This window comes from Bacteroides sp. D1 (assembly GCF_000157095.2).
Classification (GTDB): domain Bacteria; phylum Bacteroidota; class Bacteroidia; order Bacteroidales; family Bacteroidaceae; genus Bacteroides; species Bacteroides xylanisolvens.
This window is the reverse complement of record NZ_JH114334.1, coordinates 1027-58697: the sequence shown is the minus strand read 5'-3', so window position 1 is coordinate 58697 and position 57671 is coordinate 1027. Positions and strand designations below refer to the sequence as shown.

General features: G+C 41.1%; 52 protein-coding genes, 2 tRNA genes, 2 rRNA genes, 1 other RNA gene and 1 pseudogene (1 of these 58 running past the window's edge). 18 read left to right on the top strand and 40 right to left on the bottom strand.

The annotated features are described in order from the left end of the window. The 12 genes from BSAG_RS16375 to BSAG_RS16425 all read right to left on the bottom strand — a co-directional run. Nucleotides 1-868 (bottom strand): 23S ribosomal RNA (locus BSAG_RS16375) (it extends 2012 nt beyond the left edge of the window). Between the two features lie 157 nt (nt 869-1025). Next, nucleotides 1026-1102 (bottom strand) — tRNA-Ala (locus BSAG_RS16380). A gap of 70 nt (nt 1103-1172) precedes the next feature. Further along, nucleotides 1173-1249: transfer RNA gene (locus BSAG_RS16385), tRNA-Ile, on the bottom strand. Between the two features lie 207 nt (nt 1250-1456). Further along, nucleotides 1457-2985: ribosomal RNA gene (locus tag BSAG_RS16390) — 16S ribosomal RNA — on the bottom strand. The 16S and 23S rRNA genes sit together here with 2 tRNA genes alongside, the layout of an rRNA operon. 1039 nt (nt 2986-4024) lie before the next feature. After that, the gene (locus BSAG_RS25905; RefSeq protein ID WP_008771187.1) at nt 4025-4156 is read right to left on the bottom strand and encodes a hypothetical protein; all 132 of its coding nucleotides are present in this window, start codon (nt 4154-4156) and stop codon (nt 4025-4027) included. 246 nt (nt 4157-4402) lie between these two features. Continuing rightward, the gene (locus BSAG_RS16395; RefSeq protein WP_004317641.1) at nt 4403-5617 is read right to left on the bottom strand and encodes a clostripain-related cysteine peptidase; all 1215 of its coding nucleotides are present in this window, start codon (nt 5615-5617) and stop codon (nt 4403-4405) included. A 91-nt stretch (nt 5618-5708) separates the two neighbouring features. After that, a complete protein-coding gene (locus BSAG_RS16400) occupies nt 5709-6110 on the bottom strand; it encodes a hypothetical protein (RefSeq protein WP_004317640.1) in 402 nt (133 codons plus the stop codon). Between the two features lie 77 nt (nt 6111-6187). After that, nucleotides 6188-6811, bottom strand: a complete 624-nt coding sequence (locus BSAG_RS16405; protein ID WP_004317639.1) for a murein L,D-transpeptidase catalytic domain-containing protein — start codon at nt 6809-6811, stop codon at nt 6188-6190. Between the two features lie 130 nt (nt 6812-6941). Next, the gene (locus tag BSAG_RS16410; protein ID WP_002561589.1) at nt 6942-7802 is read right to left on the bottom strand and encodes an RNA polymerase sigma factor RpoD/SigA; all 861 of its coding nucleotides are present in this window, start codon (nt 7800-7802) and stop codon (nt 6942-6944) included. A gap of 183 nt (nt 7803-7985) precedes the next feature. Then, a complete protein-coding gene (locus tag BSAG_RS16415; protein ID WP_004317638.1) occupies nt 7986-9521 on the bottom strand; it encodes a trypsin-like peptidase domain-containing protein in 1536 nt (511 codons plus the stop codon). Between the two features lie 219 nt (nt 9522-9740). Further along, the gene (locus tag BSAG_RS16420) at nt 9741-10892 is read right to left on the bottom strand and encodes a dipeptide epimerase (RefSeq protein WP_004317637.1); all 1152 of its coding nucleotides are present in this window, start codon (nt 10890-10892) and stop codon (nt 9741-9743) included. A gap of 113 nt (nt 10893-11005) precedes the next feature. Next, nucleotides 11006-11986, bottom strand: coding sequence for an NlpC/P60 family protein (locus tag BSAG_RS16425; protein ID WP_004317636.1), 981 nt, complete (start codon nt 11984-11986; stop codon nt 11006-11008). A 98-nt stretch (nt 11987-12084) separates the two neighbouring features. On the opposite strand from BSAG_RS16425, the gene rnpB reads away from it, so the two are divergent. After that, nucleotides 12085-12448: RNase P RNA component class A (rnpB, locus tag BSAG_RS23685), an RNA gene on the top strand. A 22-nt stretch (nt 12449-12470) separates the two neighbouring features. After that, nucleotides 12471-13790, top strand: a complete 1320-nt coding sequence (locus BSAG_RS16430; protein ID WP_004317635.1) for a YihY/virulence factor BrkB family protein — start codon at nt 12471-12473, stop codon at nt 13788-13790. A 368-nt stretch (nt 13791-14158) separates the two neighbouring features. Here BSAG_RS16430 and BSAG_RS16435 read toward each other — a convergent pair whose 3' ends face one another. From BSAG_RS16435 to pstC, 6 genes are all read right to left on the bottom strand, one after another. Continuing rightward, nucleotides 14159-14695, bottom strand: coding sequence for a nitroreductase family protein (locus BSAG_RS16435; RefSeq protein ID WP_004317633.1), 537 nt, complete (start codon nt 14693-14695; stop codon nt 14159-14161). 58 nt (nt 14696-14753) lie between these two features. Continuing rightward, nucleotides 14754-15356 carry a riboflavin synthase gene (locus BSAG_RS16440; RefSeq protein ID WP_004317631.1) on the bottom strand — a complete coding sequence of 201 codons (603 nt, stop codon included), beginning with the start codon at nt 15354-15356 and terminating at the stop codon, nt 14754-14756. Nucleotides 15357-15745: 389 nt separating this feature from the next. Next, nucleotides 15746-16435, bottom strand: a complete 690-nt coding sequence (gene phoU, locus BSAG_RS16445; protein WP_004317629.1) for a phosphate signaling complex protein PhoU — start codon at nt 16433-16435, stop codon at nt 15746-15748. A gap of 75 nt (nt 16436-16510) precedes the next feature. Beyond that, nucleotides 16511-17269, bottom strand: coding sequence for a phosphate ABC transporter ATP-binding protein PstB (pstB, locus tag BSAG_RS16450; protein WP_008771190.1), 759 nt, complete (start codon nt 17267-17269; stop codon nt 16511-16513). An 8-nt stretch (nt 17270-17277) separates the two neighbouring features. Then, the gene (pstA, locus tag BSAG_RS16455) at nt 17278-18153 is read right to left on the bottom strand and encodes a phosphate ABC transporter permease PstA (protein ID WP_004317625.1); all 876 of its coding nucleotides are present in this window, start codon (nt 18151-18153) and stop codon (nt 17278-17280) included. Nucleotide 18154: 1 nt separating this feature from the next. Beyond that, nucleotides 18155-19351, bottom strand: coding sequence for a phosphate ABC transporter permease subunit PstC (gene pstC / locus BSAG_RS16460; protein ID WP_004317623.1), 1197 nt, complete (start codon nt 19349-19351; stop codon nt 18155-18157). 179 nt (nt 19352-19530) lie between these two features. Between pstC and BSAG_RS16465 the strand changes: the two genes are divergently transcribed. From BSAG_RS16465 to BSAG_RS16480, 4 genes are all read left to right on the top strand, one after another. Beyond that, on the top strand, nt 19531-20343 hold the full coding sequence (locus tag BSAG_RS16465) for a phosphate ABC transporter substrate-binding protein (protein WP_004317621.1): 813 nt from the start codon (nt 19531-19533) through the stop codon (nt 20341-20343). A 48-nt stretch (nt 20344-20391) separates the two neighbouring features. Next, nucleotides 20392-22131, top strand: a complete 1740-nt coding sequence (locus BSAG_RS16470) for a glutamine--tRNA ligase/YqeY domain fusion protein (RefSeq protein WP_004317618.1) — start codon at nt 20392-20394, stop codon at nt 22129-22131. Nucleotides 22132-22230: 99 nt separating this feature from the next. After that, the gene (locus BSAG_RS16475; RefSeq protein WP_004317616.1) at nt 22231-23682 is read left to right on the top strand and encodes a tetratricopeptide repeat protein; all 1452 of its coding nucleotides are present in this window, start codon (nt 22231-22233) and stop codon (nt 23680-23682) included. 31 nt (nt 23683-23713) lie between these two features. After that, nucleotides 23714-24364, top strand: a complete 651-nt coding sequence (locus tag BSAG_RS16480; RefSeq protein ID WP_004317614.1) for a DedA family protein — start codon at nt 23714-23716, stop codon at nt 24362-24364. A gap of 68 nt (nt 24365-24432) precedes the next feature. Here BSAG_RS16480 and BSAG_RS16485 read toward each other — a convergent pair whose 3' ends face one another. Together BSAG_RS16485 and tpx are read right to left on the bottom strand one after the other, a co-directional pair. Further along, nucleotides 24433-25317 (bottom strand): DUF3078 domain-containing protein, encoded by an 885-nt coding sequence (locus tag BSAG_RS16485; RefSeq protein WP_004317613.1) that lies wholly within the window; start codon nt 25315-25317, stop codon nt 24433-24435. Between the two features lie 190 nt (nt 25318-25507). Further along, nucleotides 25508-26008: a thiol peroxidase gene (gene tpx / locus BSAG_RS16490; RefSeq protein ID WP_004296650.1), complete on the bottom strand. Its 501-nt coding sequence runs from the start codon at nt 26006-26008 to the stop codon at nt 25508-25510. 137 nt (nt 26009-26145) lie between these two features. Between tpx and BSAG_RS16495 the strand changes: the two genes are divergently transcribed. From BSAG_RS16495 to BSAG_RS16510, 4 genes are all read left to right on the top strand, one after another. After that, nucleotides 26146-26709, top strand: coding sequence for an HdeD family acid-resistance protein (locus BSAG_RS16495; protein WP_004317609.1), 564 nt, complete (start codon nt 26146-26148; stop codon nt 26707-26709). Between the two features lie 83 nt (nt 26710-26792). Then, nucleotides 26793-27272 carry a DUF4494 domain-containing protein gene (locus BSAG_RS16500; protein ID WP_004296648.1) on the top strand — a complete coding sequence of 160 codons (480 nt, stop codon included), beginning with the start codon at nt 26793-26795 and terminating at the stop codon, nt 27270-27272. A 6-nt stretch (nt 27273-27278) separates the two neighbouring features. Further along, a complete protein-coding gene (locus BSAG_RS16505) occupies nt 27279-27947 on the top strand; it encodes a YggS family pyridoxal phosphate-dependent enzyme (RefSeq protein WP_004317605.1) in 669 nt (222 codons plus the stop codon). 24 nt (nt 27948-27971) lie between these two features. Beyond that, the gene (locus BSAG_RS16510) at nt 27972-28949 is read left to right on the top strand and encodes a dihydroorotate dehydrogenase-like protein (protein WP_004317603.1); all 978 of its coding nucleotides are present in this window, start codon (nt 27972-27974) and stop codon (nt 28947-28949) included. A 95-nt stretch (nt 28950-29044) separates the two neighbouring features. On the opposite strand, the gene BSAG_RS16515 is transcribed toward BSAG_RS16510, so the two are convergent. Beyond that, nucleotides 29045-30370 carry a PhoH family protein gene (locus tag BSAG_RS16515; RefSeq protein WP_004315316.1) on the bottom strand — a complete coding sequence of 442 codons (1326 nt, stop codon included), beginning with the start codon at nt 30368-30370 and terminating at the stop codon, nt 29045-29047. A gap of 131 nt (nt 30371-30501) precedes the next feature. Here BSAG_RS16515 and BSAG_RS16520 point away from each other — a divergent pair, with 131 nt between their 5' ends. Then, nucleotides 30502-31992, top strand: coding sequence for a bifunctional folylpolyglutamate synthase/dihydrofolate synthase (locus BSAG_RS16520; RefSeq protein ID WP_004303885.1), 1491 nt, complete (start codon nt 30502-30504; stop codon nt 31990-31992). Here BSAG_RS16520 and BSAG_RS16525 read toward each other — a convergent pair. Continuing rightward, complete coding sequence (locus tag BSAG_RS16525; RefSeq protein WP_004315314.1) at nt 31960-32334, bottom strand: RidA family protein; 375 nt, start codon at nt 32332-32334, stop codon at nt 31960-31962. The two genes, BSAG_RS16520 and BSAG_RS16525, sit on opposite strands and share 33 nt — an antisense overlap. 95 nt (nt 32335-32429) lie before the next feature. Between BSAG_RS16525 and BSAG_RS16530 the strand changes: the two genes are divergently transcribed. Genes BSAG_RS16530 through BSAG_RS16540 form a run of 3 tightly spaced genes read left to right on the top strand, consistent with a single transcriptional unit; the run spans nt 32430 to nt 38038 of the window. Beyond that, nucleotides 32430-34046: a formylglycine-generating enzyme family protein gene (locus BSAG_RS16530; RefSeq protein ID WP_008020296.1), complete on the top strand. Its 1617-nt coding sequence runs from the start codon at nt 32430-32432 to the stop codon at nt 34044-34046. 21 nt (nt 34047-34067) lie between these two features. Further along, a complete protein-coding gene (locus BSAG_RS16535; RefSeq protein WP_004310258.1) occupies nt 34068-34736 on the top strand; it encodes a hypothetical protein in 669 nt (222 codons plus the stop codon). A 20-nt stretch (nt 34737-34756) separates the two neighbouring features. Further along, a complete protein-coding gene (locus tag BSAG_RS16540) occupies nt 34757-38038 on the top strand; it encodes a CHAT domain-containing protein (protein WP_008020292.1) in 3282 nt (1093 codons plus the stop codon). Here BSAG_RS16540 and BSAG_RS16545 read toward each other — a convergent pair. From BSAG_RS16545 to BSAG_RS16570, 6 genes are all read right to left on the bottom strand, one after another. Continuing rightward, nucleotides 38013-38306 carry a RyR domain-containing protein gene (locus tag BSAG_RS16545; protein WP_004303891.1) on the bottom strand — a complete coding sequence of 98 codons (294 nt, stop codon included), beginning with the start codon at nt 38304-38306 and terminating at the stop codon, nt 38013-38015. The two genes, BSAG_RS16540 and BSAG_RS16545, sit on opposite strands and share 26 nt — an antisense overlap. 22 nt (nt 38307-38328) lie before the next feature. Continuing rightward, on the bottom strand, nt 38329-39396 hold the full coding sequence (locus BSAG_RS16550; RefSeq protein ID WP_004313291.1) for a RyR domain-containing protein: 1068 nt from the start codon (nt 39394-39396) through the stop codon (nt 38329-38331). A gap of 4 nt (nt 39397-39400) precedes the next feature. Continuing rightward, nucleotides 39401-39973 (bottom strand): sigma-70 family RNA polymerase sigma factor, encoded by a 573-nt coding sequence (locus BSAG_RS16555; protein ID WP_004296637.1) that lies wholly within the window; start codon nt 39971-39973, stop codon nt 39401-39403. Between the two features lie 4 nt (nt 39974-39977). After that, complete coding sequence (locus BSAG_RS16560; protein WP_008771192.1) at nt 39978-42236, bottom strand: hypothetical protein; 2259 nt, start codon at nt 42234-42236, stop codon at nt 39978-39980. Nucleotides 42237-42362: 126 nt separating this feature from the next. Then, nucleotides 42363-42869, bottom strand: a complete 507-nt coding sequence (locus tag BSAG_RS16565) for a DUF805 domain-containing protein (protein ID WP_004303897.1) — start codon at nt 42867-42869, stop codon at nt 42363-42365. A 137-nt stretch (nt 42870-43006) separates the two neighbouring features. Then, nucleotides 43007-43366: a hypothetical protein gene (locus tag BSAG_RS16570; protein WP_004303898.1), complete on the bottom strand. Its 360-nt coding sequence runs from the start codon at nt 43364-43366 to the stop codon at nt 43007-43009. 152 nt (nt 43367-43518) lie between these two features. Between BSAG_RS16570 and BSAG_RS16575 the strand changes: the two genes are divergently transcribed. From BSAG_RS16575 to BSAG_RS23960, 4 genes are all read left to right on the top strand, one after another. Beyond that, complete coding sequence (locus BSAG_RS16575) at nt 43519-45846, top strand: DUF3987 domain-containing protein (protein ID WP_008771193.1); 2328 nt, start codon at nt 43519-43521, stop codon at nt 45844-45846. 264 nt (nt 45847-46110) lie between these two features. Beyond that, the gene (locus tag BSAG_RS16580) at nt 46111-46599 is read left to right on the top strand and encodes an HU family DNA-binding protein (protein ID WP_004296631.1); all 489 of its coding nucleotides are present in this window, start codon (nt 46111-46113) and stop codon (nt 46597-46599) included. Nucleotides 46600-46669: 70 nt separating this feature from the next. Further along, nucleotides 46670-46768, top strand: coding sequence for a smalltalk protein (locus BSAG_RS24885; RefSeq protein ID WP_004303901.1), 99 nt, complete (start codon nt 46670-46672; stop codon nt 46766-46768). Between the two features lie 16 nt (nt 46769-46784). Continuing rightward, nucleotides 46785-47228 (top strand): N-acetylmuramoyl-L-alanine amidase, encoded by a 444-nt coding sequence (locus BSAG_RS23960; RefSeq protein WP_008020284.1) that lies wholly within the window; start codon nt 46785-46787, stop codon nt 47226-47228. Between the two features lie 62 nt (nt 47229-47290). On the opposite strand, the gene BSAG_RS16585 is transcribed toward BSAG_RS23960, so the two are convergent. From BSAG_RS16585 to BSAG_RS25495, 12 genes and pseudogenes are all read right to left on the bottom strand, one after another. Beyond that, nucleotides 47291-47524, bottom strand: a complete 234-nt coding sequence (locus BSAG_RS16585; protein ID WP_004296628.1) for a DUF4248 domain-containing protein — start codon at nt 47522-47524, stop codon at nt 47291-47293. Nucleotides 47525-47887: 363 nt separating this feature from the next. After that, nucleotides 47888-48691 carry a glycosyltransferase gene (locus tag BSAG_RS16590; protein ID WP_004309206.1) on the bottom strand — a complete coding sequence of 268 codons (804 nt, stop codon included), beginning with the start codon at nt 48689-48691 and terminating at the stop codon, nt 47888-47890. 569 nt (nt 48692-49260) lie between these two features. Further along, nucleotides 49261-50478 (bottom strand): glycosyltransferase family 4 protein, encoded by a 1218-nt coding sequence (locus BSAG_RS16595; RefSeq protein ID WP_004313287.1) that lies wholly within the window; start codon nt 50476-50478, stop codon nt 49261-49263. Beyond that, nucleotides 50479-51318, bottom strand: coding sequence for a hypothetical protein (locus BSAG_RS16600; RefSeq protein WP_232287645.1), 840 nt, complete (start codon nt 51316-51318; stop codon nt 50479-50481). A gap of 418 nt (nt 51319-51736) precedes the next feature. After that, entirely contained in the window at nt 51737-52867 is a 1131-nt protein-coding gene (locus tag BSAG_RS16605) for a glycosyltransferase family 4 protein (protein WP_004309203.1), read from the bottom strand. Between the two features lie 12 nt (nt 52868-52879). Continuing rightward, nucleotides 52880-53620 carry a glycosyltransferase family 2 protein gene (locus tag BSAG_RS16610; protein WP_008771196.1) on the bottom strand — a complete coding sequence of 247 codons (741 nt, stop codon included), beginning with the start codon at nt 53618-53620 and terminating at the stop codon, nt 52880-52882. 74 nt (nt 53621-53694) lie between these two features. Further along, nucleotides 53695-54777 carry a glycoside hydrolase family 99-like domain-containing protein gene (locus BSAG_RS16615; protein ID WP_004309201.1) on the bottom strand — a complete coding sequence of 361 codons (1083 nt, stop codon included), beginning with the start codon at nt 54775-54777 and terminating at the stop codon, nt 53695-53697. Between the two features lie 197 nt (nt 54778-54974). After that, on the bottom strand, nt 54975-55385 hold the full coding sequence (locus BSAG_RS16620) for an acyltransferase (RefSeq protein ID WP_008771197.1): 411 nt from the start codon (nt 55383-55385) through the stop codon (nt 54975-54977). Nucleotides 55386-55579: 194 nt separating this feature from the next. Beyond that, entirely contained in the window at nt 55580-56086 is a 507-nt protein-coding gene (locus tag BSAG_RS25505; protein ID WP_232287644.1) for a hypothetical protein, read from the bottom strand. Further along, nucleotides 56008-56436 (bottom strand): acyltransferase family protein, encoded by a 429-nt coding sequence (locus BSAG_RS25500; RefSeq protein WP_232287648.1) that lies wholly within the window; start codon nt 56434-56436, stop codon nt 56008-56010. Before BSAG_RS25500 ends, BSAG_RS25505 begins: the two co-directional genes overlap by 79 nt. A gap of 46 nt (nt 56437-56482) precedes the next feature. Continuing rightward, on the bottom strand, nt 56483-57355 hold the full coding sequence (locus BSAG_RS16625) for an alpha-1,2-fucosyltransferase (RefSeq protein WP_004313284.1): 873 nt from the start codon (nt 57353-57355) through the stop codon (nt 56483-56485). After that, a pseudogene (locus tag BSAG_RS25495) lies at nt 57355-57671 on the bottom strand (polysaccharide biosynthesis protein); the annotation flags it as partial. The gene BSAG_RS16625 and the pseudogene BSAG_RS25495, both read right to left, overlap by 1 nt.

The following is a 57671-nucleotide window of genomic DNA, read 5'->3' as shown; positions in this document are numbered from 1 at the left end:
GCTGCACCTAAATGCATTTCGGGGAGTACGAGCTATCTCCAAGTTTGATTAGCCTTTCACCCCCACCCTCAGTTCATCCGGAAGCTTTTCAACGCTTATCGGTTCGGTCCTCCAGTTAGTGTTACCTAACCTTCAACCTGACCAAGGGTAGATCACTTGGTTTCGCGTCTACTCCTTCCGACTAATCGCCCTGTTCAGACTCGCTTTCGCTTCGGCTACACATTTTGAAATGCTTAACCTTGCCGGAAAAAGTAACTCGTAGGTTCATTATGCAAAAGGCACGCCGTCACAACTTACGCTGCTCCGACCGCTTGTAGGCGCACGGTTTCAGGGACTATTTCACTCTTCTATTCGAAGTGCTTTTCACCTTTCCTTCACAGTACTGGTTCGCTATCGGTCTCTCGGGAGTATTTAGCCTTACCGGATGGTCCCGGCAGATTCACGCAAGATTCCTCGTGTCCCGCGCTACTCAGGATACCACTACGCTTCGTTTAGCTTCGAATACCGGACTATCACCGTCTATGGTTTCATTTTCCAAAGAATTCTTCTCACTAAAGTTCTTGCGACATCGTGGTCCTACAACCCCAATATTGCCGTAACAACATTGGTTTGGGCTAATCCCCGTTCGCTCGCCACTACTTGGGGAATCATTATTATTTTCTTTTCCTGCAGGTACTAAGATGTTTCAGTTCCCTGCGTTAGCCTCTTGCTATGCAAGATGTCATTCCTTCAGAATGACGGGTTGTCCCATTCGGAAATCTTCGGATCAAAGGTTATTTGCACCTACCCGAAGCTTATCGCAGCTTATCACGTCCTTCATCGCCTCCGAGAGCCAAGGCATCCGCCATGCGCCCTTGCTTACTTTCTTTCAAACGTTTTATTCGCGTATTGGTATTGATTGTGGAATTGCTTCCGGCTGTCAATATTGCATACTCGAACACGTACGGTTTGATATATACTTTTAGCTCTTACTTTTAATTTTACTTTTTGTACATCATGTCAAAGATCGTTTCTCTTTTCAGAGATGGTGGAGAATAACGGATTCGAACCGTTGACCCTCTGCGTGCAAGGCAGATGCTCTAGCCAGCTGAGCTAATCCCCCAAGAGGTTGTTCAAGAATATCGTTTTTTAGCTTTTAACTTTCAGCTTTCGCTGTTCCTCATTCTTGAGCTTGGTAGTCCCAGGCAGAGTTGAACTGCCGACCTCTACATTATCAGTGTAGCGCTCTAACCAACTGAGCTATAGGACTAGTTCAACCTTGTCTACCTTTCGTCTAGACTCGGCTTCTTTTTTCTCTTGTTTATCTCTATCTATACTTCTATAGATGGTTGATCTATATATTATAAATAAACAAGTACCAGTAGTACAAAAACAGAACCTTTAAAGTCATTATTTTTAACGATGGGCGTTTTACATTATTCATGTACAATTGCATCGTCTTACGACATCGCTCCAGAAAGGAGGTGTTCCAGCCGCACCTTCCGGTACGGCTACCTTGTTACGACTTAGCCCCAATTACCAGTTTTACCCTAGGACGCTCCTTGCGGTTACGTACTTCAGGTACCCCCGGCTTTCATGGCTTGACGGGCGGTGTGTACAAGGCCCGGGAACGTATTCACCGCGCCATGGCTGATGCGCGATTACTAGCGAATCCAGCTTCACGAAGTCGGGTTGCAGACTTCGATCCGAACTGAGAGAGGTTTTTGGGATTAGCATCCTGTCGCCAGGTAGCTGCCTTCTGTACCCCCCATTGTAACACGTGTGTAGCCCCGGACGTAAGGGCCGTGCTGATTTGACGTCATCCCCACCTTCCTCACATCTTACGACGGCAGTCTCTCTAGAGTCCTCAGCATGACCTGTTAGTAACTAAAGATAAGGGTTGCGCTCGTTATGGCACTTAAGCCGACACCTCACGGCACGAGCTGACGACAACCATGCAGCACCTTCACATTTGCCTTGCGGCTAACCTGTTTCCAGATTATTCAAATGCAATTTAAGCCCGGGTAAGGTTCCTCGCGTATCATCGAATTAAACCACATGTTCCTCCGCTTGTGCGGGCCCCCGTCAATTCCTTTGAGTTTCACCGTTGCCGGCGTACTCCCCAGGTGGAATACTTAATGCTTTCGCTTGGCCGCTTACTGTATATCGCAAACAGCGAGTATTCATCGTTTACTGTGTGGACTACCAGGGTATCTAATCCTGTTTGATACCCACACTTTCGAGCATCAGTGTCAGTTGCAGTCTAGTGAGCTGCCTTCGCAATCGGAGTTCTTCGTGATATCTAAGCATTTCACCGCTACACCACGAATTCCGCCCACCTCTACTGTACTCAAGACTGCCAGTTTCAACTGCAATTTTACGGTTGAGCCGCAAACTTTCACAACTGACTTAACAATCCACCTACGCTCCCTTTAAACCCAATAAATCCGGATAACGCTCGGATCCTCCGTATTACCGCGGCTGCTGGCACGGAGTTAGCCGATCCTTATTCATATGGTACATACAAAATTCCACACGTGGAATACTTTATTCCCATATAAAAGAAGTTTACAACCCATAGGGCAGTCATCCTTCACGCTACTTGGCTGGTTCAGACTCTCGTCCATTGACCAATATTCCTCACTGCTGCCTCCCGTAGGAGTTTGGACCGTGTCTCAGTTCCAATGTGGGGGACCTTCCTCTCAGAACCCCTATCCATCGTAGTCTTGGTGGGCCGTTACCCCGCCAACAAACTAATGGAACGCATCCCCATCGATAACCGAAATTCTTTAATAGTAAAACCATGCGGTTTTAATATACCATCGGATATTAATCTTTCTTTCGAAAGGCTATCCCCGAGTTATCGGCAGGTTGGATACGTGTTACTCACCCGTGCGCCGGTCGCCATCTTTAGTTTGCAAGCAAACTAAAATGCTGCCCCTCGACTTGCATGTGTTAAGCCTGTAGCTAGCGTTCATCCTGAGCCAGGATCAAACTCTTCATTGTAAAAGTATCTTTTCATCTGTTAAGATGATTTCTTGCTCTGTTCAGGATGCCGTAAATTTATTGACCTTACTCAAATACCTATTATCTTCAATCGTATCGCTACTCTCTCGGACAAGTATTGACGGTTCTATTTTTTTACTTGTACTACTTGTATTGTTTATCAATATTTCAAAGAACTTGCTGCTTTCGTTTTAAAAGCGGGTGCAAAGGTAAAGGCTTTATTTTTAACTACCAAACTTTTTCGGAAGTTTTTTTCTTTTTACTCATTTCTCAGGCTCTCTATGCGAAAGGGAAAGAATGTATAAAAGAAAAAACAAAGGCCGTTTTCTTTGCGAATCGGACTGCAAAGATAAGAACTTTATTTATTATACTCCAAAACTTTTTGGAAGTTTTTTTTGTTCTTTTCTTTAAGCGCAATCTCGCTTTTTCACTATGTCAATTCTGCAAGGCTTTCTTCTCTTGGAAAGCGGGTGCAAAAGTACGCCCTTTTGGTATACAATCCAAATATATTAAACTATTTTTTCGAAGTTTTTTTGAAAGAATCTGCTAAAGCGCTGAAAGATAATGATGTTGTAGAACATATTTTTGATAGGATTAGGAAAGTGTGAGGACGGATAAGGAAGTGAGGGTAATAGTAGAGCATTGAGAGAGGCGCTTAGAAAAGCATAGCTTTAGAGAACGTAAAGCTATGCTTTAGCACTCGTAAAGCACCGCTTTAGCATTGACAAATCACTGCATTGTTTATAACGGGCGGGTACAGAAGGGACACTTTTCAGGGAGCCCCTTCACACACACCCGCGCGCACGTACTAAAATAGTCTCTTCATCATCTACATTGATAAACACTATGCATTGGGGCAGGCGTTTCAGTCAGGCGAGTGCAGTATTTTCCTTTATCCCATGCCGACTGCCATACCTATGTGCGGGTGAAACCTGCTCTCAATTTGCCAAAGAAGAAATTCTCATCAACATTCATCAGATGGCTAATTTCTGTAAGGGCAAGGAATAACAGAATATGCGTGGCTTGGCAGTAGAGAGATTCACAAGTTGAAGTGCAGTCTTAAAGTCGGCGAAAGAATGATTATATTCTGGCAACACTTCTTCATCGTCATAGTAGAAGCATCTTCTTCACCGTGCTCTCCTTCTTCTCCCCACGTTTCATTATTTTCCACCTTATTTGTACGCGCGCACGTGTGTGAGAAATTATTATGGTGTCCCTACTGTCCCCTTTGTCCCCGCCTCACTGTTCATAACTTTGTTTTTTGCATAGGGGAACGCCTGCAGTTTCAGCGAGACAGAAGTATAATTGCTCCTTTCGCCGCCTTGAAATCAAGAGTTGTTATAGCATTGGAGCCCATACATGCTCCTTGTTCGGTTCATCTATACCCTCTTTATGCAAGTAGATTACAGACTTTTAATTACCAACCAGTCTCACCCCATCCGGCAGCAGAATACCATTGTAATGTTCGATAAAAATTATTTATTTTTGAATCAAAGCTTCCACGAGGTATATAAGTGGACAGCCCTTCCGCCTTTTCCATGGAAAACATACTATAAGTAATTCCCGAATAATTTTTCGGCGTAGTTTTCCTATAAATTACAGCCTCATCAAAAGCTTGACGCCACGACTGATAATCAGCATTATCTTTTCCTCCTGTTAAATTTTGAATCAAATTATCAAAATCATAATTTGCTTCATCACTACTAAAATCATAAAGCTGTATATCATTACATTGTACCACTCTCGCATCTTGAATATATTTAGGAATAATAGCTTTAACAACCATAGCTAAGTTATCCAAAGCAGCACTATTAATTACAGATGTTGCAACTCCTCCCGTCCAATTTGTATTAACCGATGGTACCTTGCCAGTATAAAACTTTTCATAATAATTGAAATAAGCACTAGCTATATTTATAGCCAAATTATTCTCTGTAAACATCTCCGGCACAACTACACTATAAGGAGCCCCAGGACCAGGAATTTCAGTTGGTGAACCAATAAAATATTCAGCACAATCACGTAGTTCATAAGCTACTTCCACAGCCTGCATCGAACATGAATCAAACAGAATAAATTTCAAAGGTCTAGGAAAAGAAGATAACAATACATCATGAAAATCCGGAATATTCATTTGAGTTCTACGATAGTACCCGATGGAACGAGAATTCGCATCATTGGTAGCCGGCACCCATGAAGAACTATGAGATAAAAACACAAAACCATAACTATCTGCCGGGAAATAACTTACCGTTTGAGAAATAACAGAAGACATAACCTCTTTAGCCAAAGGATTCTGTTCCGAATAGGTAAAAAGAGTGTCTGCTACCACTTTTCCATTCTGTTTTTTTAATGAAACAAGACGAGGAACATCATTAACCATTTCACTATAAACAACTAAATTACATTTTGAATAATCTACCTCTTTCATACCCTCTTTCATATCTTCAAAATTGGTTTTAAAGAGATCAGATAATTCATTAACGCCATTATCACCTACAATATATACCAACACAGTGCGCCCAACTTGTTCACGTGGTTGAGGTATAATAGGGCCTTCTTCATCATCGTGACAAGCTGCCACCAACATTACAACACAGAACAAAAGCGATAATATTTTAATCTTTTTCATAATATTCCTCATTTATAATAGGGACAAAGATAAAAAAATAAGAGATGCAAACCTGCATCTCTTATTATATTAACAATTAAGTTATTGTTTATTACTCTTCCGGTTTCGTAAAGCGGAATTTATCTGAATCAATTCGCGATACCGTCATTCTATTATTCTTCTTATATTTATTCAGAATCTTCGTTGCTTCTTTTTCCAACTTCTTTCTGTTTTCCGAGAAGTAAATCATACATGTACTATTCTGCTGCAGTTGGTTATCCTCCAAATAATTTTTCAACTGATAACTATATAATTCACGATGAGCCAAGAACCCTTCTTTGCTAACCTTCGCACTATCTAATATCTGAATATCCGTGAAATAGACTATCGTATCCGTAAATGAAGCAGAAATTCCAAAAGCATAAACCGGTTTAGAATGGTCTTTTTTCAGAGAAAAAGCGGAGCACATGGTAAACACAAGTGCAATTGCAAATAGTATTTTTACGTATTTCATATCATATAATTTTTAACTTCGCAAAGGTAACAAAAAAGAGGAGACTACCTCGATTTATCTCAAATAAATAGCATTTCTTAATCATAAATCCATAACAATACAGGTTTCTTTTCTGCCTTGAGCAGCCTGTCAACCTTCCTCATCACCTCATCAGATATCACAGGACACCCTTGACTGATTCCTAATGGAAGATGCAAAGGATACACCTCCGTTTCCGGCATCGGAGTATAAGAATGTAACACGATATACCGTTTGAAAGCATTGTTATTCGTTGCTTCCAATCCATGCAATTTATAATGAACATTAATCCCCCACTTGCTATACGACCGTATCCCTACTTTATATTTTCCTAAAGAAGAGCAATAACTACCTTCCACATTACTGAATACAGGCTTGGACAGCGTACTGTTTTTCCCGTATCCATGCGCACAAAGACTTGCATACTTCACAGAATCTCCCTTGAAATCCCATACAAAGAAACGCCTTTTACCGGAATGAATACTGAAATCTACCAGAAAGCAATAATTTGTATTATACCCGTTCTTATCACAATAAGCCTTTCCTGCCTGCGCTTTTTCACGCAAACGTTGCTCTAGTTTAGCAGGCACCGTGTCAGAAGATAATGTCGCATATCTTGCGTATGCCATCACCCCTGCTCCCAAAACAACCAGAACAAATGATATTAAAACAGATTTCTTCATAAAACTCACATAGCACAAGATTAAATTATAGAATAGGACTTATATAAAAAGTCGCATAAGTACATTCTTCTACATGAAAAGTGCGACTTATGCGACTCAAATTCTTTTTTCAGAAACTGATATTCCTTACTTATCCCAAGTAAGATTTGAGCAATTTACTACGATTACTTTGTCTAAGTCTTCTAATTGCTTTTTCTTTAATCTGACGAACGCGCTCACGTGTGAGGCCAAATTTATCGCCGATTTCTTCTAATGTCATTTCTTGTTGTCCGATACCGAAAAACATCTGAATGATTTCTTTTTCTCTATCGGTTAACGTAGAAAGAGCTCTATCAATTTCCCTCGCAAGAGACTCATTAACCAGAGAGCGGTCCGCCATAGGCGAATCATCGTTAACCAACACATCCAACAGGCTGTTATCCTCTCCTTCCACAAAAGGCGCATCCACCGAAATATGACGGCCGGATACCTTCAATGTATCAGAGATTTTATCAACCGGAATTTCCAGTTCGTCTGCCAACTCCTCGGGAGACGGACGCCGCTCGTTTTCCTGTTCAAACTTCGAGAAGGCTTTGCTGATCTTATTCAGCGAACCTACCTGATTCAACGGGAGACGAACAATACGCGACTGCTCTGCCAATGCTTGCAGAATAGACTGGCGAATCCACCATACAGCGTAGCTAATGAACTTAAATCCACGTGTCTCATCAAATTTCTCGGCAGCCTTAATCAGTCCTAAATTGCCTTCATTAATCAAGTCAGGCAAACTCAAACCCTGGTTCTGGTACTGTTTAGCCACAGATACGACGAAACGAAGATTGGCACGTGTCAATTTTTCCAATGCTACACGGTCACCCTTACGAATGCGTTGAGCGAGTTCCACTTCTTCCTCGACAGTAATCAGGTCTTCACGGCCGATTTCCTGCAAATACTTATCAAGAGAAGCGCTCTCTCTGTTAGTGATACTTTTGGTAATCTTTAGTTGTCTCATTCTTTAAAAACAGATTTGGAGTGCAAAGTTACGACAAATAATTTGTTAACATACAAAATTAAGTAACTTTTACACTATATTTTTCAACTAATAAAACAAAAAGAGATGCCGACAAGTTGATTGGCGGCATCCTTTTTCTATTTCATTAGCTTATCCTATAATCTTCTTACCTTATTTTATATATTACTCTTGAGTAAGATCGACAGCGAAGTATCCGCGTTTACCGGATGGGAACACACCGGTCAGGAACAATACCTGATTCGGAGACTTAACAGCAGCTTTCATCACTTCTTCCAGATCGCTGACTTTGCGCATCGGCTGGTCATTAGCTTTTAGGATAATGAAACCTTTACGAACTCCTGCATCTGACATCTTACCGGAAGAAACCCCTGTCACTTGCAAACCGTAACCCAGATTCAATTGTTTCTTCAAATCATCCGGCAATTCTTTGAAAGCAGCTCCCAGGATTTCCATGCCTGCATCTTTCACGATTTTGGTAGTACCTTGTTCGTTCTTCAACGTTACTTCAACGGTCTTTTCCTTCTTATCGCGCATCAATTTCACTTTCACCTTATCACCCGGACGATGTTTCGCAAGAGCTTCCTGCAAGTCGGCCATATTGGATACTTTCTTATTATCCACACCGATAATTACGTCGTCCACTTTAATGTCAGCTCCTGCTGCAGAACCATTCTCTACGATTTCAGAAACCCACACTCCTTCTACAACACCCAGTTCTTTAGCTTTATCTGCCAGTGTCTTACCGGATTTATCAATCGGTTGACGGTCGTCCATCAAACTGCTACCGATAGAACCACCACGAATACCGAGCAATGCACGTTGTACTGTTCCGTATTGTTTCAGGTCGGCAATTACCTTCGTCATAATGCTGGTCGGAATAGCGAAACCATATCCTGCATAAGCACCTGTCGGAGAAGAAAGCACCGAATTGATACCTACCAGTTCACCTTTGGCATTTACCAGCGCACCGCCACTATTCCCCTGATTGATAGCAGCATCCGTTTGGATGAATGATTCTATACCACCATTATATACACCCAGAGAACGGGCTTTCGCACTTACGATACCGGCAGTTACAGTAGAGTTCAGATTGAACGGGTTACCTACCGCCAATACCCACTCTCCTACTTTCAACGCTTCGGAGTCTCCTACCGGAATAGTCGGGAAATCATCACCTTCTATTTTTACCAATGCAAGGTCGGTGCTGGGGTCAGTACCGATCACGCGTCCTTTAAACTCACGGTTATCATTCAGTTTCACACTGATTTCATCCGCACCCTCAATCACGTGATTATTCGTTACGATATATCCATCTTTCGAGATGATTACTCCCGAACCAAAACCTACACGAGGTTGAGACTGTACCTGACGCTGCTGTCCGCGTCCATCACCAAAAAAGAAATCGAAGATATCCGGCGCTTGCTGAACAGTTCTTGTTTTAGCTTCTTGGGTAGACCTTATATGTACGACAGCATGAAGCGAATTCTCCGCAGCCTGAGTCAGGTCAACAGGTTGAGCGTTCACAGCGTCAAAAGCAGCCAATTTGACATTGGGATTCTGCTTGAACATCTCATTAAAAGATGTCTCTTTAGCAGCTTCGTTAGATTGCAACAATTTGTAAGTTGTCAATCCTGCAACTCCTGAGCTAAGAAGAATGATTGCTCCTACTCCCAGAATGTTCTTTGTTGTCTGTTTCATGATTTATAATTCTTTAAATTGTTAATATTCGACATTGTTTTAACTTTTACGACGTTAAAATAATAACAAATATCGTTCACTTATTCTACTTGTCACTCTTTTTTGTCCACTTTTAACAGAGAATATTTAGAGCTTAACAGCGGTTAACGACAGCACCTGACAAATTTACATTCGTTGTATGTCAGATGGCTTTAACACTCTGACATTCATTCAGTAAAGTCAGATTTTCATGACACCGATTCCGGGCAAATCATTCAGGGTGATCTTTCCATTCACCACTTCTACCCCTTTAAATCGATCATTAGAAATAAGCAAGTTACCATCCAGGTCGGCAAAATCGACTAATGGTGAGAACTGTGAAGCTGCTGAAATAGCACACGAGGTCTCTGTCATACAACCCACCATCACACGCATACCGAGCGCATGAGCCAGTGTTACCATCTTCCATGCTTCACGCATACCGGTACACTTCATCAACTTAATATTAATTCCCGTGAAAGCGTCTTTCAAAGCAGCTACATCTCCCAAACGCTGCAACGATTCATCTGCAAATATCGGCAATGGACTTTGTTGTGTTATCCAGGCAATGTCGTCTAGCTTCTCCTTCGGCATAGGCTGTTCTATCATCACAATACCTTTTTCTTTCAGCCAATGAATCATATCAAGCGCGTATTGACGGTCTTTCCAGCCTTGGTTGGCATCTATCGCTATCGGTAGATTCGTTACCGAGCGGATGGTTTCAATCATCTCCTTATCATTGTCCCGTCCCAGCTTTACCTTTAATATATTAAACTGATCGGCACACTCTTTCGTTTTCTCCCTTACCACATCAGGTGTATCAATACCTATCGTGAAGGTGGTAGAAGGCGTCTTTTCTTTGTTCAATCCCCATATCTTATACCAGGGAGCACCCAGCAGTTTTCCCACCAAATCATGAAGGGCGATATCTACCGCAGCTTTCGCCGCCGTGTCTTTTGGCGAGAGGCTGTCAACGTATGACAAAATGTCATCTAGCTGAAAAGGATCACTAAACTGTTCCAGATTCACTTTCCCCAGAAAACTCATAACCGATTCTACCGTCTCTCCCAAATAAGGAGGCATAGAGGCCTCTCCGTACCCCGTTATCCCTTCATATTCTATTTCCACCTGTACATCAGGAGTCGTTGTGCGTGAATATGTGGCAACCGTAAACACATGCTTCAACTTCAATTCATAAGGGAAAAAGCTCATTTTCATCTTTCCTCCCAAACCGAGCTTATTTATATAGACGTTAGAAAGCGATGATTCTCCGGCTAATGTCTGACGGACCACTAACCCAGAACCCAAAGCAGCCAAAGTCGCTGTTTTCAAAAAATCTCTTCTGTTCTGCATGCTTTAATAGATGATAAATTACAAATGATAAGTGATAAATGACAGGTGGCAGATAATAGATGATAGATATTTATGCAAAATACTCACAGTAACTATCAACCATCATTTATCGACTATTTATAATAAGGATTATTATCCGTAGTATTCATTCCCTTCTCCTTATTAATATAAGGTAGGAAGCGAACGGCAAAAAGCAGACGTTTCGTGTTGAACTCGTCATAGTTCTTATCCACAGGGTTCATACTACTGATGTGTACATCGCCCAAAGCGTGGATAAACTGTTTATTACCAAGGTAAATACCAACGTGAGAGATTCCTTCTTTACGCTCCGCAGTCGCTTTACGACCAAAAAACACTAAATCCCCCCGTTGTACATTGGCAAAATCAGGAGCAATCTCAATATGTTCGCCCACATAAGCCTGTTGAGACGCATCTCTCGGAATAATAATATCATGCATAAAAAGCACGGTACGTACCAAGCCGCTACAATCTACTCCTTTGGAAGAGGTTCCTGCCCACAGATAAGGGACTCCCATCATCGAATAAGCAGTCGCAATGATACTTTCAACATCTTGTTTCAATGAAGCCCTCCATTTTGTTTCCGGTTGAGAAATAGATTTAGAGATGTATGCTTTCCGACCGTCGGGATAAGATACTTTGTAGAAATGCCCCTTGCTTCCCTCCCACTTCAGACGATTGCCTGCAACCACGTCGGACACAGGTTGAGAACTTTCATCCGGTTTTTCATACGCAAATCCATAATGCGAAGTAACCACTATCTTTTCCGCCCGGTTCCACTCATCATAACGTTCCTTCGACATGGGGGTAATCACCATCCGGTGTACCCATCCGGTATAATCATCCGGCGTTTGTATCTCGTACCAACCGGTATATTGAAGTACTTTGACCGGCATCCCCAACAATGCCTGCGTACTCATGCCGGAAGTAAATTTGCCTTCTTCGCGCAAATTGCAAACAGAGATATGCACTACCCCATAAGCTGAATCGGCAGGCATGGGACGTATTTCCTGTGCTTTCAGGCTGACTGCCGCAATCACCAGAAAACAAGAGAAAAGGAGGATATTCTTCTTCATTAAAATTCATTTTAATAATAGCAAAGGTAGAAATTATTTCTATTTGTGGTACTTTCTTTGGCTAAAACAAAATAAATGACGTATTTTTGCAGTCTAAAGCAGTTGGCCGGTCTGTCGCGTGCACGTTTCGTGCAGGAGGAAAGTCCGGGCAACATAGAGCATCCTACTTCCTAACAGAAAGCTGTCCGTGAGGGTAGAGTAACGTAGAAGAAAATAACCGCCGCTCCTTTCGGGGAGAGGTAAGGGTGAGAAGGTGGGGTAAGAGCCCACCAGCCGCATGGTGACATGTCGGGCTGTACGTCTTAGGAGTTGTAAGGTCATGTAAACCGGCGTTATGAGAGTTGCTCGCTCCATGTCGGAGGGTAGACCGCTAAAGTGTCGTGGTGACACGCCACTCAGATAAATGACAGGCACCTTGTTTTATATAAGGTACAGAACTCGGCTTATAGGCTGACTGCTTTTTCTTTTAATTATCCGTTGAACTATGAAGAAGAAAATCACCGATATATGGAAGTTTCTTACGTATGACATCTGGCGCATTACGGAAGATGAAGTGACCCGAACCAAGTTCTCACTCTACAATATTATAAAGACCATCTATCTTTGTATCAACCGGTTTACCAAAGACCGGATGGCTAATAAAGCTTCCGCACTGACATATAGCACATTACTCGCCATTGTACCGATACTTGCCATCCTGTTTGCCGTGGCACGCGGTTTTGGATTCGACAACCTGATGGAACATCAGTTCCGCAATGGTTTCGGAGGAAATATAGAAACAACAGAGGCCATTCTCTCATTTGTCAACTCCTATCTTTCACAAACCAAAGGAGGTATTTTCATTGGAGTTGGTTTGGTCATGTTGTTATGGACGGTTATCAATCTGGTCAGCAATATTGAAATCACCTTCAACCGTATTTGGGAAGTAAAAAAAGCACGGTCCATGTATCGCAAGATTACGGATTACTTCTCTATGTTCCTATTGATGCCGATTCTAATCGTAGTGTCCGGAGGACTTTCTCTGTTTATGAGTACCATTCTCAAACAGATGGATGATTTCGTCCTGCTTGCTCCTATTATGAAATTCATGATACGGCTTATCCCTTTCGTCCTGACATGGCTGATGTTCACAGGGCTGTATATCTTCATGCCGAATACGAAAGTAAAATTCAAACACGCGCTCATTGCAGGCATTCTGGCAGGGTCTGCTTATCAGGCTTTTCAATTCCTGTATATCAACAGCCAGTTGTGGGTATCAAAGTACAACGCCATTTACGGTAGTTTTGCCGCACTTCCTTTATTTCTGCTTTGGCTGCAAATATCTTGGACAATCTGTTTGTTCGGAGCCGAATTGACGTATGCCGGGCAGAACATCCGCAGTTTTAGTTTTGACCAGGACACCCGGAATATCAGCAGACGATACCGGGACTTTATATCCATCCTGATTATGTCACTCATAGCCAAACGGTTTGAGAAGAACGAGCCTCCCTATACGGCTGCAGAAATCTCGGAAGAGCATCAGATTCCCATCCGGCTAACCAATCAGGTACTTTATCAGTTGCAGGAAATAGAATTGATTCACGAAGTATTCACTGACGAAAAAAGCGAAGAAATCGGCTATCAGCCATCAATGGATATCAATCAATTGAATGTAGCCATCTTATTGGATCGTTTGGATACATACGGTTCCGAGAATTTCAAAATTGATAAAGACGAAGAATTCAATGACGAATGGAAAGTGCTGACCGAGTCCAGAGAAGAATACTATAAAAAAGCAAGTAAAGTATTACTGAAAGATTTATAAGGAAAAGGAAGCAAGCAGTGCAACGATCTCGAAAATCAGACTTTACAACCTGATATTCTTATCTATAATAAGCCCGAAGCCAGCCTGAAAGGAGAAGACGCCCAACTGAAAGCGGCAGTAGACTATTTGCTGAAGGATTTGTCAAAAAAGAAATAAATACTACATTATTAATGCCGCTTATTCAGCGGCATTAATAATAAGTTATATATCAACACTTTAGAGGAAACACTTTTGGTTTTAAACAAACAGTCCGTTCCTTTAAAAGGAAAGCATCGTTGGTTTAAAAGGAACGTACTCTTCCTTTAAAACCAACGATGCTTTCTGTTATATGCTTATCCTAAAGAACTAAGAATATAATTATTTTTCAATCAATAACGGTTGTATGAAATCACCTTTTCTTTCGGCTTCCTCATCTTTTTGCGTTTTTCCTTTGCCGGATAGCCAATGACAATATCCAACAATAAACGTTTCGAGGCAGGAATACCGGCAAGCTGTTTCATTTCTTTTTCATCAAACCAACCCAGAATACAAGAGCCCAGTCCTTCGGCTTCAGCCGCCAAAGCAATATGAGCAGCAACTATTCCAATGTCGATCAATGGAAAATGCTTGCCTTTCACCTTTCCACCAAGCAGAGAGGTAATATTAGCAGATTCCTCTACCACCAGAATATGCACGGGAGCATCTTTAGCAAACTTATTCATCCCCAAACCAGCAGCAGCTTTCCCCGCTTTTTGGGCCAGTTCCTTATCCGTGATGACTACAAACTTCCAAGGCTGCGCATTACAGGCCGAAGGCGCCAAACGAGCAGCTTCAAGTATCCGTTCCAACTTTTCCGGCTCCACCGGACGCTGCTTATCATACGAACGGTCGCTTTGACGAGCCTGTACCAATTGAAGAAAATCCATAAGATTGCGATTTTATGATTTACAATTTACGATTGAAATTCGCTTTCGCGACAGCCAACTATTTATACTGAATCATCCGACTGATATACTTACCGATAATATCGAATTCAATATTTACCACACTGCCAATCTCAAACGTATGGAAGTTTGTATGCTCATACGTATAAGGAATGATAGCTACCTGGAAAGTATCATCGGTCGGATTACATACTGTCAGGCTAACACCGTTCACAGTCACCGAACCTTTATCCACCGTAATATATCCACGTTTCGCCATTTCCTTATCAAACGCATATTGGAAGGTAAAATACCAACTACCTTCCGCATCCTTAACATCAATACAAGTAGCAGTCTGGTCTACATGTCCCTGAACAATATGTCCGTCCAACCGGCCATTCATCATCATGCTACGTTCAACATTCACCTTATCCCCCACTTTCAGCAGACCGAGATTAGAGCGTTCCAATGTTTCTTTCATGGCAGTCACCGTATACGTATCATCTGTCAGAGTCACCACTGTCAGACACACACCATTGTGAGAAATACTCTGGTCGATTTTCAACTCATTCACAAACGAACACTTAAATGTAAAGTGTATATTCTCCTGGTCTTTCACCAGTGCTACCAAAGTAGCATATTCTTCTACGATTCCAGAAAACATAATTTCATTTACTATTTTACGATTTACTACTTACTATTTTAAGATTGAGAATACTCTCTTAATGCAAGGGTCAAAGATACGAATTAGAAAGGAGCTTAAAAAATAAGAGCAAAAAAAAATGGGGCTTTTCACAAAGCTCCATTTTTCAGTTTTCAATAGGTATTAGTTTTTTTTAAGGTAAAAAGATTGTTTTCAGGATAACGGTGCAAATATAGGCGGTTTTACCGATACTATCCAAATTATAAAACATGTCATATAACATCTTTTTGAAAATTCTTTGGATTTATTATCATTTGAAGCAAAATCTCCTGTAACTTGTCCGTTATAGGTGACAAATATAGGATAATTTTTTAAGGAGCCCTAATTTCTGTTTAAAAATCTGCCAAAAATTACTTTTCCGGGTAGTTTTCGTCCGTTTTGCCACGATGTTTTAACACTTTGGCGTCAATGAAGAAAACAATCTCCTCGGCAATATTGGTAATATGGTCTCCCGAACGTTCCAGTTTACGAAACACACTAACCAAATCTACGCAGGTATGTACAGCTTCCGGATGTTCGATGATATAGTCAGAAAGAATACCTGTCGCATCCGCATTGATTTCATCCAGCAAATTATCCTTGGCAAACACTCCCGCTGCCAGATCATTGCTTTCTTCATTTAAGGCACGCTTCGCCAGTTCCAGCATCGACAACACTTCTGCCTGCATCTCTGCCAGACGAAGACGGTTCAATAATTCCGCATCCAACACCGGCTCTTTGCAACGAAGTACAAAGCGGGCAATACCTTCCGCAAAGTCACCCAAACGTTCCAGATTCGTATTGATCTTCAGCATAGCCAATACAAAACGGAGGTCAATCGCCACCGGATTATATAATGCAATGATGTCTTCCACATCGCTATCTATCTTCAATTCAAAAGCATTCACCCGACGCTCACGAACCATCACTTGTTGAGCCAACTCCTTGTCGAGGGTCAACACAGCCTCTCCGGCACGGTCAAGCTGGTTGTACACCAAGGTCCACATTTCATCAATTTCCTTCTTCAATAGGATAAGTTCCGATTCTATAAACTTTACCATAGTCTATTATATATAAATGATTAATATTTTGCTAATGACATTTCAGAAATAATTTTCAGGCACGGATTTCACGAATTACCCGAAGCGTCCCGTTATATAATTCTGGGTAGCCTCTTTCTCCGGATTGGTGAATATCCTTTTCGTCTGATCGAATTCCACCATTTCGCCCATATAGAAAAACGCCGTCTTATCACTGACACGGGCTGCCTGCTGCATATTATGCGTAACGATTACAATCGTATAATCCTTCTTCAATTCATGGATCAGCTCCTCCACCTTAGCCGTAGAAATAGGGTCGAGTGCAGACGCAGGCTCATCCATCAGCAATACCGAAGGAGAGACAGCCATCGCACGGGCGATACAAAGCCGCTGTTGCTGTCCGCCGGACAATGCATAAGCCGACTCCTTCAACTTATCTTTCACCTCATCCCAAAGAGCCGCTCCTTTCAACGTTTCCTCCACACGATGGCGAATGAAAGCATTGTCTTTTATTCCATTAACACGAAGTCCGTAAGCTACATTCTCGAATATACTTTTCGGAAAAGGATTCGGACGCTGGAACACCATTCCTACATTCTTGCGGAGTTCGTCCACTTCCACCCCTTTCGCATATATATTATGTCCGTCGATACGGATTTCTCCCTCCAGACGGGTAGCAGGAATCAAATCATTCATCCGGTTGAAAAGCCGGAGGAAAGTAGACTTACCGCAACCGGACGGTCCGATAAAAGCGACAACCGACTTTTCCTCAATCTGCATACTGATACCCTTCAATGCATGAAAATCTCCATACCAAAAGTTCACATCACGCGCATCTATTTTCACTGTATCCATATACTAATCTAGTTTGTTTTTACTCTTTTCTCAAAATACTTTCTCAATGCATTAGCCAGCAGATTCACGAACAGGATAATCATAATCAACACCAATGCCGTACCATAAGCCAGCGGCAATTGTGCCTCCATATCCGTTCCACTCGTGGAAATCACATACAAATGGTAAGGCAATGCCATACACTGATCGAAAATACCCGTTGGCAGTTGTGGCAGGAAGTATGCGGCACAAGTAAACAGAATCGGCGCCGTCTCTCCCGAAACACGTCCCAAGGCAAGAATCAACCCTGTGATAATGTTCGGCATCCCCATCGGCAGAATGACGTGCCAGATCGTCTGCAACTTCGTTGCCCCCAAGGCCCGGCTGCCTTCACGCATACTGTCGGGAATGGCTTTCAGAGCTTCCTCCGTTGTCCGAATGACCAAAGGTACGCAAAGCAAACCTAATGTCAAAGAACCGGCCAAAATACTATCACCAAATCCCATATAATTGACAAACAGCGCCATACCGAACAATCCGAATACGATGGAAGGAATACCGCTCAAGTTATTGGTCATCACCCGGATAAAGCGTACCAACTTACCTTTCGGCGCATACTCATTCATATAAATTCCGCTCATCACCCCTATCGGAAAGGCGAACAGCGCACTCCCCACCATCAGATAGAAAGTACCGACAATAGCCGGCCATATACCGCCACCTGTCATCCCGTCCGTAGGAGCCGAAGTGATAAAATTCCAACTGATAGCGCCGATTCCTTTATAGACGATAAATCCCAGAATTGCAAACAATATCAGTACAATGCAAAGGCTCAACAGCCGGAAAATCCCGAAAGCAATTTTCTGCGAACGGTGTTTAGCTTTATTATTACTCCGTATTTCCATCTTATTTGCTACGTTTTAATCCTTTAGAGGAAATATATTCCACACTAAAGTTGATAATCAATGTGATGAAGAACAGTACGACCCCCAACAGGAACAACGCCTGATAGTGAGGTCCTCCTGCAGGAGCTTCTCCCAGTTCGGCCGCAATCGTAGCCGGAATGGTACGCAAAGGCTCAAGGATCGTTATCGGAATCACAGCCGCATTACCCGTCACCATCAATACTGCCATCGTCTCCCCGATAGCACGTCCGATACCGAGTACCACACCGGATGTAATCCCCGAAATAGAATAAGGAATCACTACCTTATATATCGTCTGCCATTGCGAAGCGCCCAATGCCAGACTCGCTTCCCGCATTGCACGCGGACAGTTGCGCATCGCGTCTTCCGTCACCGTTATAATAGTAGGCAATGCCATAATAGCCAGTACGATACTTCCCGCCAAGCCACTCTCTCCTACCGGAAGATCAAACAATTTCTGAATCAACGGAACAATGACAATTAATCCGAAAAAGCCATAAACAACGGAAGGAATACCACTCAACAGTTCGATAATCGGTTTTAGCCAGTTCCGCACTTTCGGATTTGCCACTTCAGACATATAAATAGAAACCGACAGCCCGAACGGCAAAGCAAAAAGGATGGCAAACAGGCTCACCCACAACGTCCCGGTAATCAACGGCAAAAAGCCGAATTGAGCAGCCGGAGTAGCCGTAGGAAACCATTCGGCACCCGCAAATACATCCTTTACGGAAATAGTGTTATCCTCTATGAAATGTACCGCGTCCGGATGAACAATAAACTTCTGCGGAACAAAAGCTACGATGCCGGGTGTTTTCTCCACCAGCTCCGTAATCTTATCGCCTGCATATTCATAAGCAGGTCCCAACTCCTCTTCCGTATAATACTGCGTTATATCTTCCAAACGAAAAACCCGGATAGGGAGATCTTCCCCACCGAGTTCCTTCCAGTTTGTAATCTCTTCGTCAAAAACATTTTTTATCTGTGCGGGGCTCAACACACTGACCTTGTTGCTCTTATTCAGCGCCAACACATATCCCTCTTCAATCACTTTACTCTTGAACAGCCCGAAAGCTTCAGTGAAAAGGAAGAGTACAATCAGCAAAATAGTAATACTTGTCACAAAGCCGCTACAAGTCAACATTCCTTCTATAATCTTTTCAAATACCTTTTTCATATACCTGCTATGATTTCTGATGCAAAGAAAGCGTCTCTTTATTAAGGAGGTGTGACTAACGTTTGAAGGAAATGTTTCAATCATGTTACGTTTGTGTTACAAGTACCATTTCCACTCCAGATGAAATGAAAATGTAATATCCGATTGCTTAATTTGCAACGTTAATAAAACGAAGAAATATGAAAGTGAGAAGAAACTTATTAATCGCCCTTTCCTTACTCTCGCTCGGTGCCAACGCACAACGTATTAAAGGTAGCGATACAGTACTGCCTGTCGCACAACAGACAGCAGAGCGGTTTATGAACCAGCACCCGGATGCCCGTGTCACAGTGACCGGTGGCGGAACCGGTGTAGGTATCTCCGCTTTAATGGATCATACAACGGACATCGCAATGGCTTCCCGCCCGATCAAGTTCAGCGAAAAGATGAAAATAAAAGGAGCCGGAGAAGAAGTAGACGAAGTGATTGTAGCCTACGATGCTCTTGCCGTGGTGGTGCATCCCTCCAATCCGGTAAAGCAGCTGACCCGCCAACAACTGGAAGACATTTTCCGGGGGAAGATAAACAACTGGAAACAGGTAGGCGGAGACGATCGCAAAATAGTGGTTTACTCGCGCGAAACATCGTCCGGTACTTACGAATTTTTCAAAGAGAGCGTACTGAAAAATAAAAACTACATGGCAAGCAGCCTTTCCATGCCGGCAACGGGTGCCATCATCCAGTCTGTCAGTCAGACCAAAGGAGCCATCGGATATGTCGGACTGGCATACGTATCTCCCCGTGTCAAAACGCTTTCCGTATCATACGACGACACCCACTATGCCACGCCTACGGTAGAGAACGCCACCAATAAGAGCTACCCCATCGTGCGCCCGCTTTATTACTACTACAATGTAAAAAATAAGGAACAAGTCTCCCCCCTGATTCAGTTTATTCTCTCGTCCGACGGACAGGACATTATAAAAAAGAGCGGTTATATTCCGGTTAAATAAAAAAAATGTCCTACTTTTGTAGCCTAAATACAGATAACATTAACCGTTATGACAGATATTAAAAACGAAGAAGCAGGCGAAAAGAAAAGCTTGAACTTTATTGAACAGGCAGTAGAGAAAGACTTGAAAGAAGGTAAAAATGGTGGAAAAGTGCAGACACGCTTCCCGCCCGAACCTAACGGCTACCTTCACATCGGCCATGCCAAAGCTATTTGCCTTGATTTCGGCATCGCAGAAAAACACGGCGGTGTATGTAACCTTCGTTTCGACGACACAAACCCGACCAAGGAAGATGTGGAATATGTAGAAGCTATCAAAGAAGATATTCAATGGTTGGGCTACCAGTGGGGAAACGAATACTACGCTTCCGACTACTTCCAACAATTATGGGACTTCGCTATCCGCCTGATTCAGGAGGGAAAAGCATATATTGACGAACAAAGCTCCGAACTAATCGCACAGCAAAAAGGTACTCCTACCCAACCGGGTGTGGAAAGCCCTTACCGCAACCGTCCTATCGAAGAAAGCCTCGAACTTTTTAAGAAAATGAATAGCGGCGAGATCGAAGAAGGTGCCATGGTGCTCCGTGCCAAGATTGACATGGCTAACCCGAATATGCACTTCCGCGATCCGATTATTTATCGTGTAGTGAAACACCCGCACCACCGTACAGGTACTACCTGGAAGGCTTATCCGATGTATGACTTCGCTCACGGACAGAGTGACTTCTTCGAAGGAGTAACTCACTCGCTGTGTACACTCGAATTTGTGGTACACCGTCCTCTTTACGACCTCTTCATCGACTGGCTGAAAGAAGGAAAAGACCTGAACGACAACCGTCCCCGTCAGACTGAATTCAACAAACTGAACCTAAGCTACACCCTGATGAGCAAACGTAACCTGCTCACACTGGTGAAAGAAGGACTAGTAAACGGATGGGACGACCCCCGTATGCCGACTATCTGTGGTTTTCGCCGTCGCGGTTATTCGCCGGAGTCTATTCATAAATTTATTGATAAAATCGGATATACCACATACGATGCCCTGAACGACATCGCCCTGTTGGAAAGCTCCGTTCGGGACGACCTGAACAGCCGTGCCACCCGTGTATCGGCAGTGATCAACCCGGTTAAACTAATCATCACCAACTATCCGGAAGGACAGGTTGAAGAACTGGAAGCAATCAACAACCCGGAAGACCCGGAAGCAGGAAGCCACCTGATCGAATTCAGCCGTGAACTGTGGATGGAACGCGAAGACTTCATGGAAGACGCTCCCAAGAAGTATTTCCGCATGACACCGGGACAGGAAGTACGCCTCAAAAATGCCTATATCGTAAAATGCACCGGTTGCAAGAAAGACGAAAACGGCGTAATAACAGAGGTATATTGCGAATATGACGCTAATACCCGTAGCGGTATGCCGGACGCAAACCGTAAGGTGAAAGGCACGCTCCATTGGGTAAGCTGCAATCACTGCCTGCAAGCAGAAGTACGTTTGTACGACCGCCTGTGGAAAGTGGAAAACCCACGCGACGAACTGGCTGCCATCCGCGAAGCTAAAAATTGCGAAGCACTGGAAGCCATGAAAGAAATCATCAATCCGGACTCATTGAAAGTTCTGCCCAACTGCTACATAGAGAAGTTCGCAGCTACCCTGCCTACACTCTCCTACCTGCAGTTCCAACGGATCGGTTACTTTAATATCGACAAAGAATCAACCCCGGAAAAACTGATTTTCAACCGCACAGTAGGGTTGAAAGATACGTGGGGGAAGATTAATAAATAACCTTTCACCACAGATTACACGGATTAACACAGATTTTTATTCTTTATTTCTCTAATCTGTGTTAATCCGTGTAATCTGTGGTGAACAAAATTAATAAAAATGGGTAGAAAGAACTCACCATCAGCCAAAAAGCAACTAGCCACACTTATCACAAACTACGAAAAAGCAAAAGCAGAAAACCGACAACTTTATCTGGATGCTGACCAACTGGCCGACATCGCCGACTGGTATGCCTCCGAACGGAAATTTGAAGAAGCACAAGAAGTAATCACCTACGGACTTAAGATACATCCGGGAAATACAGCTTTACTCATCGAACAAGCCTATCTCTACCTGGACACCCAAAAACTGCAAAAAGCAAAGAAAGTAGCAGATTCCATCACCGAAGATTTTGACTCGGAAGTGAAACTGCTGAAAGCCGAACTATTGCTGAATGGAGGAAAACTGGAAGAAGCCCAATGGCTATTAAGTACGATAGCGGATGCCGACGAACTGGAAACAATCATTGATGTCGTATTTCTCTATCTGGACATGGGATACCCGGACGCAGCCAAAGAATGGCTCGACCGAGGTAAATCGCGTTATGCCGAAGATGAAGAATATATGGCCCTCACAGCCGATTATCTGGCATCGACCCACCAAGTAGAATCGGCCATCATCTATTACAACAAACTCATCGACAAATCCCCTTTCAACCCTTCCTACTGGATGGGGCTGGTGAAATGTTACTTTGTTCAGGAACAAATAGACAAAGCCATCGAAGCCTGTGATTTTGCGTTGGCAGCCGACGATCAGTGTGGAGAAGCCTACGCTTATAAAGCGCATTGTTTTTTCTATCTGAACAATTCGGATGATGCCATCGAGAATTACCAAAAAGCGATCGAACTTAAATCCATCCCCCCTGAACTGGGTTATATGTTCATGGGAATATCCTACGGCAATAAAGAAGAATGGCAGAAAGCCGATGACTATTACGACAAAGTAATCGCACGTTTTGAAGAAGACGGAGACAGACAGTCTGTCCTATTAATAGACACATATACCAGCAAAGCCTTCGCCCTGTCTCATCTGGAAAGATATGAAGAAGCACATCAGCTCTGCGAGAAAGCCAAAGAGATAAACCCGAATGAAGGATTGATTTATCTGACAGAGGGAAAACTATATCTGGCAGAGGAGCTGGAAGACGAAGCAGCCTTGTCTTTCGAAAAAGCGATAGAGATTAACTCTAACATAGAAATGTGGTATATGATCGCCTCTGCTTATTCGGAAAGCGACTATCTGATAGAAGCCAAAGAATACTTTGAAAAAGCGTACCAGATGAATCCGAAATACGAAGATGTGACGGAGAAATTGAGTGTGCTTTGCCTCATGCACGGTGAAATCGACAACTTCTTTAAATACAACAAAGAATGTGAACATCCACTGGAAGAAGATATGATTCTGGATCTGTTAAATAGTCCCGAACATAGAGAGGAAGATGAAAGAACTCTCAAAGAAGTGTGGGAACGCATGAAAAAGGAGAATAAGAAAAAGAAGAAAGGGAAAAAATAAATCAGATTAATAAATTCTATCCTCAAAAAACATGGAATCAGTAGCAGAACTTCTTAAATGGGTATTAGAAAATTTGAACTATTGGGTAGTCACCATTTTTATGGCTATCGAAAGTTCTTTTATTCCCTTCCCCTCGGAAGCCGTAGTGCCACCTGCCGCATGGAAAGCTATGGCAGACGACAGTATGAATATCTTTCTCGTGGTCCTATTTGCCACCATAGGAGCAGATATCGGTGCATTAGTAAATTATTACCTGGCGCGTTGGCTGGGTCGTCCTATTGTCTATAAATTCGCCAACAGCCGTTTAGGGCACATGTGCCTTATTGACGAGGAAAAAGTACACCATGCAGAAGAATATTTCAGAAAGCACGGTGCAGCCTCCACTTTCTTTGGCCGTCTCATTCCGGCTGTACGCCAACTTATCAGTATTCCCGCAGGATTAGCCGGCATGAAATTAGGACCTTTCCTACTTTACACCACTCTCGGCGCTGCGATATGGAACAGTATATTGGCTCTACTCGGATACCTGATCTACCGGTTTACAGACCTCAAAACCACTAATGACGTCTATGTAATGGCAACCACATACAGCCACGAAATCGGCTATGTCATTATAGCAGTGGTGGTATTGGTCATCGGATTCCTGGCTTATAAAGGACTGAAGAAGAAGAAGAAAAAATAAGTATTAAGTATTAGGTATTAAGTATTACCATGACTAATACTTAATACCTAATACTTAAAAACCAATCCTTAGAAATTGAATTGAACTCCCACTCCCAAGATCTCTTTAAATTGTACACGAGATCCTTTGGTACCATCCTTTTGTACAATCTTCACATCATCGTCATACATCAGGTTAGTAGTGAGCGTGGTTGAAAACCATTTATTGATAATCATATTTATTTGCACTTCCCAGTTCACATCTATGTTCAATGGTTTATGCAGATAATCGGAATATAAATCCAAACGCGAATATACTGTCATATTCTTCAAAAATTCATATTTGGCTTCCCCTTTCAAGTTAGCACCGAAGCTGGATAACAGGTGTTTGCCCGGATCCACTCCATAGGCTCCTTCGTCCGAGAGACGGTCATTGAGAACAAATGTTCCGCGCCATGCAGCAGGAGACAATACAACGGTAAATATCTTACCGGGATCATAAGTAAAGCCCAAACCGGTAGTCAAATAAGCGGGAGCCATAAATTCGGAGATAGCAACATCCTTATTGACGGAATAGTCATATCCGGGAGAGAACTGCGTCTGGAAAGTGGCGAATGCGCTGGCATACCAACTTTTGGCAATAGCATAGCCATAATTCGTATTCAAATAAATCTTATCATTAGCCTTCCTGGTTCCGTCGTCACCGGTCTTATTCAATCCATAAGCCAGTTCGATACGATTATTCCACAAATGTTTTCCTTTCTTATAATTAATCTGATAAGTGCCCTGCAAGTCAAAGGCAACAGAGTTATCACCTCCGGCAGCCCAGTTAGTCAGGCTCACCTGTGTCAGTTTCAGTCCGGCAAATCCTTCTTTTGTCCAGGGAGAAGTTTGTGTACTATCGGCAGTTTGAGCCGACAAGGTTCCAGCACCCATACATAGCAGGGTGATGAATAAAGTTTTCATCTTGTTCATGATAGTTGAGGTTTAGTGTAGAAAAAACACAACCTAACAAGAACGGAGCCTTGGCAGTTTACCAAGCCTTTTTACCAGTTCCCATTAGGTCAAAATCTTTAAGATAAGAGCAATATTAAGTATTAGCCGTATTCGTTTATTAGCTGCAACTAATAGTTAATACCTAATACTTAATACTCCATATTCTATATTACTTTACAGCAGCTAAGGCTTTATCATAGTCAGGCTCCTGGGTAATTTCAGGAACAAGTTCCGTATAAGCAATCTTGCCATCCTTGCCAATCACAACTACCGCACGGGCCAAAAGTCCTGCTAACGGACCATCTGCCATACGCACTCCGTAACTTTCGTCGAAATCAGAGAAGCGGAAATCAGACAGTGGAATTACATTTTCAATACCTTCCGTTGTACAGAAACGACCGTGCGCAAAAGGAAGGTCCTTAGAGATAGCCAATACTACCGTATCTTTCAGTCCGGCAGCCATCTTATTAAACTTACGTACAGAGGTTGCACATACGCTGGTATCCAGACTGGGGAAAATATTTAAAATCACATTTTTACCATTCAAATCTTTCAGAGAGAAAGAAGATAAATCTGTTTTTACCAGCTCGAAGTCAGGAGCTACCTTACCTACTTGTATAAATTCACCGATTAGTTTCACCGGTTGTCCTTTGAAATTTGTTGTTGCCATAATGCATCTATATTTAAAATTTACTTTATATAGGAAACAACGATTCCCCCAAATATGTTCACGGAAAACCTTTTCTAAATTGAATTTGTTATTCCACAACGAAATCACCCTAGTATTCAATTTAAAATATAAAATGTATGGAAACTGTATTCAATGAGATTCAACATTCAGTAAAAAATTGGTGGACTTCTCTTCTTTTGGGAATCGTGTATATCATTGTAGCCCTTTGGCTCATGTTCTCACCCGTGAGCACCTATGTAGCTTTAAGTATCATTTTCAGCGTATCGATGTTGATAAGCGGTATTTTAGAAATTATCTTCGCTTTTAGCAACCGGAAAGGTGTCCCGAGCTGGGGATGGTATATCGTAGGCGGACTGATCGACCTTGTTCTGGGTATCTACCTGATTGCCTACCCAATGGTCAGCATGGAAGTCATTCCTTTTATCATAGCTTTCTGGCTTATGTTCCGCGGCTTCTCCTCCACCGGCTATTCCATCGACTTGAAACGTTACGGAACCCGCGACTGGGGCTGGTACATGGCTTTCGGTATCCTTGCCATTCTGTGTTCCCTTTTAATATTATGGCAACCCGCCATAGGAGCACTCTACGCAGTCTACATGATTTCTTTTACTTTCCTCATCATCGGACTTTTCCGTGTCATGCTTTCATTTGAACTAAAAAATCTGCATAAAAGAAAATAAAAATCTTTCGGCACTTACTTTGGTATTTTGTTTATCTTTGTAGGCAATTTACATGAATCAATTAATTAAAAAGGAAGAAAATTATGGCAATGCATACATGGTTTGAGTGCAAGATCCGTTATGAGAAAGTAATGGAAAACGGAATGCAGAAGAAAGTAACTGAACCTTATCTTGTTGATGCACTCAGCTTTACAGAAGCAGAAGCACGGATTATCGAAGAAATGACTCCGTTTATCTCCGGAGAATTTACCGTTTCGGACATCAAACGTGCCAACTATAGCGAATTATTCCCCAGTGACGAAGAAAGTGCCGACCGCTGGTTCAAATGCAAACTTATTTTTATCACGCTCGATGAAAAAAGCGGTGCGGAAAAAAAGACTTCTACTCAAGTATTGGTACAAGCTGCCGACTTGCGTGATGCAGTGAAAAAGCTGGATGAGGGCATGAAAGGAACCATGGCAGATTATCAGATCGGTATGGTATCCGAAACTCCGCTCATGGATGTATATCCTTACAGCGCCGAACCGAATGACAAACCGGAATTTGATCCGTCAAAAGCATAAGTAACAATGAGTATTGCTGACAATTTAAAGCAAGTGCTGGCCGAACTCCCTCAAGGAGTCCGGCTGGTTGCTGTCTCAAAATTCCATCCCAACGAAGCGATAGAAGAAGCATATCAGGCGGGACAGCGTATTTTTGGAGAAAGCAAAGTGCAGGAAATGACAGCTAAATACGAAAGTTTGCCGAAAGATATCGAATGGCATTTTATCGGGCACCTGCAAACGAATAAAATCAAATACATGATACCATACGTAGCGATGATTCATGGAATTGATAGTTATAAACTACTGGCCGAAGTCAACAAACAAGCTGTCAAGGCCGGACGTACTGTGAACTGCCTGTTGCAGATTCACGTTGCGCAGGAAGAAACCAAATTTGGTTTCAGTCCCGAAGAATGTAAAGAGATGCTGAATGTCGGAGAATGGAAAGAGCTGACTCATGTGCGCATCTGCGGATTAATGGGTATGGCCAGCAACACCGATTGTATTGAACAAATCAACCGGGAATTTTGTTCACTAAATAGACTCTTTAACGAGATAAAAACAACTTGGTTCACCCACTCTGATACCTTCTGCGAACTATCAATGGGAATGTCACATGACTATCACGAAGCCATTGCCGCAGGAAGTACGCTGGTACGAGTAGGAAGCAAGATTTTCGGAGAAAGAAATTATTGATTAAGTATTAAAAAACATATTGCTATGACCGATTTAAAAACTACTTTCGCAGGGCTTTCTCTTAGAAACCCTATCATCATCAGTAGCTCAGGGCTGACCAACAGTGTCGGCAAAAACAAAAAATTGGCCGAAGATGGTGCCGGTGCTATCGTTCTGAAATCACTGTTTGAGGAACAGATCATGCTGGAAGCAGATCAACTGAAAGACCCGGCATTCTATCCCGAAGCCAGTGACTATCTGGAAGAATATATCCGTGAGCACAAGTTATCTGAATACCTGACTTTAATAAAAGAAAGCAAAAAGGTATGCCCCATTCCTATCATTGCCAGCATCAACTGCTACACTGATTCTGAATGGATCGACTTTGCAAAGAAAATTGAAGAGGCTGGTGCCGACGCATTGGAAATCAATATCCTCGCCTTGCAATCAGAACTGCAATATACATACGGTTCATTCGAACAACGCCACATCGACATTCTCCGCCGCATCAAGCAGACGGTTAACATTCCCGTTATCATGAAGCTGGGTGATAACCTGACCAATCCTGTGGTATTAATCGATCAGTTGTATGCCAACGGTGCAGCCGCAGTTGTTCTCTTCAACCGCTTCTATCAACCGGACATCAACATCGAAAAGATGGAGCATATTTCAGGAGAAATATTCAGCAATGCTTCCGACCTCGCCAATCCGCTCCGCTGGATTGGAATTGCATCTGCAGTAGTAGATAAGATCGACTATGCGGCTTCCGGTGGTGTTGCCAATGCTGAATCAGTAGTGAAAGCGATCCTTGCCGGTGCTTCAGCCGTAGAAGTATGTAGCGCAGTCTATCTGAATACAAACGCATTTATTGGAGAAGCCAACCGCTTCCTCTCTGCATGGATGGAACGCAAAGGATTCGAAAATATAGCTCAATTCAAAGGCAAACTGAATATCAAAGATATTAAAGGCGTCAATACGTTTGAACGTACACAGTTCCTTAAATATTTCGGAAAGAAAGAATAAGGCAAATGAAGAATGAAAAATGAAGAATGAAGAATAAGCTGCGCTATTATGCTGCATAGTAAATTCTTCATTCTTCATTTTTCATTCTTCATTTCCTACAGCAGGTTGCTTGCCAGTTCACTCAATTCACTTCGTTCACCTTTCAGCAAATTGACGTGTGCAAAGATATTCTGGTCTTTCATACGATCAATCATATATACCAAGCCATTGGACTGACTATCCAGATAAGGTTGGTCAATCTGCTGGATATCTCCCGTAAATACCATCTTCGTACCTTCGCCTGCACGGGTGATGATTGTCTTTATTTCATTTGGGGTCAGATTCTGCGCTTCGTCAATGATGCAATACATTTCGCTCAAACTACGACCACGGATAAATGCCAGAGCTTCAATCACCAGCTGTTCGCTTTTCTGCATATCTTCTATGCGCTTCACTTCGGTAGAGTTTGCTGCAAACTGACGTTTTATCACGTTCAGATTGTCAAATAATGGTTGCATATAAGGAGCTACTTTCTCTTGTGCATCTCCCGGAAGGAAACCGATATCCTTATTGGAAAGCGCCACAACAGGACGTGCTAGCAAAATCTGTTTGTAATCCGTCAGCTTGCCCAAAGCAGCAGCCAAAGCCAGCAAAGTCTTACCTGTTCCTGCTTTTCCTGTCAGAGCTACCAGTTTGATATTCGGATCATTCAGGATCTCAAAAGCAAAACTCTGTTCCGCATTCCGGGGTTCAATTCCATAATTCTTACCCTTCATCACGCGGATAATAGAATGGGTAAAAGGATTATAGCGTGCCAATACACTATTCCGGTCACTCTTCAATACAAAACATTCATTGGGATGAATCAAATCCTTAAAGTCGAATTCACTCAAGTCAATACCTTCTTTTGAAGAATAAATACGGTCAATCAATGCAGGATCTACATTTTCGAAAATCTCATTAGATTTCTCGAACACATCTACATTTACCACCTTATCCGTAATATAATCTTCGCAAAGCAGACCGATTGAACGGGCTTTCATGCGCAGATTCACATCTTTGGTCACTAAGATAGATTTCATTTTCGGATACTTGTCGGTCAGGTATTCGGTTGCCGCCAAAATCAAATGATCGGGTTTCTTTATAGGAAACGATTCCCACACTTTGGCAGCCGGCACATTGCTTGTCACGACAAACAGACGTCCCAATCCTTCGCCAAGCTTCACTCCGTCGGAGAAAAGCTCGTCGCTTGTCAGCACATCCAATTCGCGCACGAACTCACGAGCATTGAAATTTATCTGCTCGTTTCCTTTTTTGAACTTATCCAGTTCTTCGAGTACAACAAGAGGGAGGTAAATATCATTTTCCTGAAAATTCTTCAAGCAATTGTAGTCGTGAAGAATAACATTTGTGTCTAGCACAAAATTTTTCTTAGTTCCCATGATTTCTTAGATTTAAATGTTGATATTTGCAATCTCATTCGCCAATCCCCCATTTATAGTCAGATTGACGGTTCTAAAGATAAACAAATTAGTGGGCAATAAAGATTGCCCGACGTTAAATATTATAAAACATGGACTATCAGAACACTTTAAAGTACTTATATGAGAGTGCGCCAATGTTTCAACAAATAGGAGGCAAAGCATATAAGCCGGGTTTAGAGACCACACACAAATTGGATGAACATTTTGGGCATCCTCATCAACAATTCAAGACGATACATATCGCCGGAACCAATGGAAAAGGATCCTGTTCACATACCATCGCAGCCGTATTGCAGTGCGCCGGTTACCGGGTAGGACTATTCACCTCCCCTCATTTAATCGACTTCCGCGAACGTATCCGTATCAACGGTGAGATGATACCGGAAGAGTATGTAGTCAATTTCGTAGAAGAGCATCGCTCTTTCTTCGAGCCGCTGCACCCTTCATTCTTCGAACTGACCACCGCTATGGCATTCCGTTATTTTGCCGACCAGAAAGTAGATGTAGCAGTTATCGAAGTAGGCATGGGCGGAAGATTGGACTGTACGAATATCATCCATCCGGATTTGTGTGTTATCACCAACATAGGCCTCGACCACACTCAATATCTGGGTGACACGCTGACGAAGATTGCCAAAGAGAAAGCCGGAATTATCAAAGAAGGAGTTCCGGTCGTTATCGGCAGAGCCCAAGGGGCAGTGAAACGTGTATTTACCATGAAAGCTAAAGAAAAGAATGCGCCTATCGAATATGCCCGTGAAAATGCCCGGTACTGGGACATGGAAATAGTTCCTTATTCGAAATTGCAAGAAATAAGACCGATGATGGACAACACAATTCAGAGCATGCACGAAATGATCGAAGCAATGGACGAACAATCAGAAGAAGAGGCAAACCAGATGCGGCAAGCATTACTCATGTTAGACCTGTCAGACAGTCTACGTACGCTAGACCAGATACTCGACAAAAGAAAAGATGCTATCAAAATCCACAATGAGATGTTTCCTTTCGGACTTTTCACAGAGTTGAGCGGAGCTTACCAATTCGAAAATATGTTTACCATCCTAAAAGCCCTTGCGACACTGACCCGTCTGAACTACAACATCAGATCCCAGGACTATCGCGCAGGTCTTGCAAACGTATGTCAGCTCACCGGTCTGATGGGGCGTTGGCAGAAAGTACACAGCTATCCGGATATTATCTGTGACACGGGACATAATGTTGATGGAATCGAATATATCCATGTACAGCTCAATGCCATTCACAAAACCTTCGATCAGGAGATCCATATTGTATTCGGCATGGTCAATGACAAAGACATCCGGGGGGTTCTGCGAGCATTGCCGAAATATGCCACCTATTATTTTACCAAAGCAAGCGTTAAACGCGCGCTTCCGGAAAATGAACTACTGGCATTGGCAGAAGAAGCCGGATTGAAAGGTACCACCTACCCCACTGTTGTAGAAGCTGTACAGGCGGCAAAAAAGAACTGCCCCCCCAAAGATCTGATCTTTGTAGGAGGCAGCAGTTTCATTGTCGCAGATTTGTTAGCGAACCGCGATACACTCAATCTCTACTAACGCATCCTTTGGCAGAGCTTTTACGGCAACCGCCGAACGTGTCGGAAAGGCTCCGTCAAAATACGTGGCATACACACCGTTCATCCCTGCAAACAGGGACATATCCTGAAGAAAGACAGTGGTTTTGGCAATGTTTCCCATTGTCAATCCTGCTTCTTCAAGAATGTGTTTGATATTCTCCAACGACTGGCGAGCCTGTCCTTCTATCCCTTCAGCCATCTGTCCCGTAGCGGCATCAATAGGCAACTGACCGGACACAAATACCATACCATTGGCTTCTATCGCCTGACTATAAGGGCCGATAGCCCCCGGAGCTTTCTCACTGCAAATTACTTTTTTCATATATATTTCTTTTTTCTGTTTACCGAATTTCAAAGATAAAAATAAATTTCGAGTAAGATTGACAAATCTGTTTCTTTTTATTATCTTAGCAGCTGATGAGCAAGCATAATTACGACATATTCATAAGTTACCGTAAAAGATGTTCGGGCGACAAGCCTGAAATGCTACAACTGATGCTGGAAGAATCCGGATTCCGCAAAAGGGTGAGCTTTGATAAAGACAATTTAAACGGTCGGTTTGATGTTGAGTTGATTCGCCGTATTGATGAGTGCAAAGACTTCATTATGTTTATGGTGCCGGAGACGTTTACAACGATCCGCCCGCTCAATGAAGAAGCGGTCGAGACAGGCGAAAAAGCAACATGGGACATGGAAGAAGTGGCTTTCTACGAACGGATGGCATCCTTGACCTATGAAGAGTTTGAAACGGAAATTAAGCAGATCAGCCATACCGGAGAAATCGATTTTGTCCGGATAGAATTAGGCCGTGCGTTACACCGCCGGAGTAGAAACCCCAAACAGATAAATATCATTCCGATTGCTCCGCAGGAAAGTGAAAGCTATGATTTCGCCACCCTGCAACTACCACCGGACATTAGCGGATTAAAAGATTTTCAAGCTGTATTTTACAGCAACTCACGAGTAGCCCGATTCAAAGATATAAAGGGTGACCTCCTGAAACAAATGTTATCAAAACCTTCTTATGTATCTGCCAAATGGCTTGTGATGACTTTCATTGCTCTATCATTAATAGTAGCAGGAAGCAAAACTTATACTTCCATCCAAAGAACGGCAGAACAAAAACTGGAATTCAAGGATTGCCGCACTTATGACGATTATAGTAGTTTCATAAAGAAACACCCGGACAGTCCTTTGAAATCTACATGCGACTCCATCCTGCATGAATTCAATGCACTCCGGAATGACGGACGCGCTTCCGTAAACAACACCGGAAACAGGGATATAAAAGACAGAGAGAAAGAATGGGTAGACGTAAAATGGAATCCCACAATCACACTGCCCCAGCTCCGCTCCCTGGTGGACATGATGAATAATATGCTGCTGATTCCGGCCAAAAACAAAGAATTCATCATGGGGAAAACTATGGGAAAAGGATATGACTCACCGCAGCACACCGTTGTATTAAGTTCCGATTATTATATGTGTAAATACGAAGTAACACGTTCGTTGTGGTATGCCATTATGAATGACTCCATTGTTACGGAAGAAGGCATGCTGCCTATGACACATATAACGTGGAATGATGCAGAGGCCTTCACCAAGAAACTGAACAAGCTCACCGGTTTACCTTTTTCCCTCCCTACGGAGGCGCAATGGGAGTATGCAGCCGCCGGAGGCGAAAGCTATCCTTATGCCGGTTCAGACAACATTCGTGATGTAGCCTACTATGCCTCCAATGCCAATGAACGCCTGCATCCCGTTGGCGAGAAACGCGAAAACGGATTCGATTTATACGACATGTCAGGCAACGCCGCCGAATGGTGTACAGACTGGATGAGCCGGTATGAAAATACACGGGTCACAGATCCCCAAGGTCCGGCAGAGAATCCCGGACACCATAAAAAGATAGTGAGAGGAGGCAGCTACCTGGCCAACGAACGTGATATGGACATTCGCCATCGTAGCGTACAGACTTACGATACATCAGAACCACATATCGGATTTCGTGTGGTACTTAATCCTATTCAATAACACTATGAATGCAGAATAAAAATGAGCAGGAAAACTATTTTCAGAGTATTCATCCTCCTGTTTTTTTCCATCGGAGGGCAAATGAGTGCCAATGCACAGACAACGACACCCTTTGAAACGGTGTTCGACGCCTGTAAGAAAGCATGTGAAGCATTGGACGGCGGCTTTGCCAGTGGCGAACAACTGCTGGCAGTAAGCAAAACGCTGCGTGATGCAGCCCCTATCCCATTAACCGTCAAACAAACCAAGGGCGATGTCTTGAGCCTGAAAGGACATCTGGTATTTGACTACGAATTCATTCAAGCCTGCGTTGATAATGAAACAATCTATGAAATTGCGGACAAGTATGCGGCAGAAGCGAGGATGAGAGGTGATAAGGACTCCGCCAACAAAGTAAGATTAGATACCAAAATGGTGGCTGCCGGTCAGACCTGTACTTTCGAGATTCCGAGCTGTTCGGGAACCTCGCAGATAGGCTGTGTGGCAGAGGTGAATCGCTCTTTCAGTTGGAAAATAAAGACAATCGGTTATCAATCGAAAAGTGAACGGGAATACAAATGTAATGACAGCGTCCGGAAAGGTCTTCCCTTCCGAAAAGAAAAGGTTAGCTCGGATGAACGATATAAAATCATCGTCTCGATCACCAATAAAAGCAAGAGAGACGGGAGCTTTGCCTTGATCTTATTTTAATCCACTAAAATCTCTATTATATGCGACAATTCATTCTATCTCTATTAGCCTGTCTATGTCTGACAGCCTACTCACAGACTACAAGCCAAGCCGACCTACTGGTTGAAGAAGCTCAAAAACTAGAAAGTAAACAAGATTACCCAACTGCCATTACCAAACTGAAACAAGCGGATGAATTATATGTCAAAACAGGAAAGACACAGAGTGCGGAACGCGCTACCTGCCTGCACATTCTCGGCCGTTGTTATCTGAATCTGGAACGTCCCGAAGGACTAACCTATACACAAATGGCAGCAGATATGCGCAAGACCATACTGGGCGAAACAAATATCAAATACATTTCCTCCCTGAACAACACAGGACTCTACTACCTGACTGTTGCAAAAGACTATCCTAAAGCAGCAGAAATTCATGGCAAGACATGGGAACTGTGCAGTCGCATTCAGCCCCGTCCTGAACAGGCATTCATGTTTCATATCAATCTCGCCCGCTGCTACATAGCTTTAGGAGAAATGGACAAAGCAAGTGCCATCGTAGAAGAGGAAATAGCCATCAGTAAAAAGATGTATGGCGAAAAGTCCCTTTCAGTTGCCCGTCAACTCCAGCAGATAGGTTCGTTGTACTACCTGTCGGGACGTAAAGATGTAGGAGTCACTTATTATGAGCAGGCCTTCAACATCTTTCCTGACGATTCAAAAGAATACGAGCAACTTCTCGATTGGATATCATCCATCTACGTGGAACTGAACAATCAGCCGAAAGTATTAGAATACATGAAATTGGTAGAAGCTCACAATAAAAAAGAATTGGAAAAGCCTTGCGACGAACCTGATTGCCTGACCGAGCGTGCCCAGTATTTTGCCAGCATAGGTAACAATGATAAGGCAAGGGCACATTTTCTGGATGCTTTAAAGAAATGCGATGTGAATACTGATAAGGAGATTGTTTTTAAAGTACGCCACAACTATGCGCAATTTCTTTCCGGAATACAAGATCACGCATCTGCCGGCGAATACTACGAACTGGCAGCAGACATCCTTCGCAACAATCCTGCCGAACAGGCTAAATTTGCATTGGAATCTTATCTGGGCGGACTCAATTATAGCATTGCCGCCAAGTATGAGGCCTCCAATCGTATGCTCAACCAGGCACTGTCGGTTTATGCACAGATGTTGCCGGACAAACTGGACAAATATGTAGACGCCTCCGTTGCATTGTGCCGTAACTACGGATTCACCAAGGAGTACGGAAAAGCCCTCGAAATACTCACAAAAGCCGAAAAACTGCTTCCGACGGGTGATAAGTCAGATAAGATGGGGGAAATTCTGCGTTCCAGAGGCAGTATCTTATACCGACAAAAACAATATGCAGAAGCAGCAGCAAACTACCAACAGGCTGCAGACATTTACAAAATTCTTCCCGGCAGTGATGTAAAATATCAGGATGCACTTAGCAGTCTGAATCGTTGCCACACCATGATGGGCAATGAGACAGCAGCCAGGCAGACAGAACAGGATGCCGAACGTCAACGAATGGCGGTTTTAAACAGGCTATTGAAAGAGAATCTTGAACAATTGGACGCTTATCGCCTGCAATGGGGAGAAGACGGTTTGATGTATGTCTCCGCATTAGGGACTATCGCTGACATCTACTATACCCAAGGACAGACCGACAAGGCATTAGCCTATATGGAACCTTTCCTCTCCAGCGAAATAACCGCGCTGCGTAATCTTTTCCGTCTCTCGAAAGCCGATGAACGCCTGGCATTCTGGAAGGATATCCGTTCCTCACTGGACAGTATTCCCCTCCGTGCAGCCAATATCGCCGCAACAGGTACACCTGAACAAAAACAACGTTTTGCCCGGTTAGGTTACGATGCATTATTGTTTTCAAAAGGTATTATGCTCAATTCGTCTATTGAACTGGAGTCTCTGATCCGCGCTTCGGGAGATAAATCCCTGCTCGACCAATACAACAAGGCTACCCTTATGGCGGAACAAATTTTATCCATGCAAAGTGAACTCCCGAATGCAACCAATCAGACGGAAGCACGGAAAAATATCATCCGCCAGAAAGAGGAGTATGAACAGCTGCAACTGGACTTGATGCGAAAATCTACTGATTTCGGCGACTATACCCGTTATCTTTCTGTCAAATGGCAGGACGTACAAAAGCATCTGCATGGAAACTCCATCGCCATAGAATTTGCTCTCATAGACGATGAACTACTAGCTCCGGACAAACACCTGACCGCTTTCGTACTTCGTCCGGGTGACGTGTCTCCCACCGCAATCAAGTTAATGAGTCAGAAATTGCTATCGAAAGAGATGCAATCGCCTACGGCTTTCACCACAACCGAAAACGGGGCACATTTCTGGAGAGCGCTGGATGAATATATCAGCAAAGCAGATACTATTTATTTTTCACCTGACGGGATACTTCATCAGCTACCCGTAGAATATCTTCCGTATGGAGCGGGTAACCTGCCATTAGCATTCCAGAAAGCCGTCTATCGTTTATCGTCAACAAAAGAAATCGCACTCGATAGAGCTTCGCTGAACTACTCATCAGCCGCACTTTTCGGAGGATTAGACTACGAAATGGCTTCAACCAAAGTTCGCAATATTGTTTCTACAGATCATAACTCCGGGAAATTCCGTAACGGACAGAATGGGTATCATGAGTTACCATATACGCTCAATGAAGTAAATAACGTAAATTCCCTGTTGAAAGAAAAGAAGATTAAAACCAATCTATTCGTAGGTGAAAACGGAACTGAAAAGCAGTTCCGGGCACTCGACGGCAAAGCTGTTTCGTTGATTCACATAGCTACTCACGGAGACTATAAAGAATTGAAGCAACGTGAAGCCGATGATGCGATGAAGCATTGCTTCCTGATTATGTCCGGCGCCAATGCCACGGAAGAGAATAATGACGGACTGCTCCGTGCAGATGAAATCAGTACACTAAACCTCCGCGGTTGTCGTATGGTTGTTCTTTCTGCCTGCAACACCGGTCAAGGTACTCTTGGTGCGGATGGTCTTTTCGGTCTTCAACGAGGCTTTAAGAATGCAGGAGTACAAACCATCCTCATGACACTTTCAGCTGTTGACGACCAGGCCTCCATGCTTCTCATGACTAAATTCTATGAGAACATCATTTCAGGGTTATCCGAACGACAGGCTCTTATAAAAGCGCAACAGTACCTTCGTGAGAACGGATATGCAGACAGTAAATATTGGGCACCATTTATCTTGTTGGATGCAGGCAAATCGCCTATTCCTCATCCTTCGAAATCTTGAACCCTAGTTTCATAATCAGTTTCAAGGTTTCCACCGAAGAATTTCTGTCGTACACCTTTTCTTCTTCAGGTAATTCTTCATACGGAACCAGGCACGGATGCTGCTTCAACACATCATCCCGCTTTTTTCCATACGTCCAACCTTGTTCTATTCTGGTTTTCGACCAGACTTCATGAACATTCTTAGCCATCTCTTCTACCAAATATTCCAACTCCTTCGGGAGTTGGATATGTCCTGTATCCACCGGATTGGGAATATACTCTTTCATTTTATGATTCATTATTTATATATTAGCGGAACAATTTCCAATCTATCTTTTTACCACAATGACTGCAATAGATTTGGTCCATAAAAATAGACGCACCACATTCACAGACTTTGGCATCACTTTCATTCTTCAATTTTCTCATCAGCTCATTATGAAGAGCCGTATCGCCCTGTTTGATAATACTATACCCCAGCTTTTTCATCAGCTTGATCGTATCAAACGCCATACGTCGATCATATTCTTTTTCCGAATAAGGAAGCATGGAATAAGGCACCATGTCCGGAGTCTCTTTCTTCTCGTCATCCCTCTGCGGTCCATAAGTCCATCCCTCTTCCTGGCGCTGGTCGGCCCAGATTTCGTGCGCATTTTCAGCAATGGCTTCACGCAATTCAATCAAATCAGTGCTCAATTCAACATCTTCCAGATCAATAGGCCGCGGATTATAATCCAGATCAGGCACTTTCACTCTCGCAAGATACGCTTTTGCATCATTCCATGCCGCAATAAAGTGATCCTTGGGATAGGCCGTACTTTCCTCTCCTGTTGCAGGATCATAAAGCGTCACTTCCTCTTCATTTACGTCAAGCACTACTGCTGCATGATAAGCAATTTCCTCCTCGCTATTTTCCGGCAACCGGCAACTATTTACCACAACAATCGCATCATGTCCGGCCTTGAGGGCACGTATGACACTGTCAATACTGGAACCATAACTGCGCATCACAATCAATCCGCGTTGTTCGAGCAGGCGGCCTACACTATGCAAAGGAGTTCCCCTCTCCCTCAACCAACTGTTATTCCTGGCCTCCTCCGAGAGTTCATCCGAATTATATTCAATCTTTCTACGTTTCAAAATAAACTGCTCACACTGGAAATCACAAAGATTACCTTCCGATTTGGCTGCCATCTGCGCCATTGGCAGGAAGTCCGTTTCTTCATCATCAGCTCCCATCATGGCATCCAACTGTTGAGACAAGATAAATTCCTCTTGCAAACTTTCATCAGTCGCCAGATATTCAAGTACCAAAGCTGTTTCTTCAGCATTCGTCTTACCTTCTTCAAAAGCAGCCAACAATTCTTCGGTTATCATATTTTTATCTTTTGTTTTCATACTTCTTCTTATCATTCATAGCTAAGTGAGCCAATGCTGCCAGCGCACGCTTTTTAATATTGTACAGATTAGCAACAGTTATTCCCATAGATAATGCTAAAAATTCAGGTTCGACCTCTTTGAGTACTAATTCCCTGATGACCATCACATACCGCTTATTCGACATCAGATCGAACAAACGTTCCAAATCAATCTTTGCGGCTATTTTCGATTCAGAGTCGTCTATTTCTTCTTCATGATTCTGCTCATAAAGAGGCTCTTTACTCTCGTCTTCTATCATCTGTTCACGTTTTTTCCGGGAACAGAAAAAACGAATTGCCACAATCTTAATCCATGTTCCAATGGTGCTACGTCCCTCAAAATTACGAAGAACGGCAGCATCATTCTTCATTAGATGATAGTAGAGTTCGCTGATACATTCATCGTAATCAACCTGGTAATCAAATATCAGCTTAATTACATTGATAAACAACGGACGATATTTTATGTTGAAAAACCAATCGGTGATTTTTTCATCCCGATTGATTAATCCGTCGACTATTTCCTGATCTGTCATATAGTTAGTTCTTTTTCAATCTAAAACTTAGCTCAACCACACACTGGTCATAAGGGATGGTTTCCGGATATTTACTTCTTAAAATATCATTATCGACGATGCATTTATGCTTCTTCTGCTGAAAGTCTTTATCTCCGTCACACGTTACAAATCCTTGCAGTTCCATACATGCATTCCAACGCAAATGTTCGCACTTACTCAAATTATCAAATAATGTACTGGAAACAACGTCACAAACCTTAGAATAGTTCAATGTATGGGCATCACGCTGCGTCAGCTCAACCATCTCTTTCAATCTTTCCTTATTATCTTTGCCATCCTCTCCCATGGCCCCGGCTAAAAACTTTTTGGTATCGATATGCCATACATTAGCCCTATCCTGCTCTTCCTGATAAGCCAATTTAATTTGTGCATCCAAGCTATGCTTGTCCTGCAATGCCTCTCTACGCGCATTCCATTCTTCTTCCGCTGTTTGCTTCAGGCTTTCCTTCGCTTTCTTCTTCTCTTCAATTTCCTTCTCATTCGTTTCAGGCATTGCGTCAATCATAATTTTCTGATATGCATAATAAAATTCCTTTGCCAATACTTCAAGCACATCTGTCGATACCACATCGTACGAGAATATTTCTTCCTGCGCTCCAAAAGTTATGATTACATCCCGGGTATTGCCATAAATATTAAAATACTCTTTTATTTGCTTCAGCTGAATGGTGTTGCAACTTCCATTGACACGCAGATAAATCCTAAAATCATTGAAACAATCCTTTCTATATCGATAGGCATATTCGTAGAGATCAATCGCCAATGCCATCCCTTCATTATCATTTCCTATAGCAATTACAATATAGTTTAGATCATGAATGATTTCAGAGAGCTTTTCCCAAAAACGTTCGGAATGGATAGACATTTCTTCACACCATTCCAACTCATTTTTCCTCTCCTTCAAGGCAGGTGCTTTCATTAAAAAATCACCTTTCAATTCATCCATATGTTCATCAACCACATATATTTTTTGAGGGTTCCTATTGCCATTTACATCGATCAATGCCCCAAACTCATATAGAAAACGAAATGCATCACGTCCTGTTTCTCCAAAGCCAATAATCATCGACGTAAAAGGTTTCTTTACACAAGCCTTCGATGTATCGACATCTACAAAATTCACGGGGTGATTCCTCACATTCTTTTTTAATTGCAATACAGCAAGATTAGACGAGTCGATGATATGAATCTGATGTTTCAACCCATCACATATTTCCAACTTCTGGTTCTGGTTGTTCTTACGCGCATGGCAATAAATCTGAACCTGATTATGGACTCTATCTTCTTTACATTTCGCTATTTCCTTAAAAACAGACACCGCCTCCAGATTCAGTTCTTCATTGGGAGACAAGAAATAGAAAGTTGCCTGCGGGTACTTCTTGATTAGGTTTCCCAATCTCCTCAATCCGAGATATTTGTATAAATCAAATTCCGATTTGACTTTATCTATAACCCGGCCTGTGATTCCAAATTTAGAGTTAACCAGTATGCCGTCAAGCTCTTCTATCTTTTCTATAAATTTTTCAGTTCCGTCATGAGACGAATTAAAGAAATGACTGAATGTGAACCGGCCATGAGAACTGCTTTCATTAGCAGAAAGCAACCTCACGAAAATGAACTTACAATTCTCCCATCCTTCTTCATTCTTCCCCTTGGGCTCTGCCGCTTTTTTTCTTATGCTGTTAGCCAGCAATATCGCATTATCATTGACACCCCAGAAAATAAACAGCCGGCATTTCTTCTTTCTTGAAAGATTCGCCATACATAACCGCACCCATGAGATAAATCTGAATCCTAACAGTTTGATGATAAAAACCGCACTCACTATAACGGCCAGGAAATGTATCACAGAAAATATCGTCATGTAGAAAGGATCATGATGCAGATCTTCAGGAACCTCCAAAAGATCGGAATGCGAAGCGAACATTTCCATAGAAGACAGAGCAGACCTAAACGCCAACGCTATCGAATTACTGTCACTCCCTCCCTCATTAAAAGCATACCAATATATCAGGAAACCTGCAATAAATACCGTACCTGCAATCCATTTCAGGTTATCCACTAAGAATTTCCGTTTCTTAAAAAGCAGGTATACTAAACCTATCCCGATAATGATTAACAAAAGGGTAGAATATCCCCATTGATTTAAAAAACAAGGGTCTGTCGCGTGCTGTGCATTGCATTCACCAGTTTGAGAGATTACTGTGCTTAACATATACATATTCGATAGATTGATTATTTATTCTACAAATTTATACAAAATATTGAATAACAAACAGATTAGTAACAAAAAACCTCCTGCAAAACGAATTTTGCAAGAGGCTTTCTTATTTCTTCTTTAATAAGATTATTCAGCTTTTTCTTTATTCTCCTCCGCTGGAGCTTCTGCAGGTGCGGGAGCATCCTCCACCGGCTTGTCAACTTTCACCTCTTCTCTTGAAACGTTTACAGTCACATTTACAGAAGCAGGCTGTGCCTGATATGGCATACGGTTTTTCGGATCTGCTCCGTAAGGATTAGGACCTACCGTACCATCTGCAAACAACATATACAATGCAAAAATCCAACCAATGATAGGCACACAGCACAACAAAATCAGCCAACCGGATTTGTTTAAGTCGTGCAGACGTTTCACACCCTGTGCCAAAGAGAACCAAATGGAAGCAATCATAGCAGCAAGACCGATCAATAAACCAAATACTGATCCACCGGCCGATCCGCTGGCAGCACCCAAAATAAATGTACCTACACCAAGTGCCCATGCAATACTGGAAACTATACCACCGATAATGCCCGACAGGAAATATTCAATTCTACGAATACGCCCGTCAAATGAGAAAGGAGCTTTGAACATAATTTATTAAATTTATATGAATAAATAAGTGAGTTTTTATCCGTGTTTCTCAATATGAAAGCAAAGATATAAAAAAAATTAAATAAAGAAAGAAATCGGGCAAAAAGATTGAAAAAATGCCCTATTTTCTGTAGAAATCACAATTTCACTCCATCCCAATGCATCACTGCCACCCATTCTGTCGGCTGACAAGTTCCGCAAGAACGATGCGGAACCGTAGCGACCACCAAGTCACAATGGGAAGACAGTACGATTCTTAACTCCTTCAGCAACATATCCAGCTGAATAATCAAATGAAGATATTTCGTCATACACCGGATCACCCGTACATACTGATAAATGCACATATCCTCTCCCCGCCTTATCTCCCCTAATGTTTTAGGAGAGATAGCGAATTCGCTTATGAAAAAACTGTTACTGAAAATACGATCCATATCCATTAAAGCCAATACCAAATTGCTTAAAAACTCATAAGGTTCCTGTTTTTCTTTTGCCATGTCATTCTATGATTAATAAATTATAATATTTCATTTTTTATTTGCTTTATCAAGTGCTATCCACATAGGGAAGCAACCCTATTTTTAATATCCCGACCTTTGTTCCCGTTATCTGATAGTCAGGTAGCTCAATCTTACAAAAACAATTTTATATGAAAGTTTTAGAAGAAATCAAAGTCTCGGTTTACGAAAATGTGTATTCAAAAAAGCCCCGAGTCATGTCTTTCCTTGAAGTCATTATTATGTGCATTCATCCGATCTATGCCTCCATCATAAACGCTATTCGGCGGTACTATGCAGAAGGAGACCATGCCGCGGCACAGAAGCTGAAAAACCAACTCCCCTGCTTCACTCCGGCAGGCACATTCGACGGAGCGCACGCTATCAAAAACTTTCTTCTCCCCAGCCATATTGTCGGACTTGATTACGATCATGTAAAAGATCGTCTTCAAGTCATCCAACGTTGTGCGGCAGATCCCCACACAGTAGCGGCAATAGAAAGCCCTACCGACGGAGTGAAAGTTTTCGCCTATGTAGAAGGTATCGAAAACCGCCATCGTGAAGGGCAGCAACTAGTGAGCCACTACTACAATCAACTGCTGGGATTGGAGAGTGACCCGGCATGCAAGGACGAAAGTCGCCTGTGTTATTTCAGTTATTCCCCCAACGGATATGTTGCGGCGCTCTATCAGGCATTTGTGTTGGAGCCACTTATAAAAGAAGAAACAAACACTTTCTCTGAAAATGAAGTGCTTCCTCCCTTTCCCCTTCAGAATAATACTCCGGAAAACGTGTCTGAAGAAGAAATCGCCCAATTTATTTCGTCCTATATTTTCTTTCATCCGCTAACAGCCGGTCAGCGCCATTCCAACGTCTTCAAACTTGCCTGCGAAGCCTGCCGCCGACACTATCCCCAGAAAAGCATATTACGCGAACTTACTGTATTTTTCGAGCACACGGATTTTCGTCCCGAAGAACTAACAAAGGTTTTATCGTCTGGATATAAACAAGTTAATGAACATGCACCCGCTTCCTCTCCGGCCAGCGCCCCTTCTTTTCAAAAGGACATAAGGACAAAAAGACAATATAGTACTGCAGAAAATTCCGATACCGACGACGAAGCCTATTGGCTGGGAGAAGAATTCCGAAAAGGAACTCCTTTATTTCCCCGCAGTTTGTACAATAATCTTCCCGACCTATTAAATGACTGTATCATTGAAGACGGAAGCGAACGCGAACAAGATGTCGCTCTCCTTTCCGATCTCACGGCCTTGAGCGCAGCACTTCCGCAGACTTTCGGAATTTATAATCATAAAAAATACTCCACGCATATATTCAGTGTCATACTTTCGCCTGCCGCCAGTGGTAAAAGCATCGCCCAAACCGGACGATACCTGTTGGAAGAAATACATTCAGAAATCCTGTCTACCAGTGAATCTATGATGAAAAACTACCAGACTGTACATAATAACTGGCAATCAGAATATCAAAAACAGAAAAAGAAAGGAGAAGCATGCTCCGAAGAACCGCAACGACCTCCTTTCAAAATGCTATTCATTCCTGCTACTACCAGCTATACCCGCATGCAAATGCAGATGCAGGACAACGGTCCACAGGGAAGCATCATTTTCGACACGGAGGCACAAACGCTATCCACAGCCAATCATCTGGATTGTGGCAATTTCGACGATATGCTCCGCAAGGCTTTTGAGCACGAAAATATAGATTCTTCCTACAAAGCCAACGGCCTCATTCCGATCTATATACGCCATCCCAAATTGGCTTTGCTGTTGACGGGTACTCCTGGACAAATAGACGGCCTGTTGAGCAGCTACGAAAACGGATTGCCCAGCCGCACCCTGATTTACACTTTCCGCGAAGCTCCGCACTGGAAAGAAATGGGCGACGACTGCGTCTCACTGGAAGATTCTTTCAAACCGATTGCGCATCGTGTCTCCGAATTATATCACTTCTGTCTGGCTCATCCGGTTCTTTTTCATTTCAACCGCCTGCAATGGAACCGTCTGAATGAGATTTTCTCACGTATGCTGTCCGAGGTGGCATTGGAAGGCAACGATGACCTCCAAGCCGTAGTGAAACGCTATGCTTTTCTGGTGATGCGCATCAGCATGATCCAGACCCGTATCCGGCAATTTGAGGTAACCGATCTTTCTCCCGAGATTTATTGCACAGACGCTGATTTTGAGCGTTCTCTTCAGATCGTTCTATGTTGTTACGAGCATAGCCGGTTGTTGCACTCATCCATGCCGTCTCCTTCGGTCCGTCCACTGAAGAATCCGGACACTATTCGTAATTTCGTTCAAGAGTTGCCCGATAGTTTCACGACAGATGAAGCGATTCAGATTGGCGCAAAATATGATTTCAACCATCGTAAGGTAACACGTCTGCTAAAATCGCTTAATGGAGTAAAGATCAATAAGATATCTCATGGTTCTTACACCAAGATGAATGAGCAATAGTCACATCTGTCCTTTTTGTCCTTTTGTCCTTTTGTCCTTTTGAAGAGTCCGGAAAAACATCGGGAGATTTGAAAAAAACATCTCAATGATTGAAATCAAACATTGGGAAGTTTCGATACAAATCTCCCGATGTTTTTTCTTTTTATCTGTGCGCCTGTGTGCGTCATTATGCGTCATGCCGCTTTCCCGATGTAGTACTTTTGTCATGTAATCGATTACAAGGCAATTAGACAATTAAAAATTAATGATTTAAAATTAAAAGTTATGGCACAGAATTACACTCTCATGGCTCGTAAGAACCTGTTGAAACCTAGTGAAACTCCGAAATTTTATGCAGTGGCGCGTAGCGGTCGTAAAGTGACGGTCAAGGAAGTTTGTAAACGTATCACTGAACGTTCTTCTTACTCCAAAGGGGAACTAGAAGGTTGTATCGGTGAGTTTTTACTCGAAATCGTCAATGTACTGGATGAAGGAAATATCGTCCAAATGGGTGACCTGGGTAATTTCCGTATGAGTATCAAGACCGGTACTCCTACCGATACGGCAAAGGAATTCAAGGCATCATGCATTGATAAGGGCAAAGTGCTCTTCTATCCGGGTAGTGATCTCCGCAAGTTGTGTAAGACATTGGATTATACATTGTATAAGAGTGATTCTTCCACTGATTCGGATAAAGATCCGCTTCCTGATGATGGCGGTGATGATAATCAGGGAGGTTCCGGCAGCGGGGAAGCTCCGGACCCGGCAGCATAATCAACCGGTTGTTGACTGGTTCTTGAGTTCATAATGTATCAGTAGTATTTATTCTTTAATTCAAATTTATATGAAAAAGCAACTTTGGAAAAACATTCTCCAGTTTATCGTGACTATCGCGACTTCGATCATTTCGGCTATCGGTGTAACGTCCTGCGTGGGACATTAATCTCCTGCTGACCGATATGGAAAATTCAGAAGAAAACTATCTCCCACGTGAGATTAAGTTGTTGGTGATTCATTGCAGCGCGACGCGCTGCAATGTTTCCTTCACCGTAGAGCAGCTTCGACAATGTCACCTGCAACGAGGTTTCAAGGACATAGGGTATCATTTTTACATCACCCGTAATGGAGAACTTCACCATTGTCGCCCGGTATCGGAGCCCGGTGCGCATGTGCGAGGTTTCAACCGGCATAGTATTGGAATTTGCTATGAAGGTGGGTTGGATGAAGAAGGTCGTCCGGCGGATACGAGAACACAGGCGCAGCGCTTCGCGCTACTTGACTTGTTGACGATTCTCAAACATCAGTATCCGGATGCGCAAATCCTGGGACATTATCAACTTAGTGCTTCGATTCATAAGGCTTGTCCCTGTTTTGACAGTCGAAAAGAGTATATGAATATATAAAAAGAACTACGGGAGCTCGCGAAAGTGCAGTCTCCCGTAGTTCTTTTTTATGTTTATATCATTTACAGTTCCCCCGGCTTTCCCAAGTAATAGGTAATAAGCCGCACTTCTCTCACAGAAAATGCCTTTGTCTTCGGATGAAAGTCAGTAGATAGTATCTCATTCATCAGCGGCTTGCATCTCCGCATCCACCTCCGGAGTTTATTGACTGAAGCACGAATCGTCAAATCAGGAAAATACATCTGGGCCAACTCTTGTTTATTATAACATTTCACTACAAAGTCTGAATGTTCCATTGTTTCTTTATTACTGTTTTATATGCTATAAAGTTACAAAAATTTCAACATATAAACAAAGAAAACCGATATTATTATCCAGTATAATGGGAGTAATAAAAATATCAACGATCTTCACAGACAGTTGATATAGTGGGAAATTCACATCGGCTTTAACCTCCGATGTCAGGGCGTAGATCAGAAATGTACCGTCGTACGATTTCCAATCCACAATGTAGGAGAATCATACTGTTTACAGCATGAAGCTAGGGACCTACATTTTTTTCATCTCACATACGAAACACTCACGTGTTTATTACATCTCAACATTTTATTTTATACCATTTCTTATTTTTATACACATCAATTATATCACCTAATCACTCATAACAATTCTTTTAATAACCGCTTGTTCCATTTTTTTCGTTCGCTATCAAATACCCATCCCCATTTATTGAAATATTTAATCGCATTCCGAATATGAATTATAAGCATCTTTTTACTTTTATATGAAGCAGCACGATGAGCATGAACAATAGTAACCCCTGGCCAAAACATTGTTCGATAATACTTATGTATTCTTCGAGTAAGATCAATATCTTCAAGATACATAAAGAATCGTTCATCAAACAAACCAGTCTTATTGAAACATTCAATACGGAAAAACATAAAACTTCCTTGATGATGAGGGATATTCATAGCCTGTGTATGATCATTAAACTTAAGTATATATCGATTATTTCTTTTTTCTATCATTTTCTTTGGTAGAAATCGACGGAAAATAAGATCAACTGGTGTTGGCAATAATCTACAGGTATATTGCATTCTTCCATCGGGATATATAATATTAGGTTGTACTTGAGCTACATCTTCATTTAAATCCATATAATCAGCCAACTGCTCCAACACACTCGGGTCAAAATAGACATCTGAGTTTAGTATCAAATGATATTTACTCTTTGACTTCAAAACCTTACGCAAAGCTTGATTGTGTCCTGCACCATACCCCACATTTCTACTGCCGATATATTCTACATTAGCATATTCTTTACAAAAATCGGCAATATACTGCTGGCTTGAATTATCAATTATATACACTTTAGATATCAAGGGAGAAAGCAAAGAAGTTAAGCACTTAGCAAGTTCTACCAAGTCTGTTTTATAAGTTACAATAGAAACTGTTATCATTAAAAATAATATAAGAAATTGTTATTAGCTCGACATTATTTAAATAAATAGACAGCTCTCCCCAGAGCTTTCTATCCTCTCCTGACCATCTCAATAAATATTAAAGAGAATAATTATACCAAAGCATAAACATAGCAATGTTTGTAAAATATTTCTACCAGCTGGTGCCATGAGGCTCAACATCTATAATTTTATATCAAATACACTTAGCATCAATGTACAGAGTTTAAAGCCAACAAAGTGTAAAGCTATAATATAAAATGACTCCTTACCACGCCCATGCCTTACCTACTGTTCCATTTTCTATCCCATACTCCATATATTTTCTACCATAATCAGCCACTGCATCATAAAAAACAATATTCAGCCACACATTTTGTAACAATACTACTAGAATATGAAAGTACAACAACAATTGATAAAAGCGATTCATCTTCCCTTTGATAAATCTGACAGGGGAAAATCGTTTTTCTGCTTTTAAGAAAAAACACCTACAACGAAAAATACCGAAACGATCACTATACCTTTAATGATATATACCTAGCAGAAATGAGTAGACTTTAACTTATTCACGATTCTGTAATTATTTCATTATATACTTGTACTAGATTCTTTATATGAGATATCAAGCTCCAATCGTCTGCAATAAAATTATTTACAATATTATTTTGCATTACTTGGATATCAGCATTCTCATATTTGACAAGCACCTCTTTTAAAGAATCCAAATTTCCTGTTTTGAATAAATAACCTGTTTCTCCATCAATAACCTGTTCACTTGCAGCACAAGAATCTGGAACTATACAAGGAATTCCATAAGACCTAGCTTCCGCCACAGATAAACCAAACGTTTCATAACATAACGAAGTGAAGACCAAAGCTTTTGCTTTTTTAAAGTAGGCTTGTTTATCTTTACCTGCAACCCACCCAACAAATTGTATATTAGGATATTTTTCCATTAATTCGCTTCTCAAATATCCCTCACCCAATACTATTCCTTTCCGATTCAAATCCGTTACAGCTTGACAAAACAGCCCAATTCCTTTCTCAGGAGATAATCTGCCCATAAACAAATAAACATCGTTATTTAATAATTTATTAGGTAATTGATTCTCATTTATTTCTACAGGATCTGCAATCGTATATATTTTACGACTATCATTCATCAGCTGCATACAAATCTTTCGAGTCAACGCCGAGATTGATATGAAATATATTTTCTTATTTTTTGCCATTACATGATTCTGAATCGCCATTCTTATACTTCGCCATATTTTCTGCGGATAGCTTCGGACATCGCAGTTACAAGTCAAACATGAATAACTCATCGGTTTCCTAAAGCAAATCTCATTACGTTGATAATCATAAAACCCTCCATTGGGACAAAAGCAAAAAAAATCATGAAGTGTTATCACCGTCTTAAAATCCATTTTGGCTGTAACAGCGTAGAGCGAAGCGGTTAACGCTTTTGTCCACGTATGAAAATGTATAATAGACTCTACGGGACTCAACGTAGCTAAAAGGCGTTCAAACACTCGCTTTGTTTCGTTATCCCACAATCCCTTAGATATTGCACGAATCCGATTCTCATCATGCAATATGTCCTTTTTCCCAATACATATAACGCGCACGCCGACCTCCTCCAACCTCCTATCAATAGGCTGAACGGCAGAAAATAGATATACAGAATAATGTTTCGCTAACCCAATAGCAGAATTTATGGCAACACTTGCAGCCCCTCCCTCTATATGTGCACAATCATTAACAATTACTATATTTTTAAGCATCTATATTTTTTTGAAACAGTTTATTTTGTAAGGAGAAATAAAATAATAAACAATATGAAAGAAAGCTGTCCCATAGAGCATATAATGACCGCCTTTTATCAAATAAGAAATAAAAAATACAATAAGACAGAGGCTTATAATATTATCCTTATTATAATACCTTATTAGAAAAAAAGCATAAAGACAAAGTCCTAACACTCCAAATTCAGAATACAGCCGGGCAAACATCGAATAAGCATCATCTTTATTCAATCCATATCCACCAAAGTCTGATTTATACATACGCTCATAATTCTGGGCGTGTGTACCCAACCCTGTACCCAAAATGCGACAGGGAGCATTGAAAGCAATCCAATAATTAGTCAATATCACATACGAACTCGTATTTAAGTGCTCAAAATCTTCAGGCTCCGCATATTCAACCATAGATAAGGTTTGTGTTATCTTCTCTTGAATAGCTCTTAATTGTGGATTCACGAAATATTCAGAAGATGATAAAATATCCCTATTATTAATACACCAACACACACCCACAATGAAACATACCACAAGACCAATTCTTAAATATTTAAAATAGTAGTAGAACTTAAGAAATAGGATAATCACAACTGCAACAATCATACTGGTGGTCAATGTCAGTATTAAAGCGATCCCAATGACTAGAGACTTCATTCGATTATATTTCATAAATCCCGGAGCCAAAAAAACATATGCAGCGGCTGGTATAGAAAAAGCAGTGAAAGATCCTGGTTCCATTAACATTGCATGCAACCTACCCGTATTCTGTGTCATCGTGCCATCTAATGTATAAGGAAAGATATCTATTTGAGTCGCTGACATAATGACAAATTGAACAATGCCTATAATGGACAAAATATAAACTAAACTCACATATCTACGGAACCATTCAGAAACAGGTATCTGACAATACCGAAAAATCTGATAATAACAAAACACACAAGTAAACAATAGCACAATCTGCTGAAATAGTTTTCCAGTATCATAGCCATTATACACAACCATTGACAATGAATGAAAGAAAAAAAGAGTGCCTACAAACAAACAAGAAGTACTTACATATACTTTATTAAGTTGGAGCATTATAAATAAAGTTGCTATTATTAGAAATGCGGGTTCAGTATATCGACCTAGAACCATTCCTGCCAACACAAACCAAACAAGCGATAATTTCAATGTGATAGAAAGACGCATTTTCATATTAAACACAAGGCTAAATGCATTCGTAAATAATTCTGGATTAAAGATTGTTTTCTTCCATTATTTTCCTGAATCTCTTTGACCAAGTGCTCCAATTTAGTCTTTCATTAAAAAGCGTTATTCCTCCCTTATGTAATTGAAGAAATTCATTTGATTCCAAGCTCTTTTCAATAGCATCCGCAAACTCCTGTTCGCGTGCTGCTAGAGGAAGTTTATAACCATTTACACCATCTATTACATAATTCCCTGTCCCTCCCGTATCATAAGTAAAAATAGGCAAACCGAATGCAGAGGACTCACTAAAAACAATAGCAGAACATTCCGCATTAGTTGGTAATAAAAGTAAATGAGAGTTCTTCACTATATCTACATACTTTCGGTAATGCTCCGGATTATTCTTATCCAGAAATCCCATTATTCGAACAAATGGAAGATTCGCATATTTTAGAGGTATTTCGGAAAGCCCTACAATGAACAGACAAGAGTTAATCCCACGCTTATTTAAAAGTTGCACCGTTTTAACAGCAACTTCCCCTCCTTTACGAATCCAGTCTACACCTGAAAATAAGATATTCAAAGCTCCACTTTTATAAGGAGTAGCATGCAAAAGATCCTTGTCATCAAAGTTTGCTCCAAACTCAAGAACATAATTTCTCTGGAGACACCCATCGTAATCGTTGATAACAGAAGCTGCTGCCCATTGAGAAGAACGAATATTAATAAACGCATTCTTAATCGCTTCTTTTTCATAGTGTTCCCCTTGAGTAATCAACCATGAGGACAAACCATGCCAATAATAATCTATCATAATATGAAAGGTTGCATCTGTATAATAAATTATCGGTTTCTCAAAATTAACAAAAGCACTAATTTGCGCCCCACCAGGAAAGAAAATATAGTCGCACAATCGTACTTTATTCATATTTATATGTTTGGCGCAAAGCTTAAAATAATACCGATTATGTTCTACTATGGCTTTTTTCCCAAAAAGCATTTTAAGTAATATTTTCAAAAATATAAAACATATTTTACTTGGTTTACAAGAAATCCATACCACTTCATAACCAGCATTTTGGAGAGCTTCCCTTATTTTATATTTCGTACCACTCCATGCCTTTTTGTCTCGGAAAGGGTCTTCAGCAGAAACGTATCCTATTATTTTATTTCTCATCACTAATATATCTTAATTAATTATCTTAATTTTCCGCATGTAATATCCAATGACACCTTTTGTCAAATAATATACATTCAACAAAAGAGGAATTGACTTACAATAACGCTTAACTTTAAAACTCTCCCAAAGCCCTCTGATTGTATTACTAACTCCTCCCACTTGCATGGCTATAGTAGGTGTTTCAATATACCTAGCATTCAATTTCTTACGAAGCAAAAATTCGTAATCTGCACAAATTTTAAATGAGATATCAAAATTCCCCAATTCATCAAATAACTTTCTATTATGTAATGTCGAACCATGAGAAATTTTCATACAACATCGAAATTCTTTTATATTATATGGATTCCCGAATACTCTCTTATATTTCCCTTTAGCATCAATTAATTTACTTTGCGCCGTTATTATATCGATACCATCCAAAGTCTGCTTTTTTAGATAATTCCAATATACATTCATAGCACCTTCCAATAAATAGTCATCAGCACCCAAAAACATAATCCATTCCCCCGTAGCCAAACGGATGCCCTTATTCCACGCATCATAAATCCCTTTATCTACTTCCGAAACAATAACATCAATACTCTCTGCAAACTCTCTGACAATATCCATTGTCCGATCTGTAGAGCATCCATCGATAATTAATAATTCCAACTGGTCTTTTTTTTGAGAAACAATGCTATTCAAGCAGCGCTTAAGAGTCTTTTCTGCATTATATGTAGCAATTATAATTGATATTATCTTTTTCATAGAATTAACAATCCCAATAGTGTACAGGAATAGAGCATTATACAATCTTTTTCTTACATACAAATTTTATGATTCTATTTAACCTTTTCTAAAACGTCTCTAATCACATCTAAAAATTGAGTCCCATATTTTAAATCTGGTTCCAAATAATTTCCTTCCCCCCATTCATTCCAAGCTTTTATGAAAACCAGATTGTCCTCTGCAGAACGCACAGATACTTTTGAAAACATCTCATGACAAAGTTTCTTCCATTTTTGGGGAGTACTATTAACGATTATAGTTCCACGAAATTTGCTTCGCGGTGAATGATCATAGTTAGGGCATATAGAAGGATAAACATTCTCATTAACTATGTAATTATTTAATAAATATTGAGAATATTGACTATACTCAATCGTTATTGGTTTCCTTAATAATTTCCTTAATATTTTTTTTATATATATATTCGGAAGAGTTCCACTTTTTTCACTAGCTCCAAATACAAAATCCACCAATACACTATCAAAGCCTACCTTAAGGATTTCTTGCTTCAAGCTATCCTTAATAGTAAATCCCATAAAATAGAAACCTTCCAATCCATTTTCTCTAGCCAACCGATTCCATGTCTCAATAAATAATTGCGGTTCTGGGATATTCAATGGATCATAGACGGCAAATAGTATTTTTTCATTTATTCTAATATAACGCCTATCTTTAAATGCAGGCAACATGGCGTAGAAGTGTTCTTCATAATCTTCAATACCTGGATAAGTTTGTTCTATCAATAATTTAGAAGGCTTATTAGGGTCCCATGTCTTTGCATACCATGAATGATTAGCCCAGCATAAGCAAAAAGGAAAATCAGGCTTACCTGTTTCTACTACTTCTCCAAAAACTCTATCTAGCATTCGTTTACCGGCAAACCAATAATGCCAGTAGCAAAACCCTTCAATGCCAGCATTCTTTGCCATTTCCGCTTGTTGAATTCGAACTTCTGGAACTCTTAAATCATAATATCCCAAATCTGCAGGAACACGAGGCTGATAATGCCCTTTAAATAGAGGCTTCGCCCTACCTACATTTGTCCACTCCGTAAATCCTTTTCCCCACCATTCATCATTTTCTTTCGTAGGGTAATATTGTGGAAGATAAAATGCGATCAATCTTGGTTTTGACATAATATACTACTGTTTATTCTTTATATATTCATAATTACTTTGTTGCAAACGAAGCAAGGTGCTGTAGTTGTCCGTCCTTCATGCGATCTTTTTCACTATAAAGAATTCCCTCATGCTGCTTTACTTGTTCTATAGTGAATCTTATATTCAACACATGTGCTGGAATTCCTCCTGAAACACAATAAGGTGGTATTGATCTAGACAACTGCACCGGCAGCTATCACGGCTCCACGACCTACTGTAACACCCTTTAGAATCGTAACATTTGCACCAATCCACACATCATCTTCTATTATGATATCAGCATCATCACTTGCCTCTTTTTCATTATTATCAATTATTGGAACTCCTATTTTCCTCATATTATGATCCCCATTCACCATAGTAACATTAGGGCCTAAAAGAACATTATTTCCAAAAATTATTTTTTTATAAATACAATACAAAACAGCATTAGGACCAATAGATACATGATTGCCTAATTCAATCATAGATGCCGAATTGATTATACAATTCGAGCCTATAAAACATTTATCTCCTCTCTTAGCAAATTTATATTCTGGACGAAATATGTAAGCGATTAGCTTTTTAATAATATTTTTCAGCATGATGTAACTATTTTAAATCAAACAGAATATTTATCCTCGGCTACCTGTAAATAATAATAGTAGCCGTGGAGAAAGAATACGCAATATTAAGAATGATAATAAAGATATTATTAACGTCAAAAAGATGCACGCAAAATAAATTAAAACTACTGTTATTTCACTTTCTGGTTGTATCATAAATACTACACATGATGTTAAAGGAGCAACATAAATCCAATGAAGACAATATGTAAAAAAGAACTTGCAGTTAGTATCTTTGGAACATTCATTTCATGTTTATCAATATATAAGAATAATGCAGAGACCAAAGATAGCCCTAATAAGATACTTAATCTAATTGGAAAGTTATATGCTAATTCATCATATTCCCAAACAGCCCATAATAACGAAATTATATAAACAGGCCAATATCCTGTAAGTGATGCCATTTTTCTAAAGGGCTCTATCCCTTTCATGGCAAAATATGCTCCCCATGTAACAAATAGTATAATATCTATACCAGGCACAATAGGCAATCTAGGCCACAAACCTAATAACCAGATAAAAGTCAAAACTATAACAACATATTTACCACATTTATTTATCACAAAAAAAATGATAGGAGCCAACACCATAACAGCCATCAAATCACGAACATACCAAAGAGGTGCATCAGAAGGAGCATACATACCCCAAAATGAATTAAAAATCTCTTTGCACAATAAGAAAAACTTTTAGGGAGAAGTTCCAACTTATCAGACGATATCATAAAAAGTCTCCAAATTTCAAATATAATATTCCATAATAAATAAGGTATCAATAACGTTTTTACTCTTGATTTTAATTTTAATTTATACTTTTCCTTAAAACAATCAACAGTATTCAATCCTTGAAAAAATAAATAGCCAGATATGATACAAAACATAGGGACCGCCACACGAGGAAATATCCAATTAAAGAAATAAATAAACCTATGAGACCATGAATCGGTATTAAAAGGGAATGTATATTCTATGCCACCTTGAGATGCTGCAAATGGTAGAACATGAATAAATAAAACTAATACAGTCATCGGGAAACGTAACCGCTCAATAGTTCTTGATGTAATATTATCCATATCAACAAGATTTTATTTTATGCCACCGTTCAGGATAGAAATCTTTTGTTACAACATTTCTTATAAAGCGTTCAGGACAAACAGTAATTGAATCTTCAAATTTACATAGCCAAGCTCCCCACCATGAGAATGTACTATTCGCATTAATATGATAATGACATTCACTCATCAAATACATATCACGCCATGAATTTACACCTTGATTACACTCAATATAAAAAAAATTCTCTACTCCGAATTGCTCCTTGCACCAATCCAAATCATTAGAAAAAACATAGAAATGAGGAGTATCCACATATTGCCGAATATAATCAATTGCTTCATGGTAGTAATCCAATGTAGCTACACCATTCAATTGATAATAACCAGTCGGTTCTATATTCATATAATCTCCCCGTCGAATATGGACAGAAACACTACTATTATCACCACGAATAACCTGAAGCCATTCATTAAATCGATCCTCATTAGGTTGTTCACGGAACATAAATGCTTTTTTGACTTCATCAGGTACATTCATGAAATTTTTTTCGGAATGCCATCCACCCACATAGTAATTGATCCCCCAAGGTCCTTTCTGCATCAATAACGGCGTGTAGTCATAATTGAGAGGTTCATAGATTGTTCGAACACCAACACTCTTGAATAGTCTAAATTTTCTACTTAATACATAGATAATTTGTAAAACCTTTATCAACAATGTTTTATTCACCTCTATACCAAATGCCCGTTCTAAATCATATCCATAGTGATTATGCTTTGACATGATATCAAATATTACTTTTGTGTTAGGATTTACTTTCTTCTTAGCTAAATAGTACGCATACTGAGACATTTGATTTCCCAAACCATTAAATATAACAACAACATCCATTATACAGTAAAATTATTTATATTATTCCTATACTTACCGAACCGTTTTACCCACGCTGCTCTTACTATTTTTCTCTCTGAATCATCAATTCCTATAAAATAAGCCGAAATAGAGAAGATCACAAATGAAGTTACGGTGGACAGGATCAAACGAGTAAAAGATTCATCTTTCAATATAATCCTAACGCAATAAACAGCACATAATGTAATTATCCCTACCAAAAGCATAGGCATAACAACTCTACCCAAAAAATGCCAGAAAGGAAAACTCATCACTTTTTTAAGATAGAAATAGCTCATAAAAAATAAAAGTATTT

Excerpts from the sequence above, each read along its gene's own strand:
- BSAG_RS16410 (WP_002561589.1), bottom strand. The coding sequence starts at position 7,802 with ATGAGACAACTAAAGATTACCAAAAGTATCACTAACAGAGAGAGCGCT.
- BSAG_RS16540 (WP_008020292.1), top strand. The coding sequence starts at position 34,757 with ATGCGACAATTCATTCTATCTCTATTAGCCTGTCTATGTCTGACAGCC.
- BSAG_RS16500 (WP_004296648.1), top strand. The coding sequence starts at position 26,793 with ATGGCAATGCATACATGGTTTGAGTGCAAGATCCGTTATGAGAAAGTA.
- phoU (WP_004317629.1), bottom strand. The coding sequence starts at position 16,435 with ATGGTAAAGTTTATAGAATCGGAACTTATCCTATTGAAGAAGGAAATT.
- BSAG_RS16475 (WP_004317616.1), top strand. The coding sequence starts at position 22,231 with ATGGGTAGAAAGAACTCACCATCAGCCAAAAAGCAACTAGCCACACTT.
- BSAG_RS16585 (WP_004296628.1), bottom strand. The coding sequence starts at position 47,524 with ATGGAACATTCAGACTTTGTAGTGAAATGTTATAATAAACAAGAGTTG.
- BSAG_RS16425 (WP_004317636.1), bottom strand. The coding sequence starts at position 11,986 with ATGAAGAAGAATATCCTCCTTTTCTCTTGTTTTCTGGTGATTGCGGCA.
- BSAG_RS23960 (WP_008020284.1), top strand. The coding sequence starts at position 46,785 with ATGGAAAATTCAGAAGAAAACTATCTCCCACGTGAGATTAAGTTGTTG.
- pstC (WP_004317623.1), bottom strand. The coding sequence starts at position 19,351 with ATGAAAAAGGTATTTGAAAAGATTATAGAAGGAATGTTGACTTGTAGC.
- BSAG_RS16550 (WP_004313291.1), bottom strand. The coding sequence starts at position 39,396 with ATGATAACCGAAGAATTGTTGGCTGCTTTTGAAGAAGGTAAGACGAAT.
- BSAG_RS16560 (WP_008771192.1), bottom strand. The coding sequence starts at position 42,236 with ATGTATATGTTAAGCACAGTAATCTCTCAAACTGGTGAATGCAATGCA.
- BSAG_RS16400 (WP_004317640.1), bottom strand. The coding sequence starts at position 6,110 with ATGAAATACGTAAAAATACTATTTGCAATTGCACTTGTGTTTACCATG.
- BSAG_RS16590 (WP_004309206.1), bottom strand. The coding sequence starts at position 48,691 with ATGATAACAGTTTCTATTGTAACTTATAAAACAGACTTGGTAGAACTT.
- BSAG_RS16605 (WP_004309203.1), bottom strand. The coding sequence starts at position 52,867 with ATGAGAAATAAAATAATAGGATACGTTTCTGCTGAAGACCCTTTCCGA.
- BSAG_RS16435 (WP_004317633.1), bottom strand. The coding sequence starts at position 14,695 with ATGGATTTTCTTCAATTGGTACAGGCTCGTCAAAGCGACCGTTCGTAT.
- BSAG_RS16600 (WP_232287645.1), bottom strand. The coding sequence starts at position 51,318 with ATGTCAGCGACTCAAATAGATATCTTTCCTTATACATTAGATGGCACG.
- BSAG_RS16580 (WP_004296631.1), top strand. The coding sequence starts at position 46,111 with ATGGCACAGAATTACACTCTCATGGCTCGTAAGAACCTGTTGAAACCT.
- BSAG_RS16505 (WP_004317605.1), top strand. The coding sequence starts at position 27,279 with ATGAGTATTGCTGACAATTTAAAGCAAGTGCTGGCCGAACTCCCTCAA.
- BSAG_RS16415 (WP_004317638.1), bottom strand. The coding sequence starts at position 9,521 with ATGAAACAGACAACAAAGAACATTCTGGGAGTAGGAGCAATCATTCTT.
- BSAG_RS16555 (WP_004296637.1), bottom strand. The coding sequence starts at position 39,973 with ATGACAGATCAGGAAATAGTCGACGGATTAATCAATCGGGATGAAAAA.
- BSAG_RS16530 (WP_008020296.1), top strand. The coding sequence starts at position 32,430 with ATGAGCAAGCATAATTACGACATATTCATAAGTTACCGTAAAAGATGT.
- BSAG_RS16620 (WP_008771197.1), bottom strand. The coding sequence starts at position 55,385 with ATGCTGAAAAATATTATTAAAAAGCTAATCGCTTACATATTTCGTCCA.
- BSAG_RS16525 (WP_004315314.1), bottom strand. The coding sequence starts at position 32,334 with ATGAAAAAAGTAATTTGCAGTGAGAAAGCTCCGGGGGCTATCGGCCCT.
- BSAG_RS16565 (WP_004303897.1), bottom strand. The coding sequence starts at position 42,869 with ATGTTCAAAGCTCCTTTCTCATTTGACGGGCGTATTCGTAGAATTGAA.
- BSAG_RS16625 (WP_004313284.1), bottom strand. The coding sequence starts at position 57,355 with ATGGATGTTGTTGTTATATTTAATGGTTTGGGAAATCAAATGTCTCAG.
- BSAG_RS24885 (WP_004303901.1), top strand. The coding sequence starts at position 46,670 with ATGAAAAAGCAACTTTGGAAAAACATTCTCCAGTTTATCGTGACTATC.
- tpx (WP_004296650.1), bottom strand. The coding sequence starts at position 26,008 with ATGGCAACAACAAATTTCAAAGGACAACCGGTGAAACTAATCGGTGAA.
- BSAG_RS16515 (WP_004315316.1), bottom strand. The coding sequence starts at position 30,370 with ATGGGAACTAAGAAAAATTTTGTGCTAGACACAAATGTTATTCTTCAC.
- BSAG_RS16465 (WP_004317621.1), top strand. The coding sequence starts at position 19,531 with ATGAAAGTGAGAAGAAACTTATTAATCGCCCTTTCCTTACTCTCGCTC.
- BSAG_RS16545 (WP_004303891.1), bottom strand. The coding sequence starts at position 38,306 with ATGAAAGAGTATATTCCCAATCCGGTGGATACAGGACATATCCAACTC.
- BSAG_RS16485 (WP_004317613.1), bottom strand. The coding sequence starts at position 25,317 with ATGAACAAGATGAAAACTTTATTCATCACCCTGCTATGTATGGGTGCT.
- BSAG_RS16480 (WP_004317614.1), top strand. The coding sequence starts at position 23,714 with ATGGAATCAGTAGCAGAACTTCTTAAATGGGTATTAGAAAATTTGAAC.
- BSAG_RS16395 (WP_004317641.1), bottom strand. The coding sequence starts at position 5,617 with ATGAAAAAGATTAAAATATTATCGCTTTTGTTCTGTGTTGTAATGTTG.
- BSAG_RS16495 (WP_004317609.1), top strand. The coding sequence starts at position 26,146 with ATGGAAACTGTATTCAATGAGATTCAACATTCAGTAAAAAATTGGTGG.
- BSAG_RS16440 (WP_004317631.1), bottom strand. The coding sequence starts at position 15,356 with ATGTTTTCTGGAATCGTAGAAGAATATGCTACTTTGGTAGCACTGGTG.
- BSAG_RS16615 (WP_004309201.1), bottom strand. The coding sequence starts at position 54,777 with ATGTCAAAACCAAGATTGATCGCATTTTATCTTCCACAATATTACCCT.
- BSAG_RS25500 (WP_232287648.1), bottom strand. The coding sequence starts at position 56,436 with ATGACTGTATTAGTTTTATTTATTCATGTTCTACCATTTGCAGCATCT.
- BSAG_RS16420 (WP_004317637.1), bottom strand. The coding sequence starts at position 10,892 with ATGCAGAACAGAAGAGATTTTTTGAAAACAGCGACTTTGGCTGCTTTG.
- BSAG_RS16430 (WP_004317635.1), top strand. The coding sequence starts at position 12,471 with ATGAAGAAGAAAATCACCGATATATGGAAGTTTCTTACGTATGACATC.
- BSAG_RS16575 (WP_008771193.1), top strand. The coding sequence starts at position 43,519 with ATGAAAGTTTTAGAAGAAATCAAAGTCTCGGTTTACGAAAATGTGTAT.
- BSAG_RS16610 (WP_008771196.1), bottom strand. The coding sequence starts at position 53,620 with ATGAAAAAGATAATATCAATTATAATTGCTACATATAATGCAGAAAAG.
- BSAG_RS16510 (WP_004317603.1), top strand. The coding sequence starts at position 27,972 with ATGACCGATTTAAAAACTACTTTCGCAGGGCTTTCTCTTAGAAACCCT.
- BSAG_RS16570 (WP_004303898.1), bottom strand. The coding sequence starts at position 43,366 with ATGGCAAAAGAAAAACAGGAACCTTATGAGTTTTTAAGCAATTTGGTA.
- BSAG_RS16470 (WP_004317618.1), top strand. The coding sequence starts at position 20,392 with ATGACAGATATTAAAAACGAAGAAGCAGGCGAAAAGAAAAGCTTGAAC.
- BSAG_RS16535 (WP_004310258.1), top strand. The coding sequence starts at position 34,068 with ATGAGCAGGAAAACTATTTTCAGAGTATTCATCCTCCTGTTTTTTTCC.
- pstA (WP_004317625.1), bottom strand. The coding sequence starts at position 18,153 with ATGGAAATACGGAGTAATAATAAAGCTAAACACCGTTCGCAGAAAATT.
- pstB (WP_008771190.1), bottom strand. The coding sequence starts at position 17,269 with ATGGATACAGTGAAAATAGATGCGCGTGATGTGAACTTTTGGTATGGA.
- BSAG_RS16520 (WP_004303885.1), top strand. The coding sequence starts at position 30,502 with ATGGACTATCAGAACACTTTAAAGTACTTATATGAGAGTGCGCCAATG.
- BSAG_RS16405 (WP_004317639.1), bottom strand. The coding sequence starts at position 6,811 with ATGAAGAAATCTGTTTTAATATCATTTGTTCTGGTTGTTTTGGGAGCA.
- BSAG_RS16595 (WP_004313287.1), bottom strand. The coding sequence starts at position 50,478 with ATGCTTAAAAATATAGTAATTGTTAATGATTGTGCACATATAGAGGGA.